Source organism: Opitutaceae bacterium TAV5 (assembly GCA_000242935.3).
In the GTDB taxonomy this organism is placed as follows: domain Bacteria; phylum Verrucomicrobiota; class Verrucomicrobiia; order Opitutales; family Opitutaceae; genus Geminisphaera.
In genome coordinates this window covers 513,476-571,146 of the sequence record CP007053.1, presented here as the reverse complement: position 1 = coordinate 571,146, position 57,671 = coordinate 513,476, and the positions used below count along the sequence as shown (strand labels likewise).

The following is a 57,671-nucleotide window of genomic DNA, read 5'->3' as shown; positions in this document are numbered from 1 at the left end:
CCGCACGGAGCGGCGACGTCCTCGTCGCCGGACGGGACAGACAGTCCCGCCAGATCGAAATCAAATGCAGGGCGCGCTGACGCGCGTCGGGCGACGGGGACGTCGCCCCTCCGCGCCACTCCCGGTCGCTTATGTCGGCTCGCGGTACTCTTGCCACACGTGCGGTGAACCGGCGGCAATGGCTTCGATGAGCGGCTCGTCCGCCTCGCCGAGGCCGGGCCAGCGGGTGGTGCGAAGCTGGTGTTCGATGCCGGTTTCCCGCAGCAGGGCGAGGGTTTCCCGAAGCGCATCGGTGTCGAAGGCGGGAGCGGGAAGTCCGGCCGCCTCGGCGTAGCGTGGCCAGGGCGCCTTGATGTCCGTGGCCACGAAGTCGAGGAGTCCTTCGGCGATGAGCGAACGGATGACGCCAGGGCGGCTGCCGTTGGTGTCGAGCTTGACCTGAAACCCGAGCGCGCGGATGCGGCGGATGAAATCGGGCAGGTCGGGGTGAAGCGTGGGCTCGCCGCCACTGATGACCACGCCGTCGAGTTTGCCGCGGCGGGTGGCGAGGCGCGCGAAAATGTCGGCTTCGGGGATCGGAGGCGTGAACTGTTCCGGGTACACGAGCGCCGTGTTGTGGCACCAGGGGCAGCGCCAGTTGCAGCCTTGCGTGAACACGACGGCAGCGATGCGGCCGGGGAAGTCGCTCAGGGAACAGGGAACGTAGCCGCCGATGCGCATGGGAAATGCAGAACTGGCAATCAGGAATTAATTTTTAAGGGAACTTCTAAAATTAACCACGGAGAGCACGGAGTGGCGCAGCCAAAACCGGATCGTCCAAACCTTGACCACGGATTACACGGATGGGCACGGATAAAATCAACCCCGGTTCAGCCTCTTTCTTGTCCGTGATAATCCGTGTAATCCGTGGTCAAAAATTGATTTTTAGAATCTCTCTTGGTTCTTCATTATTAATTCCTGATTTGCCGCGGCGGTCGCCGCGGCAACCGGCACCTTGTAGACGCGGCGGCGGCCGAACTCGGCCTGCTTGCCTTCGTTCCATTGCTGGATGGGGCGCAGGTAGCCGACGACCCGCGAGTACACTTCGGTCTTTTTGCCGCACTTCGGGCAGGTGTGGTGCTCGCCCGAAATGTAACCGTGATCCGGGCACACGCTGAAAGTGGGCGTGAGCGAGAAGTAGGGCAGGCGATGCGTTTCCGCGATGCGGCGGACGAGGTTTTTTACGGTCTTCGGATCGGCGATGCGCTCGCCGAGGAAGAGGTGCAGGACGGTGCCGCCGGTGTAGCGGGTTTGCAGGTCGTCCTGATGTTCGAGCGCCTCGAAAAGGTCGTCCGTGGCCTGCACGGGGAGGTGCGTGGAGTTGGTGTAGTACGGTTTGGCGCCGTGCATGAGATCTTCCTCGTTGGCGGCGAGCATGGCCGGGAAGACTTCCTTGTCCTTTTTGGCGAGGCGGTAGCTGGTGCCTTCGGCGGGCGTGGCTTCGAGGTTGTAGTGGTTGCCGGTCTCGCGCTGGTAGGCGACGAGGCGGTCGCGCATGTAGTCGAGCGTGCGCAGGGCGAAGGCGCGGCCTTCGGAGGTGTCGATGCCGCCGAAGCCGAGGTTGGTGCAGGCTTCGTTCATGCCGACGAGGCCAATGGTGGAAAAGTGGTTTTTCCAGTACGCATCGAAACGCTCCTTCATGTGACGGAGGTAGTGCGTGGTGTACGGGTAGAGACCGGCGGAGGTGAGGCGTTCGAGGAGCTTCCGTTTGATTTCGAGACTCTCGCGGGAGAGGTCCATGAGCGCGGCGAGGCGGACGCGGAAGGCCTCCTCGCGGGCGGCGAGCGGCGCATCCTCGCCGGGCGTGGACGGGTGATCTTCGCTGGCGAGGTAACCGAGGCGGGGGAGGTTGATCGTGACGACGCCGACGGAGCCGGTGAGCGGATGCGCGCCGAAGAGGCCGCCGCCGCGTTTCTCGAGCTGGGTGTTGTCGATGCGGAGGCGGCAGCACATGGAGCGCGCGTCCTCGGGCTTCATGTCGGAGTTGATGAAGTTGGAAAAATACGGGATGCCGTAGCGGCCGGTCATCTCCCAGAGCCCTTCGAGGTGCGGGCTGTCCCAGTCGAAGTCGGGAGTGAGGTTGATGGTCGGTATCGGGAATGTCATGACGCGGCCCTTGGCGTCGCCTTCGCTCATGACTTCGAAGAAGGCGCGGTTGAAGAGGTTCATCTCTTCCTGGAACTGGCCGTAGGTTTCCTCGCGGTGGATGCCGCCGTGGACAACGGGTTCGTCGGTCATGTGTTTGGGGCACACGAGATCGAGCGTGACGTTGGTGAAGGGAGTCTGGAAGCCGACGCGCGTGGGGACGTTGATGTTGAACAAAAATTCCTGGAGCGACTGCTTGACCTGGTCGTAGGTGAGCTTGTCGAAGCGGATGAAGGGGGCGAGCAGGGTGTCGAAACTGGAAAAGGCCTGCGCGCCGGCGGCTTCGCCCTGGAGCGTGTAGAAGAAGTTGATGATCTGGCCGAGCGCGGTGCGGAGGTGTTTGGCCGGGCGTGATTCGAGCTTGCCGGAGACGCCGCAGAAACCCTGGAGGAGGAGGTCGTGGAGATCCCAGCCGACGCAGTAGACGGAGAGCTGGTTGAGATCGTGGAGGTGGACGTCGCCGTTTTCGTGGGCGGCGCGGATCTCGGGCGGGTAGATGGCGTTGAGCCAGTAGGTCTTGGAGACGGCGGAGGAGAGGTAGTTGTTCAGCCCCTGGAGCGAGTAGCTCATGTTGCTGTTCTCGCGCACCTGCCAGTCGAGCTGCTTGAGATAGCCGTCGATGAGGGCGACATCCTGGCGGGCGGTGACTTCGCGCAGGCGTTTGTGCTGGTCGCGGTAAACGATGAGGGCGCGGGCGGTCTTGCGGAAGGGAGAGTCGAGCAGGAACTCCTCGATGACGTCCTGGATCTGTTCGACGGTCGGGGTGGTTTCGGCAACGGTCGCGAGGAGGAGATTGATGACGCGGAGGGTGAGGCGGTGAGCCATGGCGTCGTCGTATTCACCGGTGGCGGCGCCGGCGCGCGCGAGCGCGCGGGTGATGCGTTTGGCATCGAAGACGACGAGCCGGCCGTCGCGCTTGCGGACCTGGGCGGGGAGGCCGGGGGCGGCATTGCGGAGGAAGGCGGCGAGGTCCTGGGCGGGCGTGGGCAGGTGAAGGGACATGGTGCGATGGGAATGGATTGTGGTGGGTGAGTGGCGCCGGAATTGGCAGTGAATTGACGAATTTGAGAGGCAGATTCCCGCCGGACAAAGCGGCGGCGTCAGCGGCCGACAGTTTGGCTGGCAGGTATCCGGATTTTGCGAAGGAACGCTCCGGGAGGGGGCGTTCGGGACAGGAATGGACTGGATGGCGGCTGGTCCGTCCGCCGTGGAGGGGTGAGGTGGTCGTGGTGGCTTCCTGAAGAAATGAAAAACAACGGGGTAACGCTATGGGTAGTGGTTTCCCTGCGGTCAATGGCCTGGATATTGTGGTGGCGAGGTATTAGACCGGGATGGAGTGGGGTATTAGGAACGGAGCGGGAGCGGCGGCATTCCTGCCGCTGCTTTTGCCGGACGGAGCAAGCGGATATCGGAAACGCCTCACGGGCATGGAAAGACCACGATTGCATGCCGTTTTTCCCGTCATGCAAAGGGGCGAGGCGCTGTCACGCCTCGTCGCAGCGGCAGGTACCGAGGCCGAAGGCCGACAGCTTGCCATGCCGCCGCTCCGGTTTCTCATCCGGAAGCGGCCTGCTTGCGGGCGTGGGCGCGGGCGACTTCGGTGTATTTTTCCGCGAGCTTGCGGCCGGAGAGTTGTTCGTCGGGCGAGAGGGGGCGGACGACTTTTGCCGGGCGGCCGAGGACGAGCGAGCCGGGCGGGCAGGTGAAGCCCTGGGTGACGAGCGAGCCGGCGCCGACAAGGCTGCGCGCGCCGATGACGGCCTTGTCGAGAATGATGGAGCCCATGCCGACGAGCACCTCGTCCTCGATGGTGCAGCCGTGGAGGATGGCGGCGTGGCCGACCGTGCAGTAGCGGCCGACCTTGACCCCGGCGTCGTCGGAGAGGTGGACGATGCAGTTGTCCTGGATGTTGGAGCCGTCGCCGATCTCGATGCTGTTGATATCGCCGCGGAGGACGGCGCCGTAGAAAATGCTGGTGTCCACGCCGAGCGTCACGTTGCCGGTGACGGTGGCGTTGGCGGCGATCCACAGGGCGCCGGCGGTTTCGGGGGTACGTTCGAGGTGGGTGGCGAGGCGGTCGTGCACATTCATGTCGGAGGCATCCTCACGACGGCGGCGGCAGGCCGGCAAAAACAAAAAGGCCGATCCCGGATCGGGATCGGCCCTGCCTGAGCGAATGAAGCGGGGGTGCGGGCGCTTATTTGATTTCCTTGTGGACGGTGTGGCGCTTGAGGAAGGGATTGTACTTCTTCTTCTCGATGCGCTCGGTGACAGTCTTCTTGTTGCGGAAAGTGAGATAGCGGGAGGTCGGCTTACCTTCCTTGCGGGCTTCGGTGCACTCCAGGGTGACGAGTTCTTGCATGGTGTTGAATTGAGTTAAGGGGAAACTAAACGGGACCGGACTCACCCGGCGCAATCCCAAAGTTGCAGCGAAAAGGGGCACGACTTGCCGAGGGAGCTTGGCGCGGAGGGCGGAAGCGGGTTGGATGACTGCCTCCCGGACCTGTCGTATGAAAACTGCTGCTACTACCACCGCCTCCGCTTCATCGGCTCCCTCTTCCGGATTGTCATCCGGAGGCGCCGGGGCGGCCCGATCGTCAGGGGCTGCCCGGCCCGTCTGCGTGCATTGCGGCGTGCCGGTGTCGCCGGGCGAGCGGTTTTGCTGCGCGGGGTGCGCGTTCGTTTACCGGCTCGTGCACGAGGAGGGGCTCGATGCGTTTTACAAGATCAGGGACGCTGTCACGACGCCGGCCGACGCGGTTCTCCAGCCGGAGCGCGATTTTGCCTGGCTCGCCGAGGAGCAGCGGGTGGCGGAGGAATGCCAGGCCGGTGACGGCGGCAAACGCGCGGAGGCGGCGCAGGTCTGCGAACTGGTTGTCGCGATTCAGGGAATTTCCTGTGCAGGATGCGTGTGGCTGATCGAACGGCTTTTTGCGAAACAGCCGGGAGCGGGACGCATCGATATCAACGCGCAAACCGGTTTGGGGCGGATGCGCTGGGTGCGGGGGAGCGGCGCCGGGCGCGAGCGCGACGGTCGCCGGGGTGCGCGGAGCGGGTTTGACGCTGCGGCCTTCGCCCGCGTGTTGCAAAAATTCAACTACCTCGTTGGTCCGGCCGATCTCACCCGGCCGGCGGCGACGGAGAGCCGGGGGCTGGTCAAACGCGTGGGACTGTGCGCGGCGTTCTCGATGAACGTCATGCTCTTCACCTTGCCGGCGTACTTCGGGATGGAGGCGGGGGCGGTCTACACGCGGCTGTTCGAGACACTTTCGATGCTGTTTGCCACGGCGAGCCTGGTGGCGGGCGGAGGGTATTTCCTGCGACGGGCGGTGCATGCCCTGCGCGAGCGCATGCTGCATATCGACCTGCCGATTGCCCTTGGCATCGCAGGTTCCTGGGCGGGCTCGATGTATGGCTGGGCGACGGCCAATCCGGCGTGCCAGTACTTCGACTTCGTGAGCGGTTTTATCCTGCTGATGCTGATCGGGCGCTGGGCGCAGGTCGTGGCGGTGGAGCGCAACCAGCGGCGTCTGCTGCGTGAGCAGCCGCTGGCCGCCCGCGTGAGCGTGGTGCGCGCCGACGGCACCCTTGCCGATGTATCTCCGGAATCGTTACATGCTGGCGACACGCTTGAAATCGGCTCCGGACACGTGGTGCCGGTGGAGGCGCGGCTGCTCGCGGACGAGGCGACCTTCAACCTCGCCTGGATCACGGGGGAGGCGGAGCCGCAGGTGTTTCGCCAGGGGCAACGCGTGCCGGCCGGCGCCACCTGTGTGAGTCGCGCGCGCATCCGGCTCGCTGCCGTGCAGGACTGGGCCGGCTCCCTGCTCGCCCGGCTGATGGAGCAACCGGAACGCGCTCCCGCGCGCGACCGGCTGATCGAACGCGTCATCCAGGGTTATCTCGTCGCGATCATCGGCACGGCGGTCGTGGCGGGTGCGGTCTGGTGGTGGCGCACGGGCGGCGACATCCCGGCGACCGGAGCCGTGGTTGTGGCGATTCTCGTGGTGTCGTGCCCCTGCGCGCTCGGGCTGGCGTTCCCGCTGGCCGAAGAAATCGCCACCGTGGCGCTGCGGCGGCGCGGCGTGTTCATCAAGGAGCGCGATGTATGGACGCGGCTTTCGCGTGTGCGGATGCTCGCCTTCGACAAAACCGGCACGCTGACGCTCGAAACGCCCGTGCTGCAAAACCCCGAGGCGCTCGATGCGCTGGAAAAAGACGGCGTGATCGCCACCGCCGCCTCCGCCGCTGATGGCGGCATTACGGCGGCCGAGGCCCGCGCCGCGCTCGTCGCGCTGGTGCGCGACAATCTTCATCCCGTCGGGCGGGCGCTTCACGAAGCCGCGCTTCTGCGCGGCTGGCAGGATGCTCTGCCGGGCGAAGTGCGCGAAGTGACCGGACAAGGCATGGTGCTGGGCGAATGGACGCTCGGGCGGGCGCCCGGTTTGCCGCCTGCGCACGCGGCGTCACATGGCGGCGCGCCCGCTGCCGCTTCCGGCCGCGCTGACGTGATTCTGGCGAAGACGGGGCGCGAGGTGGCGCGGTTCTGGTTTGCCGATCAAGCCCGCGCCGATGCGCGCGAGGAACTGGCGGCGCTCCGGGCGCGCGGCCTCGGCGTCGCGGTGCTGAGCGGCGATCGTCCCGAAAAGGTCGCCGCGCTCGCCCGCGACCTCGGGCTCCCGAAAGAAACCGCGGTGCTCGGCGGGCTTTCTCCGGAGGAAAAGGCGGCCTGGGTCGAGCATCATGCCCCTGCGGATACGCTGATGCTCGGTGACGGAGCCAACGACAGCCTCGCTTTCGATCGCGCGCTTTGCCGGGGAACGCCGGTCGTGCACCGCGGCGTGCTCGGTCAGAAGGCGGATTTTTATTATCTGGGACGCGGCATCGGAGGCATCCGGGCGCTGCTTGAAATGAACGGAGCCCGCCATCGCACGCATCTCGCGCTGCTGGTCTTCATGGTTCTCTACAATCTCGTCACCGTCGGGCTGGCCGCAACGGGCCACATGAATCCGCTGTTCGCCGCCGTGCTCATGCCGCTGAGCTCGCTGGCCACGCTGGCGATCGTTGCCGCCGGATTGCGCCGCCGCCTGCGAACGTAGCGCGAGCGTTTCCGGAATCATTGCCGGGAAGGAGAGCGACGGACGCCCGGCGCAGTACCGGCGTCACGAAGCCTCCGGATTTTTATACGAAGATCGTAAAGGCCACAAAGGGTTTGGCTCCTGAAACTTCGCGGTCTTCGCGATCTTTGTGTAAAATCAAAAGCACGGGAATCACTCATGTAGTGTAATAACGGATACAAGTGGCCGCGCCGGAAAATCGTACGAATGGTCGACGGAAGACACGTTCTTTCATTGAAAGCGGGAATAGCATATTAAACGTCTTGCATTCCGTTTCCGGGGCACTACTTCCTCTGCCCGTATCCCTTGTGCCGTAACGTCCGTTACCGCCTCCCTCTCCGCTTTTTCCCCGTAGCCACAACCCTGCCTATGATCTATAAAAACGTCGTATGTCGTGATGACTCCCGTCGGCTCACCTGGCCTGATATAGCGATTGCCCGAAGCGGACGCCTGGTGTGCGTGCTGACCGAACAATCCGGAACGGGTGATCGAAGTACGACGCGTGTCATGTGTGTGACATCCGATGACCGGGGGCGCACCTGGAGCGAGCGGAAGCCGGTTACTCCGGCGCAGGAGTGCCGTTCGGCCTGGGATCCCTCCTGGCGCTGCCCCCGCATCACCGCGCTTTCGGACGGACGTCTGGCGGTGATCGTGGACCGCGTGTCCACTCCCCGGCAGAACGGGGCCATCCCCGGTGAACAGAGCAACTGGATCTGCATCAGCAACGACAGCGGTGAAACCTGGGATCTGCCACGCAAGACGCCGGTCACCGGCAGCCTGCCGGATCACATTGTCGAACTGTCATCCGGACCGCATGCCGGACGCTGGCTGACGACCACCCATGCCACGATGGGAAACGGGAGTCGCCACTGGATGCAGCAGGCCTGGATTTCGGAGAACCGCGGTCATACGTGGGAAGGACCATTTGTCATCGCGGACGAGCCGGGTCTGAAATTGTGCGAGGGCAGTGTGATGCCGCTGCCCGGCGGAGAGCTCGTGTGTTTTCTGCGCAACGAATCGGGCAAGGATGGGGAGACGTTTCGCACGGTGAGCCGCGACGGTGGCATCACATGGGGCGAGGTGGTGTCGTTTCCGTTGCCGGGTTGTTATCGTCCGAGGGGGCAAGTCCTGCGAAGCGGCCGCGTGATGATCGCCTACCGGTTCCGCCAGGCCACCCGCACAGCCAATCCGCACCCGGAGAATCTTTTCGTGGCGCTGACCGATGTCGATTCATGTCTCGGTGCGCCGGAGGATGCACAGGTGCGCATCATGCCGCTGGATTACGACCGGAGTGCCCGGCCCGATCTGGGTTATTCCGGCTGGGTGCAGTTTCCCGACGGCGGCATCTGTGTGGTCAATCACATCGTGGACAACGCACCCGCCGCGCACGTTCGCGGCTATCATTTCCGTGAAAGCGATTTTGTGCTGCCGGGTCCGGAGCCGGCGCCTGCGGTCGTGAGCCGGAATGGATCCGGATCGGGCACGCCGTTTCCGGTCACTCCCCGTTCGGGTTTTGTGTCTCCGCGCAGCGGCACGGTCGCCCCCTTCCCGGTGCGTCCGTCTACGGAGAACCCGTTTCCCGGGCCGCCGGCCGGCGGATCGCGACCGGCCTTCGTGTAGGGGAGCGGGTGGCAGTACCGGGTCACGCTTTAATTTGAGCGAGGGTGCGTCCGGGGGGGAGGTTCTTCCGTCTCATGCACCTGGCCGTCGTCGGTGGCATCGCGCTGCTTTTCGCGGAGGAGGCGGACGAGAGCGAAGAGGTCGCGGGTGCCCCCCCACAGAAACCAGATCACGGTGCCTGCGCCGACGACGGCGCTGACGATGATCACGAAAAGCCAGAAACCGGCCCACGCGTTTTTACTGAACCCGATGGTGAGGCCGAGCACGGTGCCGAGGACGAAAATCAGCGTCCAGAAAGCGGTCCAGCCGAGTTTGAAAAAATAAATGGCGTTGTCGCCGCGCGTGAAGTTTTTCGTGAAACCGAGCACCCGTTTCCAGCGGGGCAGGTCATCGGAATCCGGTGAAGAGGGGGATTCGCTGGCAATCGCGTATTGACCGCGGTGAAGGATGCGATCGAGGTTCGCCGGCTCGCGGCAGGTGGCGAGCGAGACGAGGATGTAGCTGACGATGCTGGTGGCGTAGGCGATCATCGCCAGCCAGGCGCCGTTGATCGGAAATTTCGGCGTGAGAGCAACGAGGGCCGGGATGTGCGGCCATGCGGCTTGCAGCGAGATGCCGACAATCGCCACCGAGCAGCCGGAGATCATGGCCGTGTACGCGCCGGCGGTTGTCCCGCGTTTCCAGTACAGACCGCCGATGATGACGGCGCCGGAGCCGCCGAGGTAGATGGTCCCGGTGAGCAGGAAATACATGAAAAGATAGTCGCGCAGCGGGAAAAATGCGCTCCAGAGAAAGGCGAAGAGGGCGACACACACGATCGAGGCGCGGAGCAGGAAAATGTGGGCGCGTTGCGAAAGCGGTGGCTTGCCGTGGCGGAAGGGGAGCACGACATCCTGGACGAAAATCGAGCCCCACGAATGCAGATAGGAATCATCGGTGGCGACGGCGGCCATGGCCATCGCGGCGGCAAGCAGGCCGACCACCCCGGCGGGAAGCAACGCGACGAGCGTGACAGGCACGGTCATTTGCGTGGCGGTTTGCGGGTCGCCGATGGCGGCGAGCGAGGTTTTGGCGGCTTGTTGCGCGGCGTCGTAACCGGCGTGGTGCATCACCACATAGGCGGCGATGGGCAGGACCATGAGCATGAGGTAGGAGACGCCGTTGCGCCACTCGGCGAGGACGCGGGCCATCTTGGCCTCGTGGGGAGTGCGCGCGGAGGCATTGTAGCCGCTGGTGCCTTGCCAGCCAAGGCAGTTGTAGAACGCCTTGAACGCGAAGATCGCGAAAAACCAGAAGTTGAAGTCGCTGATTTTGGACTGGTCGAAGGGATCGAGCAGCGACTTGCCGGGCGCGGTGGCCGACAGCGCCTCGACGGTGTGGCCCCATCCGACTTTGTAAAACACGACACCCATCAGGACGAGGAACACGATGTTCAGAAACTGCGCCTGGAAAAAGTCCGTGACCATGACGGCGACCATGCCGCCGCCGAAGACAAGCGTGAGCGCCATGCCGAGGAAGATGGCCATGACGATGAGCAGCGTGCGCACCTCGACACCGGCAATGGTGACGGTTTGCGGCAGTCCGCAGAAGTGGATGAAAAAATTGGCGACGATGCCGGGAAACACGCCGTAGTTGAGAATGCCTGACACCCAGGTGAGGACGCCGGCGAAAATGCGGAAGCGGCGCGAATAACGCATCTCGAAAAACTGCGCCATGGTGAGCGCGCGTGTTTCCCGGAACCGGTAGGCGACCCAGCCGCTCATCGCCACGATCATGGCGACGGGGGCGAGCATCATGCCCCACCAGTAGGCGGCGAAGCCGGCCTGGTAGAATTTTTCGAAATTGGCGATGATACTGGTGACGCCGAAGGCCGCGATGCCTTCGGAGAGCGTGAGCAGGTAACGCCCCGCGCACCGGTTGGCGGCGAGAAAGTCGGAGACGCTGCGCGTGTAGCGGCGGATACGGATCGCGATGAAGGCGAGCGCGAACGCGGCGATGGCGACGATGGACCAGTCGAGGGATGTCAGATGCATGGAGGAGCGGAGGCGTCGGGGGGCGCCGGTGCAGATGTTATTTTGTGCCGGGGAGGCTGATCAGGGGCGTTTCGGTGGCGGGCTGGCCCGGGCGTTCAAGGCGAAGGCGAAAACGCAGGTCGCGCGAGAGCGGAATGTCGGCCTGGCTGAGTTCGTAGGGGTAGCGGATGGCTTGCGCCGGGGCGGTGCTGTCGTCGTCGGGGAGGAGAGTGACCTTGCCGCCGTCGGGGCGCCCGGAGAGGGCGACATAGAGGGAGTCGGTGCCGTATGGAGAGCGGATGCGGAAGGCGCGGCCTTCGCCCCACGCGGTGTCGGTCGGCGTGATTTTGACGGGCCGGGCTTCGAGGGGAGGAAGCGCGGGCCAGACGTCATCGGGACGGGCATCGAAGGAGAGGACGGCCCAGCCGCCGCGTTCGAGCGGGAGGGTGAAACGTCCGTCGGCGTCGGCAGCGAGCGGTGTGCCGGTGTCGGCGGAGTCGGTGGTGGTGCGGAGCCGGGGAGTGGAGCCGGGAGTGATACCGGTGCGGGCAGGGTCGATGAAGATGCGGGCGGTGGCGGAGCCCCGGGCCTGGTTGAGGAGGACGACGTGGAATTTGTCGCGACTGCGGGCGCCGAGGTAGTCGACTTTGGGTGTATCGACAGAGAAACTGCGGCGATCGAGCCAGGGCCAGCAGGCGTTGTCGTCGAGGACGCGGCCGGGTTGGCCGCCGTAGATACGGTTGGAAAACCAGACGTAGCCTTGTTGCCTGGCGTAGGGGAAACGGATGGCGCCGCCGGTGCGGGTATCGGCGTCGGTGACGAGATAATCGACGACCATGGCGAGGTGTACGGGGACATGGTGCCAGTAGAAGGAGGTGAGGTCAGGGCCTTTCTTCGGATAATCGGGATCGTGCATGAAATCCACGAAGTCGGAGAGGTAGTAGCCGGGGTAGCTGGCTCCGCGGCCGATGATGGAGTTGCGCGCGAACGTGCGCCAGTAATCATCGCCGGTGGCGACGGAAAGGCGGAGGAGATTGGCGGCCCAGGAGGAGAGCTGGATGTTGCTCATCTGGTGGGCAGCGGTGAGCCAGGAGATGGGCTGTTCGAGGCCGAGGCCGACCGGCGAGACAACCCACGCGGGGACGGTTTTTTCGGGAACGGGGAGATCGACGGGGACGAGGGCTTCGTGGTGTTTCCGGTCGCCCGCTCGCGGGGGCCAGCCAAGGCGGAAGCGGTCGTTGCCGAGCCACCAGATGTAGTAGGAACCGGTGATGTGTCCGCCGGGGTAGAGCGTGGCGGTCGCGGGCGGCGGGGCGGCGGGGGGCGTGACCCAGATGCCGGCGACGGTTTGCCAGGCAAACTGGCGGGCGGCGTCGCGGTAGCGGGTGTCGTCGGTGATCTCGTAAAGATCGAGGAGGTCCCACCAGTAGGGATAGAAGCTGACATTGTAGAAAGGTTGAATGCCGCGGGTCGTGGCGGCGTTGAGCGTCTGGACACGCTGAATCCAGGAATTGGCTTCGTAGCGGACCTTGGCGAGGAGCTCAGGCGAGGGGGTTTGCCGATAGAGGGCGAGCAGGCCGGACCATTCGGGCTCGGCGCTGTTGTTGCGAGGGCGGAGGGGGCGGCCGTTATCGGCGGCGTAGTCACGGAGCCAGGGATTGAGCTCGCCGAGGAGCGCATCGACGCCTTGCCAGACGGCCGAGCCGAAAAAGACGTTTTTGAAATCAATCTTCGCGGTGGCCCGGGTGACGTAGAGATTGCCTTCGTGGGTGAGAGCGAAGTGGGCGCCCGGGCGGCTGAGCAGGTATTCCAGAGTGGGAAGGGCGCGTTTTTTGTAAAATGCGGCATCCCGCGTCAGCCGTGCCGCGGAGAAATACATGAGCGGCGCAGCGTGGGTGACGGTATCGGGGCTTTCGATATTGGCCGGACCCTTGAGGAACGGGTCCCAGCCGGAGGCGCGGTCATCGGCGATGAGGTCGATGATGTTGAGCGCCTGGACGGAGAGCGAGGCGGAGACGGGTTCGCGGTAGTCTTCGAGTTGATACAGCGCGGTGTCGGACTCGCGCATGACATCGGACCAGGGGAGAGGCGCCGTGACAATGTGCCAGGCTGCGTGGACAGCCTGGCCGCGGGCGATGCGGGAGCCGTCGCCGCCGAGGACGGGGCTGAAAACGAAGGGGTGAGGTTCGCCGGCCGGACCGACGAGAGAGAAACCGTGGGTGGGATTGGTGCGGGAAGGCCAGGCACGGGTAAGCGCGGCAGGATCGGCGATGACGCCGGTGGTGACGGGGGATGCGCGATCGGTGGCGCCGCGGGACCGGGTTTCGATGAGGGCGAGGGGATGCGGGGTGAACGACGAGGTGATCAGGACGGGCTCGTCGGGGAGCCGGCGGAGTTGATAGAGGGGGGGCAGCTGGACGGCGGTAATGTTGTCGCGGGTGGACGCGGGACCGGCGCCGAAGGCGAGGGAATAAAAGGCGTCGGCCGGGACAGTGAGGCTGGTTTCGACACGGACGATGTGGCCGGCGGCGGGAAGTGTCCAGCGGGCGGCGGCGCCGAGGGAGGTGCTGGCGGAGCGGTAGGTGAGCTCGACAGTGGAGGCGTCGATGACGCGGAGAGCGACGGGGGGGAGCGAGGTGAGGTCGCCGGCGGCGAAAGGATCGCGGGCATCGGCGGGGCGGCGGAGCCGGCGGCCCTCGAGGTCCCAGTCGGTTTGCGCCGTCGTGGGCCAGCTCGGGAACCAGGCGGAGAACGAAACGGGCGCGACGGAGGGATCGCGGGAGAGAAGCAGGAGCGGTTCAACGCCGGCGGCAACTGACGTGACCGGAGCGGAGGGCGGCGGGCTGGCAGAAGCGGGAGAGTTCAGGAAGACGGTTTCTCGCCAGATGCGCGGGGAACCGTCGGCAGCGCGTGCGGGGAGAAAGCGGATAACGATGTCGGCGTTGCGGAGCTCGGCGAGCGGGATGGCATCGGGAGCGGGCGGAGTGATGGCGGCGTCATCAACGGCGGCAACGCGGGTGGGCTGGATGACATCGTGGTGAAAGCGGTTGAGGGAGGCGCGTGGTTGGGTGTTGGGGTCAAGACCGGTGCGCGTGATGAGGATGGCCTCGAGCCGTCCGTAGAAGCGGGCGGTGTCGTCGATTTCCAGGAGATGGGTGCCGGCATCGAGGCGGGCGGAGCCGACATGTTCCCAGTGCCAGCCTTCGTGGCCGTGCGCGCCGGATTCGCGGGCGAGCGGGGTTTCGTCGATTTTGATCCGGAAGCGGCGGGTGCCGGGCTGGCTGGCGGGAAAATCCTGGGAGCGGGTCCAGACCTGGTAGTCGCCGGGTTGGGCGACGCGAAAGCCGGCGAAGGCGACGGCAGGCATGTTGGCGGACTGGATGGTGTCTCCCGTGCGTTGCCAGGGGCCGAGTGCGGTGAAGGTCTCGGGTTCGATGAGAAGCGTGTCGGCGGGCGTGGGGGCGGCGGCGCGGACGATAGCCGTGAAGCAGGCGATGAGGAGCAGCGCGAGTGCGGGAAGGATGGCAAATGCAGTGGCAGGCGAGGCCGGCGGCTTCGGGTGGATCATGGCGAAAAGGGAGTGGAGGCGGGCGAGGAAAAGAAGCGAGCAGGCGTCGCGGTTTCGGGGTGTGGTTTGAAGCTCAGCGCTGGATGCCGATCCAGAACGGATTGGTGTTCCAGCTGCCGGGATCGGTGATTTCGGTCGTGAGGGTGACGGCGGCGGCATGGCCGTCGACAAAGACGACGTTCATTTTGTCGTTATGGCGTCCGTTGCAGGTATTGGGGTTAGGGTGCAAGGCGCTGGAGTTTTTTACATCTCCGAAAAATGCGGCGAGCGAAGGCGTGGTAACCAGGTTGATGTTGATACCTTCGGTGTTCTTTGTTGAGCTGGCACCGGGAGCCAGCTGGTCGTTGACTCCATAGCTGCGGATGGTGGTGATATCGGGAGCGGAGTCCGCATGCGCTTTGGGGCATTCGAAGATGGTGCCGGCAATGGGCGCTCCCGGCAGTTCTGCCCCTGTGACGTTAATGGAATCGACCTGTTCCGGGTTGTAGGCATAGGGCCAGAGTTTTTTGTAAAACAGATAACCAAGCGGCGGCGTCATGCCCTTGTTGTCCTCGATGTAGAGGCGTGCGGCGGCCCCGATCTGGCGGAGGTTGCCGAGGCATTGGGCGGAACGGGCGGTGTCGCGCACCTTGCCGACCGTGGGAATGATGATGGCCGCGAGAATGCCGATAATGGCAATGACCGTGAGAAGTTCGATCAGGGTGAAAGCGGAGCGGTGGTGTTTGCGAATTCGATACAGCGGGCAGGTGTTCATGATGGGGAAAACGGGGAGCGTGGTGGCAGGGGGAGAAAGAGGCCGTCGCATTTCCTGGCAACAATGCGGCGGCCGGAGGAGAAGGCCGGCGGGATTCAGGCGCGACGGCAGCGGAGGGCAACCGCGACCCCGAACATGCCGGCCCCGAGAAGCATGGCTACGGTGGCGGGTTCGGGGATGGGCGTGACGGTGTAGTCGATGGTGAGTTTCGGCACGAGGGCGGTATTTTCCCGGCTGGCAAATTTGAGGAGCTGGCGGACGGTATCGCTCTCGTCGGCATCGGCAAGGAGGAAGCTGATCGAGGTACCTGCGTTGTAGGCCGTCTGCACGGCATCAACGAAGGCTGCCGATGAGGACCATGTGACGCTGGCGGGAAGCCCGTACGAGCCCGATCCCTGGCTTGGGCGGAGGCTGACAGCGGAAGAAGAAAGCACGGTGGAGCCGGGGGCGCCGCTCTGCGTGTTGTTCCAGGTGGCCGTGGATTCGGTGAACGGGTCGGCGAGGTACAGGTTGACGGTGATGGATCCGATCGTGCTGCTGCCGTCCTCGACCACCTGCTGGAGAGTGAGGGAGACGGAATTGATGACGGCGTTTTCCGGGATGGCCGAAAGATCGAAGGTCAGGAGAGTCCGGAACTGAACCGGAGTGGCCAGGTGGCCGACCCAGAGTTCGGATTCGGCATTCTTGTTGGTGTTCCCTTGATCGGAGCGGACATAGGTATCCGCGGTCGAGGCAAGATCGATGCCGGCGGCGGAGGCAACCGTGCTGGCGAGTGCGAACGAAACGGCGGCGAGCAGAACCCGGCCGAGAGTATGCGTGGAGTTTTTCATGATGCTTGGATTCGAGTGAGGCGAATGAAGGGGAAAAAATGACACCGCAATGAAAGGTTAAAACGATTATCGTTGTCAAACGAAAAAAGAGCGTTCACAAATTCGTTCTGCTTTTTGTTCGTGCTTTTGTTCCTATGAGATCGCCTTGCGGCCTTTTCGAAAAACAAATTTTAATCGTTTATCTTGATGACTTCCAGAAACTCCATTCCAAAGACGAAATTCATTCGATTGCGGGCCGCGCCCGGTGTGCCGGTTGTGAGTCCGGGTGCAGCCGGCTTTTCCCGGATCGGGAAACGGGGCTGCGGCATTTTCCTGCGTCGGCCGGGGGAGTGTGGACGTGTGTCCGGTCCGGCAAGAACAGGCCAATCGCATCCTTGAGTCCTCCCGATTGTTGCGCGTTATGACTGCATTCATGAGCAGCGTTGAGATTCCTGATTCGCTTTTCGGTGGCACGGCGGGAGTGGCGAATCCCATCGCCCCGGGAGAGGCTTCCGGCCCGGGCGCCGGGACGGCCACGGTGGACCTGAAGGAGCTGTCGCGTCTCCTCGGGCTGAGCATGGTCAGCGTGTCGCGTGCGCTCAACAACCGTCCCGGCGTGAGCGCGAGCACGCGCCAGCGGGTGCTGGAAGCGGCCCGGGAGCACCGCTACACGCCCAACAGCGCGGCGCGTCAGCTGAAGGCGCGCCCGTCGATGGTGGCGGGGCTCTTTTTCGCGCCCTATTACGGTCCGTCGCGCGACATCAACCCGAACGCGCTCAACCTGATCGAGCGGCTGCGCGGCACGCTCGGAACCCGTGGCGTGGACCTGAAGGTGTTTTATTACCAGAACGACGCCGACCTGCGCGCCCAGGCGCTGGAAGTGGACGTGGGGATTTTTTACGGGCACTTCGCAGAATCGTCGTTCGCCGTGGCGCACGAGCGCGGCGTTCCCGCGGTGCTCTTCGACAAGCGTTCGCCCTTTGCCGACCAGGTGAGCGTGCTGGTGGATGCGGGGCAGAGTTGCAGCCAGGCCGTGCAATACCTCGCGGCGCTCGGACACCAGCGGATCGGGCTGATGACGGGACCGGCGGAAGAGTTGTATTTTCGCGAATACGCGGAAGCGTTTCCGGCGGCGCTGGGCGAATTTAACCTGGAGGAACGGAGGGACTGGATGTTCACGTTGCCGGCAGCGGCCTGCAACCAGGAGGGGGCCCGGGAGGCGCTGCTGCCGCTGTTGCGGCGGACGGTGGCCGGGGAACGCCCCTCGGCGATGGTATTTGCGTCGGACTGGCTGGCAATCGGCGGGCGGAGGGCCGCGCTCGATGCCGGACTGTCCCTGCCGGCGGATTTCAGCCTGGTGGGGCACGACAATCTGCCGGTGACGGCGGAACTCGATCCCCCGCTGACGACGTTCGACGTGCACATCGGCCGCGTGGTGCAGACGCTCACGCAACTCGCCGTGCTGCTCGGCTCGCGCGGCGGTGGCGACACGGCTTCCGGTTCGCGATCGGGCAGCCGCGAGGTGATGATTCCGCCCGATTTTGTAAAACGCAGTTCGTGTGCCTGCCTGCGTCCGCCGCCGAAAGCACGGGTGCCAGGGGCGAAAGCCTGAACCGCGATACGCACCCCGTCCTCTCCCTCCTGTCCCGCCCTCTTCTCCGGCTCCCCTTTTTCCCTCCCTCCTGCCGAATTTTTCCGATTCTCCGATGAAAACCCTGTTGTGTCTCTTGCCCTGCTCCCGGTCCACCGGCTCTGCCGGTTTGGCCATTGCGGCCGTGATGGCGGGCGCATCCGCAATCGCGGCGCAGCCCGACGGACTGTCCGATTTCCGCGGCGGACTGCCGAATGTCGCCGCGAAGGCGAACGTCGGAGAAACCGTGCGTGTGGCGTATCTGGGAGGGAGCATCACGGCGGCCGGCGGCTGGCGCGTGCTCACGACCGATTTCCTGAAACGCGAATTTCCGCGCGCAAACGTGGAGGAGATTTTTGCGGCAATCCCCGGTACGGATTCGGTGTTCGGTGCGTGCCGGGTGGATACACAGGTGATCGACCGCAGACCCGACCTGCTGTTTGTGGAATTTGCGGTCAACAACGACGGCCGGCCGGCGGAACTGATCCGGGAAACGACGGAGGGCATCGTCCGCCAGACTTGGCGCGCAAATCCCGGCACCGATATCTGTTTCGTCTACACGGTCAACCAGGGCCAGCTTGCCGATTACGAAGCCGGACGCAGCTCGGCCACCGCGCGCGCGATGGATGAAGTGGCGGCGCATTACGGCATCCCGTCGATCCACCTCGGCGTGGAGGTGGCGCGGCTTGCCAGGGCCGGCCAGCTCGTGATGCGCGGGCCATCGCAAGGACTCGATGGCGAAGGCCGCGACAAGGACGGGAAGCTCGTCTTCACCGGAGACGGCGTCCATCCGTTGCCGGCGGGGCACCATGTGTATTTTTCGGTGATCCGGCCGGCGCTGACAGAGATGCTGAACGCGGCATCAGCGCGCCCGGCCGCGCATGCGTTGCCCGCGCCGTTGACCGCCGCACCGTGGGAGCGCGCCGGCATTGCGCTTGTCGGGCAGGCGGAGCGCACCGGCGCGTGGGAGCAGGTGACGCCGGCAGCGGGCGACAAACGCACCGCCTGGCAACCGGCCAATCTCACACCGCCGCTCTGGATCGCAACCCGTCCAGGCGCGGCCGCCACGATGACATTCGAGGGCACCACGGTCGGCCTGCTCGGCATGAAGGGACCCGACAACGGACGCTTCCGCGTGACGGTGGACGACCTGCCGCCGGCAAGCGGGACGTTTTTCGATTCGTTCAGCGTGGAAGGCCACTACCGGTTGTCGGCATGGTGGTTCCCGCGACAACTGAAACCCGGCACGCACACGCTGCGCGTGGAGTTGCTCGAGGCCGGCGTCGAGCCGATCGACAAGACCGCGATGCTGAAAAAGCGCGGCTACGCACCCAAAAATCCGGAGGTGTTTGCGCAGAACAATCTGTACCTTTGCGGCTTCCTTCTGAAGGAGGCCTCACGCTGATCCTGTGGCGCTGCCGTCCCGCCCGTATTGGAACCGGATGCGGGCGGGACGCCCGCACCACGCTTTTATTCCATCTTTATGACCGTTTCTTTTGACCATCGCGCCCTTCTACTCGACGGCAGGCGCACGCTCGTTTTGAGCGGCGCCGTCCACTATCCGCGCAGCACGCCGGCCATGTGGCCGCGCATCCTGCGGCACATGCGGCAGTCGGGGCTCAACACCGTCGAGACCTACATTTTCTGGAATCTCCACGAGCGCCGGCGCGGCGTACTTGATTTTTCAGGACGGCTCGACCTCGTTCGCTTTTGCCGTCTCGCCCAGGCCGAAGGGTTGAATGTGATCCTGCGCATCGGCCCCTACATCTGCGCCGAGACCAATTACGGCGGCCTTCCCGGCTGGTTGCGCGATGTGCCGGACATCCGGATGCGGACGGACAACGAGGCGTTCAAGCGCGAGAAGGCCCGCTGGGTGCGGCTTGTGGCCGAGGTGATCCGTCCGCTCTGCGCGCCCAACGGCGGTCCCGTCATCCTCGCGCAGATCGAGAACGAATACGACAACATCGCCGCCACCTACGGCGAGGACGGGCGGCGTTACCTGCGCTGGTCCGTGGAACTGGCGCAATCGCTCGGGCTCGGCATTCCGTGGGTGACGTGCGCCGCCGGCCGCGCCGCCGAAGCGGGCGAGAAAGACGCCGTGGCGAGCGCGGGCGATTCGCTGGAAACCCTGAATGCCTTCCGCGCGCACGAAATCATCGGGCAACATTTCCGGGAGCACCCGGAACAACCCGCCCTCTGGACGGAGAACTGGGCGGGGTGGTATCAGACGTGGGGCGGCGTGCTGCCGAAACGCGAACCGGAGGAGCTGGCCTATGCCACCGCCCGGTTTTTCGCGGCGGGCGGCAGTGGCGTGAACTATTTTCTGTGGCACGGCGGCACCAACTTCGGGCGCGACGGCATGTACCTGCTGACGACTGCGTACGAATTCGGCGGGCCGCTCGACGAATACGGGTTGCCCACCACGAAGGCCCGACATCTTGCCCGGTTGAACAAGGCACTGGCGGCGTGCGCTGATAAAATCCTGGCCAGCGAGCGACCGCGGGCGATTACCGGTGAACGGAACGGCCTACTGAAATTTCAGTATTCGTCAGGTTTGACATTTTGGTGCGACGACGTCGCCCGGACCGTTCGGATCGTCGGGAAGAACGGCGAGGTGCTCTACGATTCATCCGCTCGCGTGGCGCCGGTTCGCCGCACCTGGAAGGCCTCCGGCGTGCGCTTCGCGCCTTGGGGCTGGCGCGCCGAGCCGTTGCCGGCGGCGTGGCCGGCGGAGGCGCAATCGGCGGTGACGGCGCGCAAGCCGCTCGAACAGCTTTTGCTGACGAAGGACGAAACGGATTATTGCTGGTACGAGACCGCGATTGTCGTGGAGGGGAGCGGCGACGTCCTCGTCGCCGGACGGGACGGCAGTCCCGCCGGGTTGGAAAGAGGCGCGCTGGCGCGCGTCGGGCGACGGGGACGTCGCCCCTCCATCGCGGGCCTCGCAAGCGAAGTCCCTGCGAATACCGTAAACACTCTCCGCCTCACCCGCGTGGCCGACATCGTTCACGTCTTCATCGATGGCACGTTCGTCGCCACCACGCCGACACCGTTGCGCGAGCGTCGAGGCAAGATGGATGCCGGGCTTTTTACGCAGACCTTTGAGCTCGATCTGAAGGCGCTGCGCATCACACCGGGCAAGCATCGCCTCTCGCTGCTCTGCTGCGCGCTCGGACTGATCAAGGGAGACTGGATGATCGGTTACGAAAACATGGCTCTGGAAAAGAAGGGCCTGTGGGCGCCGGTTTTCTGGAATGGAAAAAAGCTCGAGGGTGAGTGGCGTCACCAGCCCGGTCTGCTCGGTGAGCGTTGCGGGTTCGCCGATCCGGCGGCAGGCAGTCTGCTCGCGTGGAAAACGGCGAAGGCGGCGACCGGACGCGGAGCGCGGCGTCCGTTGAGGTGGTGGCGCACGACGTTTACCCGGCCGAAAGGTCACGGTCCGTGGGCGCTGGATCTCGGCGGCATGGGCAAGGGCATGGCGTGGATCAACGGTCATTGCATCGGCCGTTACTGGCTGTTGGCCGACACCGATCCGATGGGTCCGTGGATGGCGTGGATGAAGGGCAGCCTCACTGCCGCGCCTTCGAGCGGGCCGACGCAGCGTTATTACCATGTGCCCGACGACTGGCTGCGCACGGACGGGGGGCCGGATACGCTGGTGCTGTTTGAAGAGCTCGGCGGCGATCCGGCGACGGTGCGCCTGGTGCGCCGGGAGTGATGCGGGCGGGACGCCCGCGCGTGGCACGGCCATCCTGGCCGTGTGCCGGAGTGGCACGGGCATCTTGCCCGTGAGCGTTGCCTCCCGGCAGAAGTGGCGCGGGAGGCGCGGGCAGGGATGCCCGCGCCTCCCCGGAATCATGGGCTGGAAGCCCATGCCACTTTGCGGCGCTGCGCGCCGTCCACGGGCAAGGATGCCCGTGCCACGCGGAGAGGCAACGTCCACGGGCTGGAAGCCCGTGCCACGCCGGAATCATGGGCAGGATGCCCATGCCACGTTGCGGGCGGGACGCCCGCGCCACTTGCTCAGTACAGCTTGATGTACGCGGACCGGCGCAGTTTCTGGAGCCACTTTTCCTCCGAACTGCGGGCCATCTCGGTCACGAGCTCGCGTTCGATCTGGTCGCGGACTTCGTCGATGGCAGGCACGCCGGCGGCGCGGCGATCCTCGGCATAAAGGATGAAGCAGGAATTGCCCTGGAGAATGGGGGCGGTGGCCTCTCCTTTTTTCAGGGCAAAGAGCGGTTCGCTGAACTCGGCGGCGAGATCGTTCTTGCTGCGCCATCCCCAGTCGCCGCCACGCGCCTTGCGCGAGTCCTGGGTATAGGCCTTGGCGAGCTCTTCGAAGGATTCGCCGGCCTTGAGCTTGGCAAGGATATCGTTGGCGCGACCGATGAGCTGGTCGTCGGTTTCGTCCTTCTCGCGGTTGAGCTGGATCATGCGCAGGTGGACGCCCTCTTCCTGGTAAAAGCGTTTTTCGTTCTGCTTGTAATACTCCTCCACACGGGCCGGGCTGACAACGCTCTGGCTCTTGCGCTGCTGGCTGCGCATGTAGCCGTAAACGATGTCCTCCTCGACTTCCTTGCGGTAGTCGCGAAGGGTGAGGCCGCGGGCGCGCAGGAAGGAAAGGAAGCGGGCGCGATCGCCGTCGAATTGTTTGGTGAGGTTCTCGGCAAGGGCGTTGTCGATGTAGCTCGCGGGGATGTGGCGACGGCCGTCCTTGTAAAAATCCTTAACGATGAGAACGCGGTCGATGAGGCTGTGAATGATCTGGTCCTGCACGACTTCGACCTTGTCCTGGAATTGCTTCAGATTGGCTGACTCCATGCGGATCTGCTGGAGGATGGGCGCGAGCTCGCGGCGGACGTCGTCCACGGTGATGACCCGGTCCTCGACCACGGCGACAATGCCGTTGGCGAAACGCAGGTTGAGGCCGTCGTCTTCGGAGGCGGGGGCCGGCGTGGCCGCCGGCGCGGCGGCCGAAGGCCCGAGCGGAGCGGGAGGGGTGGCGACTGCCTGCGCGAGCAGGACGGGGGACGCGGCCGGAGAGAGCAAGGCGAGGAGGGCAAATGCAGGAAGGAAACGGCGGCCGGTCATGTGGTGGCGGGAAGGTTTTGCAGAAATGTCAGTATTTCGCGCAAACGTAGGAGGGGCCTGGGAGCGGTCAATCGTGGAAAGCGCGTGCCGAGCTGGACGAACTCGCCGGGGCGGCCGGGACCGCTGCCGGCCCGCACGCATTTGAGCACGGAGCCCTGGGTTTCGACGAGGATGAGGCCTTTTTCTTCTGCCCGGATGCGGATTTCGGTGACGAGGAGGAGGGCGCGGACGGGTTCGCCGTACTCGCCGAAGCGGTCGCGCAGGTCGGCTTCGATCTGCCGGAGCTGGTCGGGCGTGCCGGCGAGGGCGAGGCGGCGGTAGAAGTCGATGCGCAGCCGCGTCTCGCCGATCCATGAATGCGGCAGGCGGGCCTGGATCGGCTCGACGGGGACGGCTCCGGCGGCGGCGGCTTCGGCGGCCTTGATCGCGGTGTAGGAGGTGGCGTGGGAGGCGGACGTCGGGATCTGAAATTCGGGGTTTGAAAGTCCGGATTCCGGAGCGGGCGGGACGCCCGCGCCACGGAGGGGGCGATCGCCCGCTTCGCTTTCGCCGACGAAGACGAAGTCGAGTTTCACGTTGGCGCGGTGGCGGGCGGCGGTTTTTTCGCCCTTGAGCCGGGAAACGGACTGGCGCAGGAGCTGGCAATAGAGCTCGAAACCGACGCCGACAATGTGGCCGCTTTGCTGGGCGCCGAGGAGGTTGCCGGCGCCGCGCAGTTCGAGATCGCGCATGGCGATGCGGAAACCGGCGCCGAGCTGGTTGTGCGCGCGCAGGGCGTTGAGGCGCTCGCGGGCCACATCGACGAGGCGCGTGTGGCGGTGGAGCAGGAGCCAGGCGTAGGCCTGGTGCTTGAAACGGCCGACGCGGCCGCGCAACTGGTAGAGTTGCGAGAGGCCGAAGCGGTCGGCGCCTTCGATGATGATGGTGTTGCAGTTGGCGATATCGAGGCCGGTCTCGATGATCGTGGTGCAGACGAGCACCTGAAACTCGCCCGCGACAAACTCGGTCATGCGGCGTTCGAGGTCGTGCTCGTCCATCTGGCCGTGTCCGACGCCGATGGATACGTCGGGCAGCAGGCGGGCGAGGTTGGCGGCGACGAGGTCGATGGTCTGCACGCGATTGTGCAGGTAAAAAACCTGGCCGCCGCGCGCGATTTCGCGGCGGATGGCATCGACGACGATCTTGTCGTCGTAGGTCTTGACGATGGTCTCGATGGGGTGGCGGTTGACGGGCGCGGTTTCGATGACGCTCATGTCGCGCGCGCCGGTCATGGCCATGTAGAGCGTGCGCGGGATGGGCGTGGCGCTCATGCTGAGGACGTCCACGGTGGCGCGCAGGTTCTTGAGGCGCTCCTTGTGTTTCACGCCGAAGCGTTGCTCCTCGTCGATGATGACGAGGCCGAGATTTTTGAACGAGACGTCCTTGTTGAGGATGCGATGGGTGCCGATGAGGATGTCCACCTGGCCGGCGGCGGTGGCGGCGACGATGCGGTTGACTTCGCCCCGCGTGCGGAAACGGCTGATCATCTCGACGACGACGGGGTAGCCGGCCATGCGCTCGCGAAAGGTGTTCAGGTGCTGTTGCGCGAGGACGGTGGTCGGCACGAGGAGGGCGACCTGGCGGCCGCCCTGCACGGCCTTGAAGGCGGCGCGGATCGCCACCTCGGTCTTGCCGAAACCGACGTCGCCGCAGATGAGGCGGTCCATCGGCCGGGGGCGTTCCATGTCGGCCTTGGTTTCCTCGATGGCGCGGAGCTGGTCGCGGGTTTCGGTGAAGGGGAAGGAGGCCTCGAATTCCTTCTGCCAGTCGTTGTCGGGGTCGAAGGCGTGGCCGGGCTGCGCCTCGCGGGCGGCCTGGAGGCGGAGGAGGTCGGCGGCGAGGTCGAGCGTGGCATGCTCGGCGGCGCGGCGCGTTTTTTCCCAGCGGTTGGAGCCGATCTTGCCGAGTTGCGGACGGGTCTTGCTCAGGCCGACATAGCGGCTGATGAGATGCGATTCCTGGAGCGGGACGTGGAGGGTGACGCCTTCGTCGAATTCGAGCGAGATGACTTCGCGGACGCCTTCGTTGACGTCGATTTTCGTGAGTCCGCGATAGACGGCGATGCCGTGCTGGAGGTGGACGACGAAATCGCCTTCGACGAGTTCGCTGAAGTCGAGCAACTGGTCCACCTGGGCGCGCTGCTGTACGAGCCGGCGATGCGAGCCGGTGGTGCGGCGCGCGCGGTGGCGGCCGAAGAGTTCGGTCTCGGTGACGAGGACGAAGCCGAAGCCGGCAGGGGAGGGGGGAGGAGGGGAGACAGGGGAGGGATGGGACTTGTGGAGAAAACCTTCGGTGGCGGTGCCGGTGGCGAAATGCGGCAGCCGCTTCCGGAAGGCGGGATGCTGGCCGAGGAGTTCGCGGGCGCGCTGCTCCTCGCCTTCCTTCGAAAGGGCGCAGACGAGTGTGCAGCCGGCGTCGCGCCAGAGGCCGAGCTGCGTGAAAAATTCGTCGCGCGCCTGCTCTTCGGCCGCGAGGCGGTCCTGGGCGATGAGGTCGTCGGAGGGATAGCGGCGATGATGCCGGAGGCTTTCGAGGTCCCAGGTGATTTCGGCCGGCGGGTTGTCCTCGCGGTCGAAGAGAGCGGCGGCCTCGTCGAGATCCGCGACGCCGTGCAGGGCGGCGCAGCGGGCGAGAAGCGGGTTGAGCCGGGCGCGGGCGTCGTCGGGCAAGGCGCTGAATTTCCCGTCGAGCAGGGAGGGCTCGACGAGGACGAGTTGCGTGGCGGGGCCGAGGTATTCGGCGAGGCCGGTGCGCGAGAGGCCGAGCTTGAGGCGGGGCGAGGCGGCGATGGTGATTTCGTTGACGGAGGCGTCGGAGCGTTGGGTGACGGGATCGTAGGCGCGGATGTCCTCGAGTTCGTCGCCGAAAAAATCGAGCCGGTAGGGCTGCGTGGCGGTGACGGGGTAGACGTCGATGATGCCGCCGCGAATGGCGTAGTGGCCGGGCGATTCGCAGACGGCTTCGCTGTCGTAGTCGAGCGCCTGGAGTTTTTGCAGAAGCTCCTGGAAGGGGACGGTGGCGCCTTTGGAGAGCGTGAGTTCGTGCGAGGCGTATTCCTCGAGGGCGGGAACGGATTGCAGGAGGCCGGCGGGCGTGGTGAAAAGCAGGAGAGGAGGAGAGGCCGGGCGGGTGCGCGCGGCGGTTTTCCGGAGGGCGCGGAGACGCGAGAGCACGGTTTGCCGGTCGGCCGAGGCGGCGAACGCTTCGCCCATATCCCCGGAGCCGGTGGCGAGGGACTCGGGGAAAACGAGGACGGCAGGCGGGGACGGCGGCGGAATTTTCGATTCCCGATTCCCGATTTTCGATTGGGGGAGGAGGGGGGGAGGGGAGGCGGGAAACGGCGGGACGAGCGGCGGCAGGGCGTGGAAAAACGCGGTGTCGTCGGCGAGTTGCTCCGCGAGTTTGAGATCGGGCGCCACGACGAGCCAGACGGGAGCAGGCGTCGTGCGGACGATGTGCGCGATCACGGCTCCCCGGGCGGACGGACAGACTCCCGTGTGTTTGACGCCTGGCGGAACGGTGGGTGCGGACATGGAACCTCAGCGGAACGCTGTCGGGTCGGAAAGGCAAACCGGATGATGGCGCGCGCTTGGCAAGGAGAGCGGGGCTGGCCGGTTATCGTGCATATCTTGATGTGACGCAGACGGCCTTGACGTGGCGCGGGCCGGCTTACCCTCCCAGCGCTTTCTTGACGAGTTGCTCGGTGGTGGCCTTCGGCCCGATCGCCAGGCCGGCGCGGCGGACGGATTCATCCGCCTCGGCCTGCTTGTAACCGAGCGCCACCAGCGTGAGCACGGCATCGCGCACATGCGAACCGCCACCGCCGCCCGCCGCTCCGGCAGTCCCCCCCGCGCCGCCGCCCGTCACCGGCGACGTGCCGTCAGCGGAAGACGTCGCCCCGACCTTGGCGCGCAATTCGACCACGAGACGCTCCGCAGTCTTTTTGCCGATGCCGGGGCATTTCGAAAGCGAGCTGATGTCGCCCGCGCGAATCGCGCCTTCGAGCACCGGCAGCGACATGCGGCTCATGATCGTGAGCGCGAGTTTGGGCCCCACGCCGCTGACGTGCTCGATCATCATCCTGAAAAAGTCGCGTTCCTCCGCGCTGGCGAAACCGTAAAGCGTCTGCGCGTCCTCGCGGTAAATCACGAGGGTCTGCAGCTTCACGGTGGCGCCGACCGCCGGAAGTTTTTCGGCGGTGGTCACGGGGATGTTTACCTCGTAACCGAGTCCGTTGATTTCGATGACGGCGCGAAGCGGCGTGGCTTCGGTCAAAAGGCCCTGGATGGAAGTGATCACGGGGAAGAGTTGATAATTAAGGAATTAAAAATTAATAATTAAGAATTCGGAAACAGGACCGGGAACGAAACAGATGCGGAATTTGAACCGGAATGACAGGGTGCCTGTCCCACTCCGTCCATTATTAATTTTTAATTATTAATTCCTCATCACGCCATCAGCCCCAGCACGTCCTGCATGTCGTAAACGCCCGGCCGGGGCTTCGTCGCCGGTTCCGTCAGCCAGCGGGCGGCGCGGACGGCGCCGCGGGCAAAGATGCCGCGGTCGGACGCCTTGTGCGTGAGTTCGAGCCGTTCGCCGAGCGCGGCAAACATCACCGTGTGGTCGCCCACGACGTCGCCGCCGCGCAACGAATGGATGCCCACCTCCGTCGGCTGGCGCTCGCCGGTGATGCCTTCTCGGCCGTGGCGGAGCGCATCGGCGCCGAGCTTGCGTTCCTCGAGGATGATTTCGAGCAGGCGGGCGGCCGTGCCGCTCGGCGCGTCTTTCTTGAAACGGTGGTGCATCTCGACCACCTCGGCATCGTAGTCGGAGCCGAGGACCGAGGCGGCGCGGCGCGTCAGCGCATAGAGGAGATTGACGCCGACCGAGTAGTTGCCCGCCCATACGCAGGGGATCTGCGCGGCGGCGAGGGTGGCGAGGAGTTTTTTCTTTTCGTCGGCCGGGTGGCCGGTCGTGCCGATGACCAGCGGCTTTTTATACTTCACCGCGAGTTCGATCACTCCGGCCGTGGCCGAATGGAAGCTGAAATCGATCACGACTTCGGCGCGGGCGATGCCGTCGGCGAGATCGTCACCGGCATCGAGCGCGGCGGTGAGGGTGTCGCCGGCTTCCTGCGCGGCGGCGGCGATGGCGTGGCCCATGCGACCACGGGCTCCCACAAGGGCGATGTTCATAAAGGCTGAAGAACTGAAGGCTGAAGATCGAAAGACAAGGCCGGAAGAAATGGCCGCCGGATCGTCATGACTTTCGCGGCTGCTTCCGGCGCTTGCCGCCGAAGCCATCGAGCGCGGCGAGGAGCGTGGCGCGGGTGTCGTCGGCCATCTCGCAGAGCGGCGGGCGGACGACGTCGCTGCCGATGAGCCCGGCGCGGGCGAGCGCCACCTTGACCGGCACCGGGTTGGGCTCGATGAAAAGCGCCTTGAACACCGGATACAGCCGGCGGTGGAGCCGGGTTGCCTTCGAGAACTCGTCGGCGAGGGCAAACTGCACGAGTTGAGCCACTTCCTTCGCGTAGAGGTTGGAGGCCACGCTGATGACGCCTTCGGCGCCGACCGACATGAAGGGCAACGTCAGCGAATCGTCGCCGCTGAGCACGGTGATGTCGTTGCCGAGCGCCTGCTTGATCTGGTCCACGCGGTCCACGGAGCCGCCCGCCTCCTTGATGTAGCGGACGTGCGGATACCGGGCGCGCAGCCGTTCGATGACGGGCACGCCGATCTCGATGCCGCAACGGCCCGGGATCGAATACAGGATGACCGGCCGGCTGGTGGCCTCGGCCACGGCGCTGAAATGCCGGAAAAGCCCCTCCTGGCTCGGCTTGTTGTAGTAGGGAGCGACCACGAGCATGGCGTCGGCCCCGGCGGCGTGGGCGTTGGCCGTCAGCTCGATGGCCTCCCGGGTGGAGTTGGAGCCGGTGCCGGCGATCACGGGCACTCGCCCGCGGGAAGCGGTGATGACGGCGCGGACCACCTCCATGTGCTCGTCGTGGGCGAGCGTGGGCGACTCCCCCGTCGTGCCGACCGGGACGAGGCCGTTGATACCGGATTTGATCTGGTATTCAACGAGTCGGGAGAGGTCGCCCCAGGCGACTTGCTGGTTTTTTGTAAAAGGGGTGACGAGGGCCGTAATGGCACCGGTCAGTGGTCGGAGCTTCATGGGAACAGGAGAAGAACGAGGAGAGTTACCTTGCACGACGAGAGCAGCCCGATTTATCTCCGGCGCAACTTTTTTCCCGTTTTCCGGCCAAACCTTCCCGATCTCCCGCTTCATCCCCCCTCTCCTGCCACTCCCTTTCTCCTATGCCTGAACACACACCCGTCGAAATATTCAACGCGCTCCTCAAACTCGGTGTCGACAGCGGCGCCAGCGACGTTGTCGTCAAAACCGGCTCCCCCGGCCACCTGCGCCTCTCCGGCAAGCTCAACGCCGTCGAGATGGAGCCGTTCACGAAAGAAACCGTCGAAGGTTTCGTCCTGGAAAGCGTTCCCGAAGTGTTCCGCCCGACCTGGAAAACCAATTCGCAAATCGACTACTCCTATGTGGTCGAGGGTATGGGCCGTTTCCGCGTCAACGCCTTCCGCCAGCGCGGCACGGTCAGCGTGGTGTTCCGCTACATCAAGAATGACGTTCCCACTCTCGAAGGCCTGCAACTGCCCGCCGAACCGATCCTCAAGATCACCAACGTGAAGGACGGCATCATCATCGTCTGCGGCGCCACCGGCAGCGGCAAGAGCTCGACGCTCGCCGCCATGCTCAACTGGATCAACCAGAACCTCGACCGCCACGTCATCACGCTCGAGGACCCGATCGAGTACACGTTCGACGACCGGAAGTCCGTCTTCCAGCAGCGCGAGGTCGGCCTCGACGTGCCGACCTTCGAACTCGGCATCACCTCCGTCCTGCGCCAGAATCCCGACATCATTTTCATCGGCGAGATGCGCGACCGGATCACGTTCGAGACGGCCATCTCCGCCGCCGAGACGGGCCACCTCGTGCTCACCACGATGCACGCCAACACCGTGGCGCAGGGTCTCACGCGCCTCTTCGAGTTTTTCCCGGCCGAGGAGCAGACCCTCGCCCGCCGCCAGGTGTCGAACACCCTGCGCGGCCTCATCTGCCAGAAACTCATCCCCACGCTCGGCGGCAGCGGCCGCGTGCCCGCCTGCGAAATCCTCACGGCCGACTCCGTCGTGAAAAACCTCATCGCCGAGGCGCAGACCGAAAAGATCACGGCCATGATGGAAACCGGCACCGACTCGGCCAGTTTCTCGTTCAATCGCGAACTGCTCCGCCTGTTCAAGGCCAACAAGATCACCAAGGCCGACGCCATCCGCTTCTCGCCCAACCCGCAGGCGCTCGACATGAACATGAAGGGCATCTTCTTCAAGACCTGAGCAGGCCTGAGCGGCATGACACCCGGGCCTGCCGCCCGGTCCGGGTATTTCAGGCCTGCTCGCACATGACGTCGCTGCATGGAGTCGCACCCTCCCCTGCCCGATGCCGATGCTTGCGCCATGCCCTCCTGCGCGCAAGGCTCGCCCTTCGCAACCAACACTCTCCAGCCACCAGCCATGCCCGATTCCAGTTCTCCCGTTATTCTTGTCATCGATGATGACGCCGAGGTCCGCTATTCGCTCAGCCGTGTGCTTTCCTCGAAAAACTACCAGGTCGCCGAGGCTGCCAGCGGCGAGGAAGGCGTGGCCATGGTCAAGAAAGGGCCGCACCCGGCCGTCGTCTTTCTCGACGTGCGCATGGGCGGCATGAGCGGACTCGAAGCGCTCCAGCACATCCGCTCCGCCAACCCGCGCCAGCTCGTCATTCTCATGACCGCCTTCGGCACCGCGCAAACCGCCATCGAGGCGATGAAGTACGGCGCGTTCGACTACATCATGAAGCCGTTCGACCCGGCCAAGGTGCTCACGCTCGCCGAAAACGCCCTCAAGGCGCATCACGACATGCGCACCGCCGGCGAGTACAAACCGACCATCAACGTCGACGATTACCGCGAAGGCATCGTCGGCGCCTCGCCCGTCATGCAGGACGTCTTCAAGATCGTCGGCCAGGTCACGGCCAGCGACGTCACCGTGATGATCACCGGCGAGAGCGGCACCGGCAAGGAACTCGTCGCCCGCTCGATCTGGAAACACTCGCACCGCGCTTCCAAAACCTTCATCGCCGTCAACTGCGCCGCCATCCCCGACAACCTCATCGAGAGCGAGCTGTTCGGGCACGAAAAAGGCTCGTTCACCGGGGCCACCACGCAGCGCATCGGCAAGTTCGAGCTCTGCGACCGCGGCACCATCTTTCTCGACGAGATCGGTGACATGGCCCTCGCCACGCAGACCAAGATCCTGCGCGTCCTCCAGCAGGGCGAGATCCAGCGTGTCGGCGGCACCGAGACCATCCGCGTCGACGTGCGCATCATCGCCGCCACCAACAAGGACCTCGAGGCCATGGTGAAGACGAAGACCTTCCGCGAAGACCTCTACTATCGCCTCAACGTCGTGCGCATAAAAATGCCCCCCCTGCGCGACCGCATTGGCGACATCCCGCAGATCATCGATTTCTGTCTCCAGAATCTGGTGAAACAGAAAAAAACCCGCGTCAGCAAGGTGTCGCCCGAGGCCATCAACATCCTCGCCGGCTACGAGTGGCCGGGCAACGTGCGCGAACTCGAGAACGTCGTCTACCGCAGCGCCGTCATCGCGCAAGGCGACATGATCCTGCCCAAGGACTTGCCCGCCGAGATTCGCGATACCGTGCGCCCTGCGGCAGCGGCTGCCGCAGTCCCCGGAACCGCGCCGGCGCCAGGCGCCTTCCCGACTCCCGTGCCTGCCGCACCCGCCGGCTCCGTCGCCCCTTTCCCGGCAGCGTCGCCGGCGGATACCGCAGCCCCGGGCTCCGGCCAGCCAACGCATCCGGCGACATCCGTCGCCGCGTCAGCCACCGGTGACGCGCCGCCGGAAACCGGGCCGGAACCGGTCGCGCCTGCACCGGCTGTCCCGTCTGCCCCGGTCGCGACGGTGCCCGCCCTCACCGTCGAGGCCGCGCTGGATTTTCTTCACCATGCCCTCGCGGGCGGCGACGAGCCTCTCCTCAAACGCCTCGAACGCGAAATGATCATCCGCGTCATCCGGTCCACCGGCGGCAATGTCGCCCAGTCGGCGGATGTTCTCGGCATCACCCGGGCGACCCTGAAAAAACGCGTCGAGGAACTCGGGCTCTGACCGGCGGCGCCGGCTCTCTTGCTCCTGCAAGAAACAGTCATTTGACATCTGATGTGACGCGGAGCGTCGTGGCGCGGGCGTCCCGCCCGCAGACGGCGAAGCCGCCGGATTGTGTGGCACGGGCTTCCAGCCCGTGTTCAGCGGGCGTCCCGCCCGCCTCCGGCGTGGCACGGCCATCCTGGCCGTGGACGGATCGGCAGCAAAACGCCGCCGGTTTGTTTCCGGACGGCGCGGAGAGGCAACGCTCACGGGCAAGGATGCCCGTGCCACGCCGGAATCGTTCTCGTACTCTTTCTCCGGTCCGGGTTCGTTCTCCTTCTCTTTCTCCTGATCGATCATTCTCCTGCTCCGGCACTCGCACGACGCGCCGCAGCACAAGAAAGAGTGAGAGAACGAGAAAGAGTGGGAGCGGGCGGGACGCCCGCGCCACGGGGCTGCAACCGGTTTACCGGCGACCGCGGCTGCCGCCGCGCATGCCGCGAACGAGGCGGCCGGCGGTCTTCGGAGGTGCGGCGACGCCGGTGGCGTTTTCGTCAAAGAGCGCCGAATAGATGTAGTCGAAATCGTCGAGTTTCTTTCGCTCGATGGCGGCGTCGATGTAGCGCTCGATCGAACGCGCGTCGCGCACGTCGTCCTCGGTGACGAGCGTGAACGCGTCGCCGGTGGCGTTGGCGCGCCCGGTGCGGCCGATGCGGTGGACGTAGTCCTCGGCGTTTTCCGGCACGTCGTAGTTGATCACGTGCGACACGCCGGCGATGTCGAGGCCGCGGGCGGCGATGTCCGTGGCCACGAGCACCTCGAACTTGCCGCTCTTGAAGCCTTCGAGCGCCTCGACGCGCTCGCGCTGGCTGCGGTCGGAGTGGATCACGCCGACGGTGTGCTGCTCGCGCTGGAGGCGGTGCGCGATGCGGTCGGCTCCCATCTTGGTGCGCGTGAAAATGATGATGCTCTTGAATTCGGTGCGCTTGAGGAGCTCGATCAGCAGGTCGAATTTCTGGGAAGCCACGACCGGATAAAAGGCGTGCGAGACAGTCTCGGCGGGCGAGCGGCGCTGGCCGATCTTGATCTGCACGGGGTCGCGCAGCGCCCAGCTCGAAAGCTGGGCGAGCTCGGGGGGGAGGGTGGCGCTGAAGAAAAGCGTCTGGCGCTCGCGCGGGCATTGCTGGACGATGCGCTTCACATCGGGCAGGAAGCCCATGTCGAGCATGCGGTCGACCTCGTCGAGGATGAGGATTTCGATGCTATCGAGTGTGAGCGTGCCCTGTTCGAGGTGGTCGAGCAGACGGCCGGGGGTGGCGGCGAGGACGTCGACGCCGCGCTGCAGGTCCTCGCGCTGTTTGCCGTATCCGACACCGCCGTACACGATGGTGGTGGTGAGGTCGGTGTATTTGGAGTATTTCTGGAACGCCTCCTCGACCTGGAGCGCGAGTTCGCGGGTCGGTTCGAGGACGAGGCAGCGGAGACGTCCGTGCGCGCCGAGGCGGTGGAGGACAGGCAGGGCGAAGGCGGCGGTCTTGCCGGTGCCGGTCTGCGCGGAGCCGGTGACATCGCGGCCTTCGAGGACGAGCGGCACGGCCTGGGCCTGGATGGGCGTGGGATCGGTGTAACCCATTTCGGCGGCGGCGAAGGCGATGGCGTCGTTGAGCCCGAGCTTGCTGAACGCGGTGTCCTGCGGCGGGATCTCGACGGGCGTGACGGGCTTTATCGGATCGCGGCGCGGATGCTCGAAGGTTTCGTCACGCGGGGGGCGTTCGCGACGTTCGCCGCGCCGGCCGCCGCGTCCTTCACGGCTTTCACCGCCGGGGCCGCCGCGACGACTGCGTCCGCCGCTGCGGCTGCCGCCCTCGCGGGATTCGCCGCGCGGTTCGCGGGGTTCGCGCGGCTGGCGACCGGACCGCTCGCCGCGTTCGCCACGCGGACGGGAACGGTCGCCCTTGTCGCGTGCGGCGGCGTCGCGGGAGCCTGAGGATGCGGAAACGGAGGTGCCGCCGGATGATTTTGCCGGGCTGGCCGGAGACGAAGGCGCGATCTTGGCGCGGATCTTCGCGATGAGCTTTCTTAACATAAATATCGGATTAAACTCCGGAGACTCGCCGAAGAACGCCGGTTGGCAACCTGCAATCTGCGCAAGGGATATTTCCTGGCGGTTACATGCGTCGTGCCGCCAGCCAGGCCAGAGCGAGAAGCCCGGCGATGAATCCCAGAATCAGCAGGATCTTGAAAAACGCCTTGGTCTTGCGAAAATCTGCGTGCGCGGGCTTGGCGGGATGCCGGTGTTTTTGGAAGGCGCTCGAATCGGGAGCGCGTGTTCTGGCATCGCTTCTTCCCAGGATGTCTGCGTTCTCCGGTGTTGGCCGGTCAGGGTTATGTGGGTCCATAATGCAAGAGGGAGTTTGCAACTATGGGGCATTTACCGGAGGTGGCGACTGTTATCCGGATGCGCTGGCCTGCGATATGGTTCAGTTGATCTGTTAGTCTTTATAGAATAACAGATTGAATAAGTTATTAAATTGCAAGGCTATGGCTTGTCCGGAGCAGCCGTCTGCAAGCGGATCATTGCTTCGGCGTAACGTTTGCCGAATTCGCGTTGTGCAGCGGAGCCGAAGTGGAGTTCGTCGCCCTTGTGGGCGAGGCCATGCGAGGGCACCGTGGCGGCAGCGGCAACGAGCGTCGGGAGAGAATCGATCTGTTCGTTCACCACGCGCGCCCACGGCGACTTGTTGGCGGAGCGTGTGTAGAGGAATTCGCCGAGTTCGCCGGCCACGAAGGGGACGTCGGGCGCGTCCAGATCGCGACGGAAACCGGCCACGATTTTCGCGAGGTTGGCGGCATAGGCGCGGGCCTTGGTCTCGCTGCCGCATTCGCTTTCACCCTGGTGCCAGAGGATGCCGCGGAGTTTTCCGGAGGGCTGGGCGAGGCGGGCGCGGCGGACGGCTTCTTCGTAAAGATCGCCGCCCGGCATCCAGCGGCTTTGCGGGGTGCCGCCGACCGCGCACGGGATCAGGCCGATGGTGACGCCGGGTTTTTGCGCCGCCATGAGCTTCGCAAAGGTGAACCCGAGGCCCACGCCGGCCGCTTTCGGTTTGTCGAAGTGAACCGGTTCACCCTGCAACTGCCATGCATCCTCCGGTCCGAACACGAGCACGCGCGGGTCGGGCGCGCGGTCGGCATCGGTGAGCGGACCGCGTCCGGCCATGTTGGACTGGCCGACGAGCAGATAGAGATCGAACCTGGCGGCGTCAGGCGGCGTGGCCGGTTGCGCGACGGTGGTGGCCGACGCGGTGGTCTTGCCGGGCGCGTCGGCTGCAGCGATGACGCGAGGCGAGGCGGCGAGCGCGACCACGGCAGCGGCGGCCGGCAGGACGGCAGGCAGGGAGAACAGGCGGGAGAGGCAACGGTGCGGGTTCATGCAAACCATCCCGCAAACCGGAAGGCCGCGGGGCAACGGTCGGCGGGGAGCATTCGTTTTCAGATGGGCGTTTTGATGCGCGTCCTGATGAGCGTCTTCGCTGAATTTTTACACAAAGCTCGCGAAGAGCGCGAAGTGACAAAGCTGCGAGGAAGCAGGGAACCCTTGTGCACCTTGTCTCCTTCGCGTCCTTTGCGAACTTTGTGTAAAAAATCCGGAAATCCGGGAAGAGGGGAGCGGGGTTACAATCCCCGCAAGAACCGTTCCGGATTGGCGAGGAAGTTGCGGGTCAGTTGCACATGCGGCAGGTCGTCGTACGCGGTTTCGGCGAGCCGGCCGTCGTCGAAACAGAGCAGCCGCGCGCCGGGGTACGCGAGCAGCAGCGGCGAGTGCGTGGCCACGATGAACTGCGCCGCGCCCTCCTCGACCAGCGCCTTCATCAGGCTGAGGAACGCGAGCTGGCGCTGCGGCGAGAGCGCCGCCTCGGGTTCGTCGATCAGGTACAATCCGCCCGGGACACACCGGGTCTGGAAAAATTTAAGGAAACTCTCGCCGTGCGACATCGCGTGCAGGTCCTCGCCGTAGCGCGAAGTCAGCGCCTGTTTTTGCGCAAACATGTAACCGCGCACCCGCGGGTCGTCCTTGAAGCGCTCGGCCATCTCGTCCATCGACTCGGCGCGGCGGCGTGTTTCGCGGGCGAAATTGAAAAAATCCTCCGCTCGCAGGAAAAAACCGTAGTGCGTGCGCGGGCGCCACCCGAGCCGCAGCGCGCGGGCCAGCGGGCGGACGGGGTCGAGGGTTTCGTCGTGCTCTAGGGGCGCTCCGGTGGCCGGAGGCAGCCGCGCGGCGAGCGCCACGGCTTCGAGCAAGGTGGATTTGCCGGAACCGTTTTCCCCGACGAAAAACGTCACCGGCGTCGTGATTTCCATTTCGTCGAACCCGCCGAGCGACGGCACGGTGAACGGGTACGCCTCGAGATCTGGCTCGGGGCCGGGTCCGGACCGGGGACTGAAGGAAATATGGCGCAGGTAGATCACGGCGGCGGCGGGGGGGATGGTGTGGTGTTGGCTTGTCTGGCCGGAAGGCTGGACCGGATGCGGGACGGATGGCAAGGAGCGGCGGCATGGCAAGCTGTCGGCCTTCGGCCTCGGTACCTGCCGCTGCTGACGACGCAATGCGTCGCCGGTTCGGGCGGCGAGGCACTGGGCGAGGCGCTGACGCGCCTCGTCGCAGCGGCAGGAATGCCGCCGCTCCGTCGGACCCGCTGCCTCCCTGTTTCCACGCGACACGCGATCAGGTTTTCTCTCTTTGCGCTCGCCTCGCGCCCGCGGGCAGGCTGAACGTTTCCGTTTCGTTTTTCCTCCCGATCACTCTTTCCGACCTCCCTCCATCGCCACGCTACCTGTTACCATCTCATGAAGGCCCAGCTCATCGCCCGCTTTCGCGCCATTTACGGCCGTGATCCGCAACTCGTCACCCGTGCGCCCGGCCGCATCGAATTCATCGGCAACCACACCGATTACAACGGCGGCACCGTGCTCGGCGCTTCCATCGACCGGGGCGTGTGGGTCGCCATCGCTCCCGCCGAAGCCGCCGCGCCCTCGCGCCGCCGCCTGCATGCGGTTTACACCGGCGAGACAATCGAACTCGACTCCGCCGCTCCGCTCGCGCGCCTCGAAGGCAAGGCCTCCTGGGCGAACTACCCGCTCGGCATCCTCGCCGCGCTTCCGGAATTCGGCCAGCGGGCGCCCGCCGGTTTCGATTACCTCGCCGATGCCGATCTGCCCGCCGGTTCCGGCCTTTCCAGCAGCGCCGCCATCGAACTCGCCTCGGCCCTCGCCTTCCTCGGCATCACCGGCCAAAACCCCGACCGGGAGACGCTCGTCAAGATCGGCAAACACGCGGAGAACCACTTCGTCGGCGTGCCTTGCGGCATTCTCGACCAGGGCGTCTCCGGTTTCGGCGAGAAAGACCATCTCGTGTTCATCGATTGCCGCGGTCCCAAATTCTCCACCGTGCCGATGCCGGCCGACGCGCATTTCTGGATTTTTAATACGCACACCAAACACGCGCTCGTCGACGGCCTCTATGCCGCGCGCAACCGCGAGTGCATGGCCGCCGCCCAGGCCCTCGGCGTCGAACTCCTCTGGCAGGTGACGCCCGCGCAGGTGCTCGCGGCCGAAGGCAAGCTCGATCCCGTTGTATTCAAACGAGCACGACACATCACCGAAGAAATCGCCCGCGTGGATGCGACGAAAGCCGCGCTCGCGAAAGGCGACCTGGTTGCCGTCGGAAAACTCCTCACCGCCTCGCATCGCAGTTCGCAGCATCTTTTCGAAAACAGCACACCCGAGCTCGATTTTCTGGTGGACACCCTGGAGAAGGCCGCGGGCGTGTACGGCGCGCGCCTGAGCGGCGGCGGTTTTGGCGGCGCGGTGATGTCGCTGACGGACGGCAACTTCGGCCAGGCGCAGGCCGAAAAGGTGGCCGAGGCCTATGCGGCGAAATTCGGCTCCCGCCCCGACATCCTCCACATGCAGACCGGACCGGGTGCGGCGGTGATGTAAGAGGCGCCATGCGGCCATGTGTAGCCAAACGCGTCCCTGCGTGTGGTGATGACGAAGACGCGAAGCGTCGCCCGATTCAGAGGCGAGGCGCTGACGCGCCGTATCCGTTTAGCCGGTCCGCGCCCTGTAGCTGCGCCCTGTAGCCGCGAACGTAAGTTCGCAGGCTCCGGGGGGGGGGAGGCGGGCAAGGAAACAAGGTACGGGGAGGGCGTAACCTCCCTCTCTCTCTTTCTTTCTCTCCGTCTCACTCTCTGTCTTTTTCTCTGCGCCCACTCCCGATCTCTGCGGTGTAAAAATCTGCACCACAGAGGTTGGGAGTGGGCGCAGAGGGCAAGCCAGCGTCCCCGGAATCCTCAACTTCTCCGGCATTCAGAATCCTCGCGCACTGCAACGAATCCCCGGGATCGCAGTGTAAAGGACTTCCGGGGTTGCAACCAACTTGGCATTGCGGCTGTGACCCCGGGCGATTTCCTGAAAAACATCCGACAATCCTCCAAATCATGAACACGCTCACCGTTCAACTCCCCGAATCCCTGCACAGGAACATCCGGGAACTTGCTCTCCGTGATGGCTGGAGCGTTGACCAGTTTATCGTTTCCGCTGCCGCCGAGAAAATGGCGGCGCTTGTCACCCTCGATCATCTGCGTGAAGAGGCCGCGAAAGGCAACCGGCGCGAGTTCGATGCGTTTCTCTCCGCAGTCCCGGACATCCCGCCTGACCAGGAATCCGACCGTATCCGGACCGACGATTGATCAGCGACGCACCGGCGGCGCGGTGGCGCCGTCATGCCATTCGCCCTGAAGTTTCACGGTGCGCGGATGCGCGGGCAGGCCGTAGCGGTTGGCGTTGAGGAGCGAAATCAGGAGGTCCATCGCCGCCGCGCCGACCTGGTCGTTGCACTGGTCGATGCCGGCGATGCCTTTCCAACCGGGGTCGAGATCGAGGTGAGCGAACGCCACGTTACCATTACTTCCACTGCGCCCGCGCTTGCTGCTGCCCGGCACCCGCACGCCCGCACCGCGTAGCCAGTCGAGTGCGAGGTGATCGGAGCAGATGATGGCGTCGGGCTTTTCGCGGCGATACCAGGCGAGGAAAACCTCCGGTCCCCAGTCCTTGCTGAGCAACGGCGGCACACCGGGATTTCCTGCGCGAAACTGGGCAAGCAACATGGCCGAGAGCATGGCGGATTCGGCGTGCTCGGGACGGTTGCCATCCAGCGCCAGACCGGGACGGCGGTAGCCGAGACGCAGGAGATTCTGAGTGGCGAGTTGCACGCTGTGCCCGTGGTCGTTGCAGACGAAATCCACTCTGCTACCAGGCACCGGCACGCCAATGGCAACGAAGGCGAACTGGTCTTTATCGATTTCGAGAGCATCAAAATCGTCCTGCATCTGATGCAAAATGAGTCCGCGGATACGCCGTGCATCGAGCATTCGGGCAAGCGGCACCTCGGCGGCGGTGAAGTGCACGTGACAAAATTGCTCTACCAGAAACCCCGCGCGCCCGGCCTCATGTGTGATGCCCTTCAGGAACAAACCCGGCGTGCTGTGCAAGGGGTATTTTTTTACGTCGAGTGTGGAGAGCAGGCCGACGATCGATTCCACCCGCCTCCGCAATCGCGTACTCACCTGGCTCATGAGTGCGGTGACCATCGGGTTGGGCTTGTATCCGTGTTCGGCGGCGAGCTTCAGGACTCGCTGTCGTGTTGTCTCGGAAACGCCCGGTCGCCCGCGTAATGCAAGGCTGGCCGCGCCGGGGCTGACGCTGGCGAGTTGGGCGAGTTCGCGGATATTGAGCATGGCGGAGATATTTCTACCGGTGAGATTCTGTACGGGCAACTAAACATGTTTAGCTTCACGGCATTTGCGCTGCTCGGTGTCATTCCGTTGGGTCTCCCCATGCACCCTCCGTTTACCCATATCCTGTCACACGCCTCATCCCCATCCCGGCGTGCCTTTACTCTCGTCGAACTGCTCACTGTCATCGCCATCATCGGCATCCTCGCAGGCATCCTGATCCCGGTTGTCGGTCGTGTGCGCGAATCGGCGCGCATCACGCAATGCCTCTCCAACTTCCGCCAGCTTGGCATGGCCTACTCGCTGTTTCTCGGTGAGCAAAAAGACCTCCTTCCACCCTACTCCGACGCCGACTTTCCCGGTGGCGCAAGCCTCGCGGCACTCCGCCCCTACGTGCAAATCAAGACAGACGGTGCTCCCGTAACCGGTGTCTTCTCCTGCCCGACAGCAAAACCCGTTCTCGAACGCACCTACACCAACTCATGGCTTCGCAACTCGTATCAACAAAATCGCAGCTGGGATGGGTTTGGACGCAGCGAAAAAGGCCGGAAATCCATCCGCTCGTTCAACGCCCCCTCCCTTGCCATCCTCGCTTACGAACGCTGGGGCGAGCGTGACACCACCTGGATCACGCCCAACACACACACCTCCGTCCGCAACATCCTGTATGTTGATTTCCACGTAAAATCCGCCCGCGACCTCATGGACGTAACCGCACTCTCCGAAGCATTGAAGCAAAACTGACATCTCCCCCTCCTCCGCCAATCCATAACCAATCCGCGAATACGCCCATGAACACCATCACCACAAAACAACCGCCTCGTCTCATCGCCCGCCGTCGCCTGAACGCATGGTCGCACACAATGTGTGCCACTGCCGGCGCACTCACACTCGCCGGATTCGCGTTTGGGCCGGGCGCAAGCACCGCCCGCGCACAAGCCACCGGAATTGACGTTTCACGTTATTCAAGCTGGACCGCTGAAGCCGTCGTGAAGACAAGCGGCCAAAACACACACGGCACCGCCTCGAATCCGACCGCCGCCGTCTGGAGTTATTACCGTCAGGATGGTGTTTCCATCAGCGATGATGGCGAAGGCGGGACAATCAAGACCGGCATCACCACGCTCACCTCACCCACAACGTGGACCCCCGTGAACTACGTCTCGGGCGACAGCCTTTTCAATCTTAACACCACTGGCGGTCGATCCAGAGTCCGGGCATTTGCAGACAGGATACAAACTTACTGGAACGTGAAAAGCCCGGCTGATCCGAACGATCCTCCGCCCGAACTCAGACCAGCCTGGATAATCACCACCTACAGGGAGCTTTCCATCGACGGTGGCGTGTATGACATCGGAGGGAAACTTTCCTGGCAGTTGGACAACACGGCGTCTCCCGGAAATCTCAACATCGTGATCGCCAAAATCAGCGTCAGCGGAGACGTGTCCGTTCTGTTCAACACAACAACGGCTAACGTCGGTTTGACGGGAACCTTTACGGTGTTCGATCAGGCTGAGGGAACGCTTCCGGAAAGCCTGACAGGAATCGTGCTTGCCGAAAACGAACAACTCGCCTTCGCCATTCGTGGCAGCGCCGCCCAACACCGCAGTGTTTACCTGGTTGACCAAGACCTGACGCTGACGTTGCGCACCACGCAAGTTCCGGAACCCGCGCACGCAACCCTGCTGTTGGCAGGGTTCGGCGCGTTGATGTTCATCGTGCTTCGCCGCGCCACCGCGCAACGCAAACACACCACCTGACCGACCCTGTTTCAGGCGTGTCGTCATCGCCACCATCCATGCATCCATTTTTATCGACAATTGCAACCGCCGCCGCCCTCACCGGCCTGTTGCAACCCCTGTTGCGAGCAGTTCCCGAAAACCGGCGCGAGACCTTTGACGAAGCCCTCTCGCCACAAACCTGGACACTCACCGAAGGGCGTCCCGACGACGCCGTCGTCTTGCCGGATGCGAAACGCCTGCTGCTCTCTCCCGGCATTGACGATGCGGCCACCCCCGCCTCCCGTGGCCGCACCACGCTGCGTTACCGGTTTTACCCGCTCCGCTCCATGAAGCCGCGACCGGCCTTCGGGGATTTTGTCGCGCAGATGCGCATTGAAGCCGATCCGCAGGCTGCGCCATTCGGCTTCGCATTGCTCGACGCCGGCGAATGGTCATTAAAAATCGAATACGAACCGGCGGTTTCCCGCGCCCGCCTTGTTCTCCACGAACAAGGCAAAGATGCGGAAACCGGCGCATGGATCACTCTGCCTGCAACGACAGGGGCCGGAGATGTTTCCCTCGCGTTCGTCCGTCGCGGCGACCGCATCGAAGCCCGCATCGGCGAAGCTCGCGGCAAACCCGGCGGCCTGCCGCAAAACCCCCGCGTCATTGGCCTCTGGGAGGGCCGCCTTGCCCCCATCGTTGACTTCGCCCTCTCGGTGCGCCCCGCCGTTGCGACCGCTGCGGAAACCGCCCCGCCGGCCGCACCGCATCCGCAACGCATCATTGCGCTCACCATCGAACCACTCCCGGCGGAGAGCCTTTATTTCCAAACAAAAACCCGCCCCGGCTCCGCCCTCCCGCACGACGCCACCCGTTCGCCCGGGCTTCGCAACATCGGTGGTGATTACATGGGCGGTTATCTCTGGCCCCTCCACTCGCCCGACGCCCGCCTCACGATTCTCGCAGGAAACGCCGCCACGCATTCCGCCTCCGGCATTCTGCGCGTCGCCATTGCCGAGTGGCAGGATCAACCCGTTGGTGACGCGCAACACATCCCGCTCACACTCGCGCCCGGCGAAGAACGGCAAATGGACATCGACCTCCCCGCCGGCCGCTACGGTTACTTTACCGCGCACCTCTCACTCCACGCCCCCCCTTCCGCTGATCATGCTGCCTCTCCTGCCGCTGTCGGTGCGCCCATGGGAGCACCTCGCGCCGTTGCCTACGGAATCACCGCCGCGCCGCGTGCCGACGAAATGAACAACTCCAGCCAGGTCGGCACCCACGGCGCGCCCTATGCGCTCACCGGCGCCAAATGGGTTCGGTTCTGGGATTTTGGCGGACGTGCCGTTCACTGGTCTGGTATCCAGACATCCCCTGCACAATGGGACTGGAGCATGCTCGATGCCGCCGTGCAACGCACCGAAGAAGCCGGACTGGCCCCGCCTCTCGTCGTGTTGGGCATGACTCCCGAATGGGCCGCCACCGAACCTGAACGCGGCACCTATCGAGGCAAGGGAGCGTATTCACCGCCAAAGGACATAGCAGACTGGAGCGAATACTGCCGTCGCGTCGCCGAACGTTACAAAGGACGCGTCACGCATTACGAAATCTGGAACGAACCCAACAACAACAGCCTGAAGCCCCGCGGTTTCTTTTTCCACGGACCTGTTGAAAGCTACTTCGAACTCGTGCGTGCCGCTTACGCTGCGGTCAAGTCCGTCGATCCCGGCGCCAAAATCCTGGCCCCCTCCGGCACCGGACATTTTTTCCCGTTCCTCGAACGCTTTCTCGAACTCGGCGGTGGTGACTACTGCGACATCATTTCCATCCACACCTACACAACGCCTTTCCCTCCGGAGATCGGGTACCATTTCAACAGCGAGAAAAGTTACCTTCACCGCGTCGAAACCGTGCGTCGCATCATGAAACGCTTCGGCGTGGAAAAACCCGTTTGGAACACCGAGATCGGCTACCACTCCGGCCTCGATCTCCTGATTGCCGGCGTGCCCGTCCGGCAAGACCAGATCGCCGCCGAAGCCCTGCCCGGCCACTGGCCCAACTGGAAAAACACCTGGAGCTTCCGTCCCCTCGATCCGAGGCGGGCCACCGCTTTTTTCACCCGCTTTCTCCTCCTCTCCTCCGCCTACGGCGTCGAAAAAACATTTATCCACCACCGCCTCATGCAGACCGGCGCAGCCGACACCTCGCCCCTCATGCCCGCCCCCGCCGTCGGCTGGTTCAGCCGTCTGCTCGGCGATGCAACCTATGTCCGCGCCCACGTCTGGCACGACAACGTGCAGGCGCATGAATACAAACTCCCCGACGGACGCCATGTGCTGGCCTTCTGGCGCGTTGAACCCGAGGGTTTCCACATGGGCGTCACCGATCCGCGCAAAACCAAAGCTGCGGATGCCGCCATCGAAACCGCACCCATTGCGGGCATCGCCGGCATCGACGATCAAAAACCTGTCGCCGCTGCCGCCTCATCCGAGGCCAGGCCGCCCCGATCCACCTATTTCAAGCCTGCCCGCATCGTTCCCGTAAAAATCCGTCTCGGCAGGCAACCAACAAAAACATTCGATCTGTGGGGCAATGAACTGATTCCCGAGACGGACGCCGCCGGGGCCATGTGGCCGTTAACCGAAGCCCCGGTTTATGTTCTTTACGAAACGCCGCCGCAACCCCTCACCGCGCAAGTCATCGAAGCCATTCCACCGCCCGAACCCACCCCGCCCTCGCTCACCACGAGTATTGGAAAACTCGTTGCACTGCCGGAGGCTCCCGTGCCGCTTCCCATTCCGACCAAAATCGAGCAAATGCTTCCCGCTTTGCGACCGCTCCCTCTCAAACAGGCCGACCTTTATCCACAGACTGGGTCACGGAACAAACTCAATGGCGGCGAATCCGTTGGCTGGACGTTGTGGGAAGACTCAGGCGCTGGCTCCGCTCGCATCGTGCTGGCAGTGCGTGGCGGCGGGTTTCGTTACGCGATCACGGTCAACGGCCAGCCAGTCCCGGCCAATTTCTGGCCCGCATGGCCTCCCCGCGAACTCGGGCGGGGACGCGGTTGGGTGGAATTGTCCGCCATCCTCATGAGCGAGCCGCTCACACTACGGAAAGGCGACAAGCTGACCGTCACCGCCCTGCAAAGCAACAGCCGCCTCTACCAGGCTTGGAGCCTGCCTGTATCCGACAATAAATGATTGATGCTTACATTTGACCCGTATCCGTTGCCACTCCTGATGCTCATTCCATAGATGGATATATATGATCCAAATGGAAGTTTCCCGAAGCGCTCGGGATAACATCCCGACGGTTTGAAGCTTACTTGAAAAACGACAACGTCGCTGAAGACTAAATCCATATCAACTTCTGGCCCCCGCCTGCGCCGGAGGCGTTTTCCTGCTGCTCAGAAAACGCCAACAACACAGCGCCTTGGTTGCCCGGGATTAATTGAGCCGGGCAAAGTCGGGCCGATGCTCCCGCTCAGAAGGAGTAATCGGCCTGGAGCCAGAATTTGTTGAGGTCGGCGTAGGTATCCTTGCCGTCGAAAAAGGCGGCCTTGGCGAGCAGTGTCAGGTTTTTGTTGATACGATAGGTGAGCTGGAGGTCGAGTTCGTCTCCGTAATCCGCACCGCCTTCGTCGGCCTCGAGTTGGTGGTAGAAGGCGAGCAGCCCGATCTTGTAGGGCAGCGTGGCGGAGACCTTCAGGTAGAGGTCGCGGATGCCGCCGGGGATGTTGCCGACGGGCAGCGCGAAGTCGGACCAGCCGCCGAAGGCGTGCACGGTGCCGAGTGGCGTGCGGAAGCCCTGGCCGTCGTCGGCGCCGAGCACTTCGTAGCCGGCGGCAACGGCGAACTTCGGCAGGGCGACACCAAGCTCGGCCACGTAGTAGGAGGCGTCGTAGCTGGCGGGATTGTCGGCGTAGTCGCTTTGGAAGGCGTACTCGGCGCGGTAGGTGAGCTTGAGGGTGTCGTTGAGCGGAGTGGAGCCGGCGAAGCTCAGGCCGTAGGTCTGCGTGCTGGCGGCGACGGAGGGAGCGGGGCCGTCGAAGTCGAGCAGATAGGCGTAGGCGGTGAGCACGCCGGGCTTGAAGCCACTGTAGCTGGCGTTGAGCAGGTGGGAGTTGGAATCCCAGTCGCGATCGTCGCCCTGGACGCGATTGATTTTCCAGAGCCAGGCGTAGTCGAACGCGAGGTCCTTGAGGGTGGTGTTGCGGAGGCGGACGGCATCGAAGGTCTGGTTGTCCTGACGCCAGCCGACATCGCCGACGAAGCGGGCGTTGTCATACACGATGCGCTGGCGGCCGATCGTGGCCTGCGTGTCGGCGAAGGTGTAGGAGAGCCAGACCTGGTTCACCTCGGTGACCTCGGGGTCCATGACGACGGGATACCCGGGCTTGGCGGTGACGCTGTCGGCGTAGTCGTCCACGAGGGCGGTGGTGTTCTCGACCTCGAAGTAGGCCTTGAAGTCGTGCCAGGCCGCGGTGCCGTAGCCAAGGCGGGTGCGCAGCGTGAGAGCGTCGGCCTTTTCGGCAAAACCGTCCTGGTCCACGTGCTCGTAGCGGAGGCGGACGTCGAGGGTGACCTTGCCGTTTTGCAACGCTTCCTGGAACGTGAGCGGCGCGGCATCAGGCTCGGCGGCGGGGGTGGCAGTGACGGCGGGAGTGGCGGATTGGGCGGAAAGCGCCGGCCCAAGGGTCAGCGCGACGGAGGACATCGCCGTGAGGAACATCAGGCGGTGGATGTGCGTTTTCATGCGTGCGGTTTCTGTTGTTTTTGTTTTCTGGATACGCGACGAAGCGCGCCCGGCGGACTGTTTTCCGCCAAGAGTTGAGGAAGGAGTCTGCAGAGGGCGGAGGGGGGGGAGGAGACGGACGCGCCGCCTCTCACTCCGCCGTCGTCACCGGCTCACCATTTTTTGTAGCCGAGGAATTTGCCGTTCATGGTGATCTTCACGCGGTCGCCCTTGGGATCGGGAACTTTTTCGACGTCCATCGTGAAGTCGATGGCGCTCATGATGCCGGGGCCGAATTTTTCCTCGATGAGGGCCTTCAGGGTGCCGCCATAAACGTAGAGGATTTCCTGGAAGCGATACTGCAAGGGTTCCTTGGGGATGGTCGTGGCGGCTTCGCCCTTGTTGGCATATTCGACCAGCGCTGCAGCGATGTCGGGACCGAGCCCGAGGACGGTCGCGACCTTGCCGGCCTCGTCGGGATCGAGGGCGTTTTCGCCCAGGCAGGCCGAGGTCGTGAAGACTTCGGAGAGCCCCGCCGCCTGGGCGATGGCGTTCCAGGTGAGGTTTTTCGCGGCTTTCGCTGCGAGGATCTTTTCTGTCATGGTTGTTTTGATCATGGTGAAAAAAATAACGGGAGGTCCGCCGGTCGCGGGGCAGGCTGCCGGCGATGTGACGCGAAGCGGGTGAAAGGCGGATCAGGCGGCGGCCGCGACGGACGGAGGCCGCTTGGCGCCGGCGACGAGGAACTGGAGGATGTGATTGCGGAGCTGCATGTAGCGGGGGTTGTCGATGAGGGTGGCGCGGGTGCGGGGGCGCGGGATGTCCACCTCGACGATCTCGGCCAGCTCGGCGCCGGGACCGTTGCTCATGAGGGCGATGCGGTCGGAGAGGAGGATGGCCTCGTCCACATCGTGCGTGACCATGAAGACGGTGCTGCGCGTGGCCTGCCACATGCGGACGAGTTCCTCCTGGATGCTGCCGCGGGTGAGAGCGTCGATCTGCGCGAAGGGTTCGTCGAGGAGCAGGACCTTGGGATTGACGGCAAAGGCGCGGGCGATGCCGACGCGCTGGCGCATGCCGCCGGAGAGGAGGGCGGGCCGTTTGCGCTCGGCGCCGGTGAGGTTCATCAGGTCGATGTATTTTTGCGTCCAGTCATCGATCCCGGCCCGGTCCCGGTCGGGATATGCCTGGCGGACGGCGAGGCGCACGTTTTCGAAGGTGGTGAGCCAAGGCATGAGCGCGAAACTCTGGAAGACGACCATGCGATCGAGGCCGGGTCGGGTGATGGCCTTGCCCTGAAGGAACACGCCGCCTTCGCTCGCGGCATCGAAGCCGGCGATGATGTTGAGCAGGGTGCTCTTGCCGCATCCGGAGTGGCCGACCATGCTCATGAACTCGCCTTCGCGAAGCTCGAAGGCCACGCCGCCAAAGACGGTGACCTGCGCGCCGCGGCGCGCAGCGGGATCGAGCGAAGGGAAGGACTTCGAGACGTGGTCGATGTAAAGGTATTTGTTTCCGGACATGTAAGGCGGGAGGTGTATCGGATTGGTTCGGACGGGAGACGGCGAAGGCGGGTCAGCCTTCCGAGTAGGTGAAGCAGGAGGCGAGGCGGCTGAACGCGAAGTCGAGGAGGACGCCGACAACGCCGACGACGCCGATGGCGAAGATCACGCCGGCCACGTCGAGGTTGTTCCACTCGATCCAGCTCAGGTAGCCCACGCCGAGTTCGCCGAGGAGCATCTCGGCGGGGACGACGGCAACGAGCGCGCTGCCGAAGGAGATGCGCAGGCCGGCGATGATCGTGGGCGCTGCGCCGGGGAGGATCACGCAGAAGAGGCGGCGCGCGAAATTCATCTCCAGCATGTCGGCCACCCGCAGATAATCCTTGCGAAGATTGGTGACGCCAAAGGCGGTGTTGGCCACGGTGGGCCAGAGCGAGGCCATGAAGACGACGAGGATGGCGGTCCAGAAGGGGTCTTTCACCGAGTAGAGCAGGAGCGGCAGCCAGGCGAGCGGCGAGATGGGCTTGAGGAACTGGATGATGGGATTGAGCGTCTTGTAGAGGAGCGGGGAAAGGCCGATGAGAACGCCGACGAAAATGGCCACGATGGAGGCCGCGCCGAAGCCGGTGAAGAAGCGGCGCAGGGTGTAGCCGACGAGCCAGGCGATGCCGTGGTCGTTGGTGCCTTTTCTCTCAAAAGCCTCGCGCGCCTCCTCCCTGGTCTTGTTCCACACGTCGCCGGGGCCGGGGAATCCCTGGCGCTTGGCGGGGTTGTAGGCGTAGGCGCCGGTGCCGGGATCGCGGATGACGTCTCCATTGAGCTCCATGAGTTCGAGCTGGTCGGGTGAAAAGTCGGCCGGGTCGAGGCGGGGCTGGCGTGTGAGGGCGGACCAGACGACGAGACCGGCGAGCACGACGAAAACCGTGAGCACGAAGGGCGCGAAGCGCCGGGAAAATTTTTCGATGAGACAGGAAACGGACATGATGAGTTTTTGCGTGGCGGCGGACCGCCGCCCCTCCCCGCGTGTGGCGCGGGCGAAGGGCGGGGCCGGTCCCGCGGCGTCAGGATTTGGCGGGAATGGCGAAGCTGGCGGCGTAGTCGGCGGCGCGGGCGGGATCGAAGTCCTTGCCGAGGATGGTGAAGGACTTCGGCGGGGCGATCTTGGGCGTGAGGCCCAGTTCGCGGATGAGATCGTTGCAGCCGGCCTCCTGGTAAACCTGCGTGGCGATCTTCTCATAATCGACATCGGCGGGGATCTGTTTCCAGCGCACCATCTGGCTGAGTATCCACTTGGCCATGGCGGTCCAGGGCATGGGGTCGAAGTCGATGCGGTCGGGCGTGCTGGCCACGCCGCCGAGGCCGGTGGCGTAGCGGCCGGTGAGCACCTGGCGGAGCACGATCTCGGGCTGGTTGAGGTAGTTGGCGGGCGCAATGGCCTTGGCGATGGCATCACGGTTGGCGGGATCGGAGGAGAAATAAGTGGCCTCGATGAGGGTACGCCAGAGGGCGAGGAAAGTGTTCGGATACCGGCGCGGGAACTCCTCGAGCAGCGAGAGCGTGCAGCAGGGATGGCCGGGCCAGATGTCCTTCGTCAGCATGAAGATGTATCCGGCGTTTTCATACACGGCGCGCTGGTTGAAGGGATCGGGGCCGAGGTAGCCATCGATGTTGTCGGCCTTGAGGTTGGCGACCATCTCGGCGGGGGGGATGACGCGGATGCTCACGTCCTTGTCGGGATCGAGCCCGCCCTCGGCGAGGTAGTAGCGGAGGAGGTAGTTGTGCATCGAGTAGTCGAAGGGCACGCAGAAGCGAAACCCCTTCATGTCCTGCGGTCCCTTGACCTTGCCCTTGTGTTTGTTGTGCAGGGTGATCGCCTGCCCGTTGACGTTCTCGATGACGGGGACGACCATGTTGAGCGGGCGGGAGCCGGCGCCGAGGGTGACGGCGAGCGGCATGGGGCTGAGCATGTGGACGGCGTCGACCTCGCGGTTGACGGCCCAGTCGCGGATGATGGCCCAGCCCGCGGCCTTGCGCACGGTGGCGTTGAGGCCGTTCTTTTTGTAAAAACCCATGGGCTCGGCCATGATGATGGGCGTGCCGCAGGTGATGGGGATGAAGCCGATGGAGAGATCGGGCTTCTCGATGGCGCCGGTTTTCACGGGCTCGGCGGCGAGGGCCTTGGCGAAGTCGAGCGGGAGGGCGGTGGAGATGAGCGCGGCGAGCGAGCCCTGGCCCAGGCGCTTGATGAAGGTACGGCGGACCATGGGGTCGGGGATCACCGCCTGGATAATCGCATCCTCGACCTGGCGGGAAACGATGTCCTCGATGGAGGGCGTGGCGGGCGTGAGCGCGGCGCGGGCGCGTTCGGCGAGGCTGGTGGCGCAATCGGGACATTCGACGCCCGGGACGTGGGCGCGGCCGCACGGCCCGTGCTCCAGGCCGCGAAAATCGGGCGTCTGGCGGGCCTCGAAATCACGGAGGGCGTCGGCGTTGACGTTGGAGCGATGGCACACGGGCGCGCTGGCGGAGCGTCCCGGATGGATTTTCGATGTATTTGCTATCATGATACGTGTGGTTGAGGTGAAGACGGAAAATGACAGCGCGGCGGAAGCGCGGACTTCAGGCGACGGAGGCAAATGCGGGCGAGGCTGCGCGTGGACGCGCCCGCCGGGGCGGAGCGACGAGGGCAAGCGCCTCCTCGTAAATGTCCTCGCGGTAGCGTTCGCGGATTTCGGAGTCGGACAGTTCGGGAAGACCGTCGCCGAGGCGGTGGGTATGGATCTCGTGCAGGACCCAGCGGGCCTTGGCCACGGTGGGGCGATTGGCATCGTTGCGATGAAACACGATGGCATTCGTCGCCGGGGTTTCCTGATCCATGCCCATGCGGAAGGGGCCGATGAGGGCGTTGGCGATGGTATCGCGCGGGATGTCGAGATAACGGGGAGAGGAGAGGATGTCGGCCAGTTCGGCCCGGCTGGCCGGCTGGTCGCACCAGCGGGCGGCCTCGATGAGGGCGGCGACGAGACGCAGGTGGTTCTCGTGATGGTCGCGGTCGAAGTGGGCGCGGACCATGAAGACTTTTTCCGGGTGCATCGGATCGAAGTCGGCGGAGAGCGTGACGCACCAGCCGATGCCCCGCAGGAGGCCGACGGAGCTCCAGGGCTCGGCCACGCAGCAGCCGTCGATGTGCCCGGCGCCGAGGCACACGTTGATCTGGGGCGGCGGGAGGAAAATGATGTCCACGTCGCGCTCGGGGTCGATGCCGCCGGAGCGGAGCCACTTCCTCATCAGGTAGTGTTGTGATGAATACGCGAGGACGCCGGCAAAGATGAAGCGGCGGCTGCCGCGGTGGCGGTCGATGAGGCGGCGCAGCGACCAGACGTCGCGCACGCCGAGGTCCCGGAGTTCGTTGGAGAGGGTGATGGCGTTGCCGTTGTGCGCGGTGACCAGGCCGGTGAGGCTGGGCGTGGTGACGACGCCAAGCCCGCAGGAAAGCTCGAAGACCATGCTGGCGGGGGCCTGGCAGGCGTCGAGCTCGCCGAGGATCATTTTCTCGCGCACGGTGGCCCAGCCGGGCTCGCGGCTGAGGATGACGCGCAGGCCGTGACGCTCGAAGAGGCCAAACTCATGGGCGGCGACGAGCGGCGCGCAATCGGTCATGGGCACGTAGCCGACGCGCAGGGGACGATCCGGCACGGGACTCCGGTGGCGGAGCCGGGAGGACGGTGCTGCGGGTCGTGCGGTCATGCCGGTTTTGGAGCACCGGCGATGCCAGCAGACGCGAATGTGCATTTTTAAATGGCTCAATTAATTTCACATACCGTTGAATTATTTCGCACAGGCGCGCGGCGCGGACGAGACGAGGCACGCCGAATGCTGCCCTCCATGCGTGAATACCTTGATCGAGACCCGGCATCTCAATGCGTTCGTGGCCATCGTGCGCCGCGGCGGCATGCACAAGGCGGGCAAGGATCTGGGCCTGACGCCCTCGGCCCTCAGCCACGCCATCCGGATGCTGGAGGAGACGCTGGGGGCGAAGCTGTTCGAGCGGGTGGGCCGCACGCTGGCGCTCAGCCCGGAGGGGAAGCGCTTCCTGCCGGAGGCGGAGGAGATGGTGCGGCGGTTGCAGGCGGTGCGGGAGCAGATGCGGACGGGACGCGACTGGGGCAGCCACCGGCTGGTCATCGGCTCCACGCCGACGGGCTGCCGGTTCATCGTGCCGAACCTGATCCGGGAATTTCGCGAGAGTTTCCCGCAAATGGCGCTCTCGCTCGTGGAGCGGGAGGCGGACGACCTGGTGGCGCGCCTGCTGGAGGGCACGGTCGATGTCGGCGTGGCGCCGCTGCTGCGCGATTACCGGGAACTGATGCAGATCGAGCTGGCCGAGGATGAACTGGGGTTCCTGATCCATCCGCTGCATCCGTGGGCGAAGCTGGGCCGGGTGACGCGCGCGCAGGTGGCCGAGGCGCGTCTGATCCTGCCCGAGGAGCACTCGGCGATGTTCGAGCTGATCGACTCGTTTTTCCGGCAGGAGCGCATCCCCACGCGGGCCTTCATCGAGAGCGACAACGAGGACGTGGTGAAGCAACTGGTCGGTCTGGGCCTCGGTGTGGGGGTGCTGCCGGGCTGGATCGCCATGCGCGAGATCGAGGCCGGCACGCTCGTCTGCCTGCCGCTGGGCCGCCGTTCGCTGAGACGGCGGTGGATGGTGTTTTACAGGAAAGGCCGGCGGCTGAGCCTGCCAGAGACGCTGTTCACCGGCGTCTGCCGCGCCGTGGCCCGCGATCTGATCGTGGACAATGCCGAACTCTCGCGAGACAAATCGGCGATCCGGATCCGGTCGGGAGCGGGCGCCGGCCGGTTCCCCTGACCGAGCCTCCCGTCCTCGTGTCGCAGCATCTTCTAAAACAACGAAAATTTCGCTCAGACACATGGCACACCCTCTCGTTCGTGCCGCCAGTTATCACGGATTATTTATCATTTATAGACAATAGATTACCGATGATATCATCCGGCAGGCGAGGTCCTTTCCCCTCATTTTACACCTCTCCCCATTTTCTCCTCGCCCCCGGTTCGTTCCCGCCCGCTACTTTGAGGCCATATTATGGCCAAAGCAGTCCTCACCAAAACCACCACCTCCGCTCCCGCCGTCGCCGGCACTCCCGACCGCAAGAACCTCGATCTCGCCGTTTCCGCCATCACCAAGCAGTTTGGCGAAGGTTCGATCATGCGTCTGGGCGACGCCCACAAAATGCAGGTCGAAACGCTTTCGACCGGCTCCCTCGCCGTCGATCTCGCCCTTGGTGTCGGCGGACTCCCCCGCGGCCGCATCATCGAAATCTACGGTCCGGAATCCTCCGGCAAAACCACCTTCTGTCTCAGTGTCATCGCCGAGGCCCAGAAAAAGGGCGGGCTCGCCGCCTTCATCGACGTCGAGCATGCCCTCGACCCGAAGTATTCGCGCATTGTCGGCGTCAATCTCGACGACCTGCTCGTCTCGCAACCCGACAGCGGCGAGGACGCGCTCAACATCGCCGAGGCGCTCATCCGCTCCAACGCCATCGATGTCATCGTCATCGACTCCGTCGCCGCCCTCATTTCCCGCCAGGAACTCGACGGCCAGATGGGCGACGCCACCGTCGGCTCCCAGGCGCGCCTCATGAGCCAGGCCATGCGCCGCCTCACCGCCGTGGTCAGCAAGACCAAGTGCATTCTCATTTTCACGAACCAGATTCGTGAAAAGATCGGCGTCATGTTCGGCAGCCCCGAGACGACGCCCGGCGGTCGCGCCCTCAAGTTCTTCTCGTCGATCCGCATCGACATCCGCCGCAAGGAGCAGATCAAGCTGCCCGACGGCAAGATCGTCGGCAACCGCACCAAGATCAAGGTGGTCAAGAACAAGGTCGCGCCTCCGTTCACCGAGTGCGAGTTCGACATCATGTACGACGAGGGCATCTCGCGCACCGGCTCTCTCCTCGACCTCGGCATCGAGCACAAGATCCTCGAAAAGAAGGGCGCGTGGATTTCCTACGAAGGCGAACTCATCGGCCAGGGCCGCGACGCCGCCAAACAGACGATCCGCGAAAAACCCGAACTGGCCGCAAAGCTCAGCAAGGCGATTTACGAAAAGGTCAACGTCACCGGCGGCACCATCGTGACCGGCGACGAGCCGGCCGCGGAGTAAACGGGAGCGCCGGGAATGCTGCCGCTCCGCTGGCGGACGGGACGCTCGCGCGTGGCACGGGCTCCTTGCCCGTGTGCGTTGCCTCTCCCGCAGTGGCACGGGCTTCCAGCCCGTGAACATTGCCAGCCGGGAACCAAATCATGGGCTGGAAGCCCATGCCACGTTGCGGCGCTTTCGCGCCGTCCACGGCCAGGATGGCCGTGCCACTTCGGAAGCGGGCGTTTGGCTGAAAAAGCCCGCGCCACTCACTTCACGTCCAGCACGGCGTAGGTGCGCTTGCCCTTGCGCAGGAGCACGTACTTGCCGAAGAGCAGATCGGCGGGCGTGATGGTCCGGGCAGATTCGGCGACGCGGAGGTTGTTCACGTAAACGCCGCCGCCTTCGATGTCCTTGCGCGCCTGGCCCTTTGACGGAGCGAGGCCGGCGTGGACGAGCAGTTCGGTCAGCGGAGCGCCGCTCACGCCGTCGGGTCCGGCGGCGGTTTCGAGCCGGGCGCGCGCGAGTTCTTTCGTGGGCACTTCACCGACGACGTCGCGGAAGGTGGCTTCGGTGGTGTCGCCGATCTCGGCGCCGAAGAGGATCGCGCTGGCCTTGAGCGCGGCGTCGAGCGCGGCGTCGCCGTGAACCGTGCGGGTGATCTCGCGGGCGAGCGCCTTGTGCGCCTCGCGCGCGCCGGGATTGGCGGCGTGTTTCGCTTCGAGCTCCTCGATTTCAGTACGGGAGAGAAACGTGAACTTGCGGAGGTATTCGCAGACCTTGGCGTCTTCGGTGTTCACGAAGAACTGGTAAAACTTGTAGGGGCTCGTTTTTTCCGGATCGAGCCACACGGCGCCGCCTTCGGTTTTGCCGAACTTGGAACCGTCGGCCTTGGTGATGAGGGGGAACGTCCAGCCATACGCAGGCACGCCGAGTTTCCGGCGGATGAAATCGGTGCCGGCGGTGATGTTGCCCCACTGGTCGGAGCCGCCGATCTGGAGCTCGCAGTGGTAGTCGCGACGCAGCACGTAGAAGTCGTGGGCCTGGAGGAGCTGGTAGCTGAACTCGGTGTAGCTGATGCCGTTGTCGCCTTCCATGCGCGAGCGGACGGAATCTTTCGCGAGCATGACGTTGAGCGAAAAATATTTTCCGACGTCGCGGAGGAAATCCAGGTAGCTGATGGTGCGCGTCCAGTCGGCGTTGTCGACGAGGTGCGCGGGGTTTTGACGACGAGCCGGGTCGAAGTCGAGGAGGCGCGCGAGTTGTTGTTTGATGCAGGCGACGTTGTGGGCGAGCTGTTCGGGGGTGAGGAGATTGCGCTCGGCGGATTTGCCGGACGGGTCGCCGATCATGCCGGTGGCGCCGCCGGCGAGCGGGAGCACATGGTGGCCGGCGAGCTGGAAGCGGCGGGCGGTGAGCTGGCCCATGAGGTGGCCGACGTGGAGCGAGTCGCCGGTGGGATCGAAGCCGATATACAGCGTGACCGGGCCTTCGCTGAGGCGCTTCGCGAGCGCGTCGAGGTCGGTGCAATCGGCCAGGAGGCCGCGCCACTGGAGGTCTTCGATGAGGTTCATAATCGAACGCCAGCCAAACTCAGGGGCGCGGGGCGGCGCAAGGGTGTTTTGGGAGTCCGTCCACAAACCGGCCGTCGCCGGGCCGGTCGCTGGCGGCCGTTAATTGGCGTTTGCCGCGGTCCGGTTTTGCCGTTCGCTTTTGCCATGCATCCAGCTTGTCGCGCGAAGCGGAGTCGATTCTCCCGCTTCGTTTACCTCTCTCCGGTCGCTGTCCTGGCGGCTGTCGTTGTGGCTGTAGCCTGCGGCGTTTCCGGGTGCAGGTCGATCGGACCGGCCTCGGTGGCGCGCGACCGTTTCGACTACAGCTCGGCCGTCACCGAATCATGGAAACGCCAGACGTTGCTCAACATCGTCAAGCTCCGCTACCTCGACCCGCCGATCTACGTGGATGTCGGCCAGATCGTGGCGGGTTACCAGATCGAGATGTTCGGCGGATTCGGCGCCGAGATCCACGGTCCCGGCGGACGGGCCGACAGCTTCGGCAGCGCCCGCATGGAGGGTCGCTACATCGACCGGCCGACGATCACCTACACGCCGATGACGGGGAACAAGTTCGTGGCCGGCCTCGTCACGCCGCTTTCGCCCGCGGCCCTGTTTTCGACGATCCAGGCAGGCTGGCCGGCCGAGGCGATGCTGCTGCTCGGGACGAGCGCGATCAACGGTTTGGGCAACGAGGAATCCACCCGCCTCGCCGATCCGCGTTTCCTGCGCGTGGCTTTGCTCATGAACGAGTTGCAGCGGTCGGGCGTCATCAGCATCCGCGTGATCACCGGCAAGGATGACGCGCAGCCGGCCACCTTGCTGACGATCCGTTCGAAGAACGTGCCTCCGGAGGTGGCGGAACAGGCGGTCGAGCTTCGCCGGCTCCTCGGACTGAATCCCGATGCAACCGAATTCAGGCTCGTCCATGGCAACATCGCCTCGTCCGACACCGAGATTGCGGTGCAGACGCGCTCATTGCTGCACGTGACCGGCGCCCTGGCGATGCACGTGGAAATCCCCGACGAGGATATCGTGGCCGGGCGCGCCACGCCGGGCATTCCGGCAGGGGCGCCGCCGATGGACACGACGGCCGACTCCGTCGAACGGGAGCGTATCCGTTTTTTCATACACAGCGGTTCGCGCGAACCGAAGGACGTGCTGGTTTCCATCCCGTACCGCGGACGCTGGTTCTGGATCGATGACGGCGACTTGCGGACAAAACGGGCTTTTTCGCTGCTCATGCTGCTTTTCACCATGACCGATACGAGCGGCGAGGGCCGTCCGCCGGTGCTCACGATTTCGACGAACTGAGAGAAGGGGGGAAGGGGGCCGGCGAAGAACGCTTCCTTCCGCTGTGACGGAAGACCTCCGCTTGTGTTGCCTTGCGGACGGGGCGGCCTTGCCGCGGGGATCACTCCTCGCGGAGCAGTTCGGCGTCGGGCCCGATGAATTCGAGTTCACGCTCCAGCGTGAAAGAGCCGTCTTCGGGTTGCACGCGGAGGAGAAACCGGAAGTTGCCGGCATAGTCGGCGCGTTTTTGCTGGATCACGAAGGGCCGGACTTCCTCGGCGAGCGGGGCGATTTCCAGCAGGCCGTCGAAACCGAATTGCTGGATCGGCGGCGCGGGCACGGCGGCGGACGCGGCGACCGGTTCTGCGGTGACGCGGAAACGGACAGGTCCGGTACGTTTGTTGACGATACGCACGGAAAACTGGTTGCGGACGGTGTCGGCCGTCACGAAGTAAGGCGCGCCGGTCTGGCGGGTGACGCCGAGGCTGGCGGGGCGCACGGTGGAGAACGCGAAGGTCGCCACCGCGCCGCCGACGGCGAGCAGCACGAGGTAGACAAAAATGCGCGGGCGCAGCCAGTGGGTGCGCTGCCCGGCGAGGCCGTTGGTCGAGTCGTAGCGCACGAGGCCGCGCGGGCGCTTGAGCTTGGTCATCACCTCGTCGCACGCATCCACGCAGGCGGCGCAGGCGATGCACTCGATTTGAAGACCTTGGCGGATGTCGATGCCGGTGGGGCAGACCTGCACGCAGCGGTGGCAGTCGATGCAGTCGCCGATGCCGGCCGCGCCGGGATCGGCGGCAGTGGTGCGCGTGGGGCGGCCGCGGGGTTCACCGCGCCGGGCGTCGTAGCCGA

The 57,671-nt window shown here is 64.7% G+C and carries 43 protein-coding genes (1 of these 43 cut by a window edge); 16 read left to right on the top strand and 27 right to left on the bottom strand.

The genetic code is table 11. The features are described from left to right. Positions 1-129: 129 nt before the first annotated feature. The 4 genes from OPIT5_02945 to OPIT5_02930 all read right to left on the bottom strand — a co-directional run bounded on the left by OPIT5_02945 (position 130) and on the right by OPIT5_02930 (position 4,546). Complete coding sequence (locus OPIT5_02945; protein ID AHF89377.1) at positions 130-720, bottom strand: pyruvate formate lyase-activating protein; 591 nt, start codon at positions 718-720, stop codon at positions 130-132. Positions 721-924: 204 nt separating this feature from the next. Further along, a complete protein-coding gene (locus tag OPIT5_02940; GenBank protein AHF89376.1) occupies positions 925-3,186 on the bottom strand; it encodes a ribonucleoside triphosphate reductase in 2,262 nt (753 codons plus the stop codon). Between the two features lie 552 nt (positions 3,187-3,738). Continuing rightward, on the bottom strand, positions 3,739-4,275 hold the full coding sequence (locus OPIT5_02935) for a carbonic anhydrase (protein ID AHF89375.1): 537 nt from the start codon (positions 4,273-4,275) through the stop codon (positions 3,739-3,741). A 106-nt stretch (positions 4,276-4,381) separates the two neighbouring features. Continuing rightward, a complete protein-coding gene (locus OPIT5_02930; GenBank protein AHF89374.1) occupies positions 4,382-4,546 on the bottom strand; it encodes a 50S ribosomal protein L33 in 165 nt (54 codons plus the stop codon). 202 nt (positions 4,547-4,748) lie between these two features. Here OPIT5_02930 and OPIT5_02925 point away from each other — a divergent pair, with 202 nt between their 5' ends. Continuing rightward, positions 4,749-7,283, top strand: coding sequence for a copper-exporting ATPase (locus OPIT5_02925; GenBank protein ID AHF89373.1), 2,535 nt, complete (start codon positions 4,749-4,751; stop codon positions 7,281-7,283). Positions 7,284-7,670: 387 nt separating this feature from the next. Then, entirely contained in the window at positions 7,671-8,921 is a 1,251-nt protein-coding gene (locus OPIT5_02920) for a hypothetical protein (protein AHF89372.1), read from the top strand. Between the two features lie 29 nt (positions 8,922-8,950). Here OPIT5_02920 and OPIT5_02915 read toward each other — a convergent pair whose 3' ends face one another. The 5 genes from OPIT5_02915 to OPIT5_02895 form a co-directional block, all read right to left on the bottom strand. Next, on the bottom strand, positions 8,951-10,954 hold the full coding sequence (locus OPIT5_02915; protein AHF89371.1) for a sodium:solute symporter: 2,004 nt from the start codon (positions 10,952-10,954) through the stop codon (positions 8,951-8,953). A 37-nt stretch (positions 10,955-10,991) separates the two neighbouring features. Then, positions 10,992-14,501 (bottom strand): hypothetical protein, encoded by a 3,510-nt coding sequence (locus OPIT5_02910; GenBank protein AHF89370.1) that lies wholly within the window; start codon positions 14,499-14,501, stop codon positions 10,992-10,994. A 73-nt stretch (positions 14,502-14,574) separates the two neighbouring features. Then, positions 14,575-15,255, bottom strand: coding sequence for a type II secretion protein (locus OPIT5_02905; protein ID AHF89369.1), 681 nt, complete (start codon positions 15,253-15,255; stop codon positions 14,575-14,577). Positions 15,256-15,350: 95 nt separating this feature from the next. Continuing rightward, positions 15,351-16,085, bottom strand: coding sequence for a glycosyltransferase family 1 (locus OPIT5_02900; GenBank protein AHF89368.1), 735 nt, complete (start codon positions 16,083-16,085; stop codon positions 15,351-15,353). Positions 16,086-16,255: 170 nt separating this feature from the next. Then, complete coding sequence (locus OPIT5_02895) at positions 16,256-16,393, bottom strand: hypothetical protein (protein ID AHF89367.1); 138 nt, start codon at positions 16,391-16,393, stop codon at positions 16,256-16,258. Positions 16,394-16,485: 92 nt separating this feature from the next. Here OPIT5_02895 and OPIT5_02890 point away from each other — a divergent pair, with 92 nt between their 5' ends. From OPIT5_02890 to OPIT5_02880, 3 genes are all read left to right on the top strand, one after another. After that, complete coding sequence (locus OPIT5_02890) at positions 16,486-17,676, top strand: transcriptional regulator (protein AHF89366.1); 1,191 nt, start codon at positions 16,486-16,488, stop codon at positions 17,674-17,676. Between the two features lie 94 nt (positions 17,677-17,770). After that, the gene (locus OPIT5_02885; GenBank protein ID AHF89365.1) at positions 17,771-19,099 is read left to right on the top strand and encodes an acyl-CoA thioesterase; all 1,329 of its coding nucleotides are present in this window, start codon (positions 17,771-17,773) and stop codon (positions 19,097-19,099) included. Between the two features lie 78 nt (positions 19,100-19,177). Next, complete coding sequence (locus OPIT5_02880; GenBank protein AHF89364.1) at positions 19,178-21,412, top strand: glycoside hydrolase family 35; 2,235 nt, start codon at positions 19,178-19,180, stop codon at positions 21,410-21,412. A gap of 305 nt (positions 21,413-21,717) precedes the next feature. Here the strand turns inward: OPIT5_02880 and OPIT5_02875 are convergent, their stop codons facing one another. The 5 genes from OPIT5_02875 to OPIT5_02855 form a co-directional block, all read right to left on the bottom strand. Then, positions 21,718-22,788 carry a peptidyl-prolyl cis-trans isomerase gene (locus OPIT5_02875; GenBank protein ID AHF89363.1) on the bottom strand — a complete coding sequence of 357 codons (1,071 nt, stop codon included), beginning with the start codon at positions 22,786-22,788 and terminating at the stop codon, positions 21,718-21,720. Beyond that, positions 22,785-26,360 (bottom strand): transcription-repair coupling factor, encoded by a 3,576-nt coding sequence (locus OPIT5_02870; GenBank protein AHF89362.1) that lies wholly within the window; start codon positions 26,358-26,360, stop codon positions 22,785-22,787. The genes OPIT5_02875 and OPIT5_02870 overlap by 4 nt, the downstream gene beginning before the upstream one ends. 136 nt (positions 26,361-26,496) lie before the next feature. Further along, the gene (locus OPIT5_02865) at positions 26,497-27,126 is read right to left on the bottom strand and encodes an ATP-dependent DNA helicase RuvA (protein ID AHF89361.1); all 630 of its coding nucleotides are present in this window, start codon (positions 27,124-27,126) and stop codon (positions 26,497-26,499) included. A gap of 149 nt (positions 27,127-27,275) precedes the next feature. Further along, a complete protein-coding gene (locus OPIT5_02860) occupies positions 27,276-28,022 on the bottom strand; it encodes a dihydrodipicolinate reductase (protein AHF89360.1) in 747 nt (248 codons plus the stop codon). A gap of 64 nt (positions 28,023-28,086) precedes the next feature. Next, positions 28,087-29,004 carry a dihydrodipicolinate synthase gene (locus OPIT5_02855; GenBank protein AHF89359.1) on the bottom strand — a complete coding sequence of 306 codons (918 nt, stop codon included), beginning with the start codon at positions 29,002-29,004 and terminating at the stop codon, positions 28,087-28,089. A 143-nt stretch (positions 29,005-29,147) separates the two neighbouring features. Between OPIT5_02855 and OPIT5_02850 the strand changes: the two genes are divergently transcribed. From OPIT5_02850 to OPIT5_02840, 3 genes are all read left to right on the top strand, one after another. Next, positions 29,148-30,242 (top strand): twitching motility protein, encoded by a 1,095-nt coding sequence (locus tag OPIT5_02850; protein AHF89358.1) that lies wholly within the window; start codon positions 29,148-29,150, stop codon positions 30,240-30,242. Between the two features lie 177 nt (positions 30,243-30,419). Beyond that, complete coding sequence (locus OPIT5_02845) at positions 30,420-32,075, top strand: Fis family transcriptional regulator (protein ID AHF89357.1); 1,656 nt, start codon at positions 30,420-30,422, stop codon at positions 32,073-32,075. 133 nt (positions 32,076-32,208) lie between these two features. Further along, the gene (locus OPIT5_02840) at positions 32,209-32,406 is read left to right on the top strand and encodes a hypothetical protein (GenBank protein AHF94000.1); all 198 of its coding nucleotides are present in this window, start codon (positions 32,209-32,211) and stop codon (positions 32,404-32,406) included. 114 nt (positions 32,407-32,520) lie between these two features. Here OPIT5_02840 and OPIT5_02835 read toward each other — a convergent pair whose 3' ends face one another. The 4 genes from OPIT5_02835 to OPIT5_02820 form a co-directional block, all read right to left on the bottom strand. Continuing rightward, positions 32,521-34,140: a DEAD/DEAH box helicase gene (locus OPIT5_02835; protein ID AHF89356.1), complete on the bottom strand. Its 1,620-nt coding sequence runs from the start codon at positions 34,138-34,140 to the stop codon at positions 32,521-32,523. Between the two features lie 82 nt (positions 34,141-34,222). Beyond that, entirely contained in the window at positions 34,223-34,453 is a 231-nt protein-coding gene (locus OPIT5_02830) for a hypothetical protein (GenBank protein AHF89355.1), read from the bottom strand. A 140-nt stretch (positions 34,454-34,593) separates the two neighbouring features. Then, a complete protein-coding gene (locus OPIT5_02825; protein ID AHF89354.1) occupies positions 34,594-35,484 on the bottom strand; it encodes a hypothetical protein in 891 nt (296 codons plus the stop codon). Positions 35,485-35,726: 242 nt separating this feature from the next. Continuing rightward, positions 35,727-36,521, bottom strand: a complete 795-nt coding sequence (locus OPIT5_02820) for an ATPase (protein AHF89353.1) — start codon at positions 36,519-36,521, stop codon at positions 35,727-35,729. Positions 36,522-36,899: 378 nt separating this feature from the next. On the opposite strand from OPIT5_02820, the gene OPIT5_02815 reads away from it, so the two are divergent. Beyond that, the gene (locus OPIT5_02815) at positions 36,900-38,051 is read left to right on the top strand and encodes a galactokinase (GenBank protein ID AHF89352.1); all 1,152 of its coding nucleotides are present in this window, start codon (positions 36,900-36,902) and stop codon (positions 38,049-38,051) included. 500 nt (positions 38,052-38,551) lie between these two features. Beyond that, positions 38,552-38,803, top strand: a complete 252-nt coding sequence (locus OPIT5_02810) for a CopG family transcriptional regulator (GenBank protein AHF89351.1) — start codon at positions 38,552-38,554, stop codon at positions 38,801-38,803. Here OPIT5_02810 and OPIT5_02805 read toward each other — a convergent pair whose 3' ends face one another. Then, positions 38,804-39,850 (bottom strand): LacI family transcriptional regulator, encoded by a 1,047-nt coding sequence (locus tag OPIT5_02805; protein AHF89350.1) that lies wholly within the window; start codon positions 39,848-39,850, stop codon positions 38,804-38,806. A gap of 99 nt (positions 39,851-39,949) precedes the next feature. On the opposite strand from OPIT5_02805, the gene OPIT5_02800 reads away from it, so the two are divergent. From OPIT5_02800 to OPIT5_02790, 3 genes are read left to right on the top strand one after another with little or no spacing between them, the layout of a single operon-like run. Further along, entirely contained in the window at positions 39,950-40,591 is a 642-nt protein-coding gene (locus OPIT5_02800; GenBank protein ID AHF89349.1) for a hypothetical protein, read from the top strand. Positions 40,592-40,638: 47 nt separating this feature from the next. Then, positions 40,639-41,607 (top strand): hypothetical protein, encoded by a 969-nt coding sequence (locus tag OPIT5_02795; protein AHF93999.1) that lies wholly within the window; start codon positions 40,639-40,641, stop codon positions 41,605-41,607. Positions 41,608-41,666: 59 nt separating this feature from the next. Then, positions 41,667-44,777 carry a glycoside hydrolase family 39 gene (locus tag OPIT5_02790; protein AHF89348.1) on the top strand — a complete coding sequence of 1,037 codons (3,111 nt, stop codon included), beginning with the start codon at positions 41,667-41,669 and terminating at the stop codon, positions 44,775-44,777. A gap of 283 nt (positions 44,778-45,060) precedes the next feature. Here OPIT5_02790 and OPIT5_02785 read toward each other — a convergent pair whose 3' ends face one another. The 6 genes from OPIT5_02785 to OPIT5_02760 form a co-directional block, all read right to left on the bottom strand. Continuing rightward, complete coding sequence (locus OPIT5_02785) at positions 45,061-46,320, bottom strand: hypothetical protein (protein AHF89347.1); 1,260 nt, start codon at positions 46,318-46,320, stop codon at positions 45,061-45,063. 164 nt (positions 46,321-46,484) lie between these two features. Beyond that, positions 46,485-46,928: a cyanate hydratase gene (locus OPIT5_02780; GenBank protein AHF89346.1), complete on the bottom strand. Its 444-nt coding sequence runs from the start codon at positions 46,926-46,928 to the stop codon at positions 46,485-46,487. A 78-nt stretch (positions 46,929-47,006) separates the two neighbouring features. Continuing rightward, positions 47,007-47,834, bottom strand: coding sequence for a nitrate ABC transporter ATPase (locus tag OPIT5_02775; protein ID AHF89345.1), 828 nt, complete (start codon positions 47,832-47,834; stop codon positions 47,007-47,009). 52 nt (positions 47,835-47,886) lie between these two features. Further along, entirely contained in the window at positions 47,887-48,744 is an 858-nt protein-coding gene (locus OPIT5_02770) for a nitrate ABC transporter permease (protein ID AHF89344.1), read from the bottom strand. A gap of 130 nt (positions 48,745-48,874) precedes the next feature. After that, positions 48,875-50,377: a nitrate ABC transporter substrate-binding protein gene (locus OPIT5_02765; protein AHF89343.1), complete on the bottom strand. Its 1,503-nt coding sequence runs from the start codon at positions 50,375-50,377 to the stop codon at positions 48,875-48,877. A 55-nt stretch (positions 50,378-50,432) separates the two neighbouring features. Beyond that, positions 50,433-51,605: a nitrate ABC transporter ATP-binding protein gene (locus OPIT5_02760; protein ID AHF89342.1), complete on the bottom strand. Its 1,173-nt coding sequence runs from the start codon at positions 51,603-51,605 to the stop codon at positions 50,433-50,435. Between the two features lie 97 nt (positions 51,606-51,702). Between OPIT5_02760 and OPIT5_02755 the strand changes: the two genes are divergently transcribed. Both OPIT5_02755 and OPIT5_02750 read left to right on the top strand, forming a co-directional pair. Continuing rightward, a complete protein-coding gene (locus OPIT5_02755) occupies positions 51,703-52,683 on the top strand; it encodes a LysR family transcriptional regulator (GenBank protein ID AHF89341.1) in 981 nt (326 codons plus the stop codon). Between the two features lie 234 nt (positions 52,684-52,917). Beyond that, complete coding sequence (locus OPIT5_02750) at positions 52,918-53,997, top strand: recombinase RecA (GenBank protein ID AHF89340.1); 1,080 nt, start codon at positions 52,918-52,920, stop codon at positions 53,995-53,997. Between the two features lie 245 nt (positions 53,998-54,242). Here OPIT5_02750 and OPIT5_02745 read toward each other — a convergent pair whose 3' ends face one another. Then, entirely contained in the window at positions 54,243-55,547 is a 1,305-nt protein-coding gene (locus tag OPIT5_02745; protein ID AHF89339.1) for a tyrosyl-tRNA synthase, read from the bottom strand. 279 nt (positions 55,548-55,826) lie between these two features. Here OPIT5_02745 and OPIT5_02740 point away from each other — a divergent pair, with 279 nt between their 5' ends. Further along, positions 55,827-56,840 (top strand): hypothetical protein, encoded by a 1,014-nt coding sequence (locus OPIT5_02740; protein ID AHF89338.1) that lies wholly within the window; start codon positions 55,827-55,829, stop codon positions 56,838-56,840. A gap of 100 nt (positions 56,841-56,940) precedes the next feature. Here OPIT5_02740 and OPIT5_02735 read toward each other — a convergent pair whose 3' ends face one another. Continuing rightward, positions 56,941-57,671: the 3' portion of a cytochrome C oxidase gene (locus tag OPIT5_02735; GenBank protein ID AHF89337.1), read on the bottom strand. It continues 721 nt past the right edge of the window; the window shows 731 of its 1,452 coding nt (coding positions 722-1,452); its start codon lies beyond the right edge, outside the window; the stop codon is at positions 56,941-56,943.

Bases quoted from the DNA above. Each gene is read 5' to 3' on its own strand.
- OPIT5_02930 (AHF89374.1), bottom strand. From the start codon at position 4,546: ATGCAAGAACTCGTCACCCTGGAGTGCACCGAAGCCCGCAAGGAAGGT.
- OPIT5_02750 (AHF89340.1), top strand. From the start codon at position 52,918: ATGGCCAAAGCAGTCCTCACCAAAACCACCACCTCCGCTCCCGCCGTC.
- OPIT5_02880 (AHF89364.1), top strand. From the start codon at position 19,178: ATGACCGTTTCTTTTGACCATCGCGCCCTTCTACTCGACGGCAGGCGC.
- OPIT5_02945 (AHF89377.1), bottom strand. From the start codon at position 720: ATGCGCATCGGCGGCTACGTTCCCTGTTCCCTGAGCGACTTCCCCGGC.
- OPIT5_02905 (AHF89369.1), bottom strand. From the start codon at position 15,255: ATGAACACCTGCCCGCTGTATCGAATTCGCAAACACCACCGCTCCGCT.
- OPIT5_02940 (AHF89376.1), bottom strand. From the start codon at position 3,186: ATGTCCCTTCACCTGCCCACGCCCGCCCAGGACCTCGCCGCCTTCCTC.
- OPIT5_02855 (AHF89359.1), bottom strand. From the start codon at position 29,004: ATGAAGCTCCGACCACTGACCGGTGCCATTACGGCCCTCGTCACCCCT.
- OPIT5_02890 (AHF89366.1), top strand. From the start codon at position 16,486: ATGACTGCATTCATGAGCAGCGTTGAGATTCCTGATTCGCTTTTCGGT.
- OPIT5_02805 (AHF89350.1), bottom strand. From the start codon at position 39,850: ATGCTCAATATCCGCGAACTCGCCCAACTCGCCAGCGTCAGCCCCGGC.
- OPIT5_02765 (AHF89343.1), bottom strand. From the start codon at position 50,377: ATGATAGCAAATACATCGAAAATCCATCCGGGACGCTCCGCCAGCGCG.
- OPIT5_02935 (AHF89375.1), bottom strand. From the start codon at position 4,275: ATGAATGTGCACGACCGCCTCGCCACCCACCTCGAACGTACCCCCGAA.
- OPIT5_02815 (AHF89352.1), top strand. From the start codon at position 36,900: ATGAAGGCCCAGCTCATCGCCCGCTTTCGCGCCATTTACGGCCGTGAT.
- OPIT5_02825 (AHF89354.1), bottom strand. From the start codon at position 35,484: ATGAACCCGCACCGTTGCCTCTCCCGCCTGTTCTCCCTGCCTGCCGTC.
- OPIT5_02830 (AHF89355.1), bottom strand. From the start codon at position 34,453: ATGGACCCACATAACCCTGACCGGCCAACACCGGAGAACGCAGACATC.
- OPIT5_02885 (AHF89365.1), top strand. From the start codon at position 17,771: ATGAAAACCCTGTTGTGTCTCTTGCCCTGCTCCCGGTCCACCGGCTCT.
- OPIT5_02915 (AHF89371.1), bottom strand. From the start codon at position 10,954: ATGCATCTGACATCCCTCGACTGGTCCATCGTCGCCATCGCCGCGTTC.
- OPIT5_02800 (AHF89349.1), top strand. From the start codon at position 39,950: ATGCACCCTCCGTTTACCCATATCCTGTCACACGCCTCATCCCCATCC.
- OPIT5_02845 (AHF89357.1), top strand. From the start codon at position 30,420: ATGCCCGATTCCAGTTCTCCCGTTATTCTTGTCATCGATGATGACGCC.
- OPIT5_02870 (AHF89362.1), bottom strand. From the start codon at position 26,360: ATGTCCGCACCCACCGTTCCGCCAGGCGTCAAACACACGGGAGTCTGT.
- OPIT5_02910 (AHF89370.1), bottom strand. From the start codon at position 14,501: ATGATCCACCCGAAGCCGCCGGCCTCGCCTGCCACTGCATTTGCCATC.
- OPIT5_02795 (AHF93999.1), top strand. From the start codon at position 40,639: ATGAACACCATCACCACAAAACAACCGCCTCGTCTCATCGCCCGCCGT.
- OPIT5_02850 (AHF89358.1), top strand. From the start codon at position 29,148: ATGCCTGAACACACACCCGTCGAAATATTCAACGCGCTCCTCAAACTC.
- OPIT5_02900 (AHF89368.1), bottom strand. From the start codon at position 16,085: ATGAAAAACTCCACGCATACTCTCGGCCGGGTTCTGCTCGCCGCCGTT.
- OPIT5_02860 (AHF89360.1), bottom strand. From the start codon at position 28,022: ATGAACATCGCCCTTGTGGGAGCCCGTGGTCGCATGGGCCACGCCATC.
- OPIT5_02835 (AHF89356.1), bottom strand. From the start codon at position 34,140: ATGTTAAGAAAGCTCATCGCGAAGATCCGCGCCAAGATCGCGCCTTCG.
- OPIT5_02810 (AHF89351.1), top strand. From the start codon at position 38,552: ATGAACACGCTCACCGTTCAACTCCCCGAATCCCTGCACAGGAACATC.
- OPIT5_02875 (AHF89363.1), bottom strand. From the start codon at position 22,788: ATGACCGGCCGCCGTTTCCTTCCTGCATTTGCCCTCCTCGCCTTGCTC.
- OPIT5_02745 (AHF89339.1), bottom strand. From the start codon at position 55,547: ATGAACCTCATCGAAGACCTCCAGTGGCGCGGCCTCCTGGCCGATTGC.
- OPIT5_02920 (AHF89372.1), top strand. From the start codon at position 7,671: ATGATCTATAAAAACGTCGTATGTCGTGATGACTCCCGTCGGCTCACC.
- OPIT5_02780 (AHF89346.1), bottom strand. From the start codon at position 46,928: ATGATCAAAACAACCATGACAGAAAAGATCCTCGCAGCGAAAGCCGCG.
- OPIT5_02895 (AHF89367.1), bottom strand. From the start codon at position 16,393: ATGCCGCAGCCCCGTTTCCCGATCCGGGAAAAGCCGGCTGCACCCGGA.
- OPIT5_02775 (AHF89345.1), bottom strand. From the start codon at position 47,834: ATGTCCGGAAACAAATACCTTTACATCGACCACGTCTCGAAGTCCTTC.
- OPIT5_02760 (AHF89342.1), bottom strand. From the start codon at position 51,605: ATGCACATTCGCGTCTGCTGGCATCGCCGGTGCTCCAAAACCGGCATG.